49 protein-coding genes and 3 pseudogenes (1 of these 52 running past the window's edge) are annotated in these 57,671 nt (G+C 42.0%); 6 read left to right on the forward strand and 46 right to left on the reverse strand.

Going from position 1 to position 57,671, the window contains the following annotated elements; all coding sequences use genetic code 11:
* Nucleotides 1–325: 325 nt before the first annotated feature.
* On the reverse strand, nucleotides 326–598 hold the full coding sequence (locus AB5026_RS09115; RefSeq protein WP_044960934.1) for a hypothetical protein: 273 nt from the start codon (nucleotides 596–598) through the stop codon (nucleotides 326–328).
* Nucleotides 599–743: 145 nt separating this feature from the next.
* On the reverse strand, nucleotides 744–1,232 hold the full coding sequence (locus AB5026_RS09120) for a DUF1648 domain-containing protein (RefSeq protein ID WP_173741713.1): 489 nt from the start codon (nucleotides 1,230–1,232) through the stop codon (nucleotides 744–746).
* 213 nt (nucleotides 1,233–1,445) lie between these two features.
* On the opposite strand from AB5026_RS09120, the gene AB5026_RS09125 reads away from it, so the two are divergent.
* Complete coding sequence (locus tag AB5026_RS09125) at nucleotides 1,446–2,828, forward strand: NCS2 family permease (RefSeq protein ID WP_178818326.1); 1,383 nt, start codon at nucleotides 1,446–1,448, stop codon at nucleotides 2,826–2,828.
* A 63-nt stretch (nucleotides 2,829–2,891) separates the two neighbouring features.
* Here the strand turns inward: AB5026_RS09125 and AB5026_RS09130 are convergent, their stop codons facing one another.
* The 4 genes from AB5026_RS09130 to AB5026_RS09145 all read right to left on the reverse strand — a co-directional run bounded on the left by AB5026_RS09130 (nucleotide 2,892) and on the right by AB5026_RS09145 (nucleotide 5,474).
* Nucleotides 2,892–3,746 (reverse strand): YitT family protein, encoded by an 855-nt coding sequence (locus tag AB5026_RS09130; protein WP_015526335.1) that lies wholly within the window; start codon nucleotides 3,744–3,746, stop codon nucleotides 2,892–2,894.
* Entirely contained in the window at nucleotides 3,743–4,096 is a 354-nt protein-coding gene (locus AB5026_RS09135; RefSeq protein ID WP_015526336.1) for an arsenate reductase family protein, read from the reverse strand. Before AB5026_RS09135 ends, AB5026_RS09130 begins: the two co-directional genes overlap by 4 nt.
* Before the next feature lie 108 nt (nucleotides 4,097–4,204).
* On the reverse strand, nucleotides 4,205–4,993 hold the full coding sequence (locus AB5026_RS09140) for a zf-HC2 domain-containing protein (protein ID WP_118608978.1): 789 nt from the start codon (nucleotides 4,991–4,993) through the stop codon (nucleotides 4,205–4,207).
* Nucleotides 4,977–5,474, reverse strand: a complete 498-nt coding sequence (locus tag AB5026_RS09145) for an RNA polymerase sigma factor (RefSeq protein ID WP_044960930.1) — start codon at nucleotides 5,472–5,474, stop codon at nucleotides 4,977–4,979. Before AB5026_RS09145 ends, AB5026_RS09140 begins: the two co-directional genes overlap by 17 nt.
* 157 nt (nucleotides 5,475–5,631) lie before the next feature.
* On the opposite strand from AB5026_RS09145, the gene AB5026_RS09150 reads away from it, so the two are divergent.
* The gene (locus AB5026_RS09150; RefSeq protein WP_021650622.1) at nucleotides 5,632–7,122 is read left to right on the forward strand and encodes an RNA-binding domain-containing protein; all 1,491 of its coding nucleotides are present in this window, start codon (nucleotides 5,632–5,634) and stop codon (nucleotides 7,120–7,122) included.
* 170 nt (nucleotides 7,123–7,292) lie between these two features.
* On the opposite strand, the gene AB5026_RS09155 is transcribed toward AB5026_RS09150, so the two are convergent.
* The 13 genes and pseudogenes from AB5026_RS09155 to AB5026_RS09215 all read right to left on the reverse strand — a co-directional run bounded on the left by AB5026_RS09155 (nucleotide 7,293) and on the right by AB5026_RS09215 (nucleotide 23,169).
* On the reverse strand, nucleotides 7,293–8,963 hold the full coding sequence (locus AB5026_RS09155) for a diguanylate cyclase (protein ID WP_173759221.1): 1,671 nt from the start codon (nucleotides 8,961–8,963) through the stop codon (nucleotides 7,293–7,295).
* A gap of 181 nt (nucleotides 8,964–9,144) precedes the next feature.
* Nucleotides 9,145–10,572, reverse strand: a complete 1,428-nt coding sequence (locus AB5026_RS09160; RefSeq protein WP_059086639.1) for a glycoside hydrolase family 1 protein — start codon at nucleotides 10,570–10,572, stop codon at nucleotides 9,145–9,147.
* A 70-nt stretch (nucleotides 10,573–10,642) separates the two neighbouring features.
* Complete coding sequence (locus AB5026_RS09165; protein ID WP_021650624.1) at nucleotides 10,643–12,529, reverse strand: beta-glucoside-specific PTS transporter subunit IIABC; 1,887 nt, start codon at nucleotides 12,527–12,529, stop codon at nucleotides 10,643–10,645.
* Between the two features lie 123 nt (nucleotides 12,530–12,652).
* Nucleotides 12,653–13,504 carry a BglG family transcription antiterminator LicT gene (licT, locus tag AB5026_RS09170; RefSeq protein WP_118368632.1) on the reverse strand — a complete coding sequence of 284 codons (852 nt, stop codon included), beginning with the start codon at nucleotides 13,502–13,504 and terminating at the stop codon, nucleotides 12,653–12,655.
* Between the two features lie 289 nt (nucleotides 13,505–13,793).
* Entirely contained in the window at nucleotides 13,794–14,963 is a 1,170-nt protein-coding gene (locus AB5026_RS09175) for a hypothetical protein (protein ID WP_092072300.1), read from the reverse strand.
* A gap of 18 nt (nucleotides 14,964–14,981) precedes the next feature.
* Complete coding sequence (locus AB5026_RS09180; protein WP_015526345.1) at nucleotides 14,982–16,400, reverse strand: FAD-binding oxidoreductase; 1,419 nt, start codon at nucleotides 16,398–16,400, stop codon at nucleotides 14,982–14,984.
* A 3-nt stretch (nucleotides 16,401–16,403) separates the two neighbouring features.
* Entirely contained in the window at nucleotides 16,404–17,594 is a 1,191-nt protein-coding gene (locus tag AB5026_RS09185; protein ID WP_092072303.1) for an electron transfer flavoprotein subunit alpha, read from the reverse strand.
* Nucleotides 17,595–17,607: 13 nt separating this feature from the next.
* Entirely contained in the window at nucleotides 17,608–18,396 is a 789-nt protein-coding gene (locus AB5026_RS09190) for an electron transfer flavoprotein subunit beta/FixA family protein (RefSeq protein ID WP_021650628.1), read from the reverse strand.
* Between the two features lie 339 nt (nucleotides 18,397–18,735).
* Entirely contained in the window at nucleotides 18,736–19,431 is a 696-nt protein-coding gene (locus tag AB5026_RS09195) for a DUF6198 family protein (RefSeq protein WP_118608972.1), read from the reverse strand.
* A 156-nt stretch (nucleotides 19,432–19,587) separates the two neighbouring features.
* Nucleotides 19,588–20,419, reverse strand: a pseudogene (locus tag AB5026_RS09200) (hypothetical protein).
* A 328-nt stretch (nucleotides 20,420–20,747) separates the two neighbouring features.
* On the reverse strand, nucleotides 20,748–21,482 hold the full coding sequence (locus AB5026_RS09205) for an ABC transporter permease (protein WP_118608971.1): 735 nt from the start codon (nucleotides 21,480–21,482) through the stop codon (nucleotides 20,748–20,750).
* 3 nt (nucleotides 21,483–21,485) lie between these two features.
* The gene (locus tag AB5026_RS09210) at nucleotides 21,486–22,238 is read right to left on the reverse strand and encodes an ABC transporter permease (protein ID WP_118608970.1); all 753 of its coding nucleotides are present in this window, start codon (nucleotides 22,236–22,238) and stop codon (nucleotides 21,486–21,488) included.
* A gap of 1 nt (nucleotide 22,239) precedes the next feature.
* The gene (locus AB5026_RS09215) at nucleotides 22,240–23,169 is read right to left on the reverse strand and encodes an ABC transporter ATP-binding protein (RefSeq protein WP_118608969.1); all 930 of its coding nucleotides are present in this window, start codon (nucleotides 23,167–23,169) and stop codon (nucleotides 22,240–22,242) included.
* Nucleotides 23,170–23,503: 334 nt separating this feature from the next.
* Here AB5026_RS09215 and AB5026_RS09220 point away from each other — a divergent pair, with 334 nt between their 5' ends.
* Together AB5026_RS09220 and AB5026_RS09225 are read left to right on the forward strand one after the other, a co-directional pair.
* Nucleotides 23,504–24,217 (forward strand): response regulator transcription factor, encoded by a 714-nt coding sequence (locus AB5026_RS09220; protein WP_118608968.1) that lies wholly within the window; start codon nucleotides 23,504–23,506, stop codon nucleotides 24,215–24,217.
* A gap of 1 nt (nucleotide 24,218) precedes the next feature.
* Nucleotides 24,219–25,607, forward strand: a complete 1,389-nt coding sequence (locus AB5026_RS09225; RefSeq protein ID WP_368213168.1) for a sensor histidine kinase — start codon at nucleotides 24,219–24,221, stop codon at nucleotides 25,605–25,607.
* 44 nt (nucleotides 25,608–25,651) lie between these two features.
* On the opposite strand, the gene AB5026_RS09230 is transcribed toward AB5026_RS09225, so the two are convergent.
* From AB5026_RS09230 to AB5026_RS09315, 18 genes and pseudogenes are all read right to left on the reverse strand, one after another.
* Nucleotides 25,652–27,097, reverse strand: a complete 1,446-nt coding sequence (locus AB5026_RS09230; protein WP_118608966.1) for an ATP-binding protein — start codon at nucleotides 27,095–27,097, stop codon at nucleotides 25,652–25,654.
* A gap of 263 nt (nucleotides 27,098–27,360) precedes the next feature.
* On the reverse strand, nucleotides 27,361–28,827 hold the full coding sequence (locus AB5026_RS09235; protein ID WP_118608965.1) for a HEPN domain-containing protein: 1,467 nt from the start codon (nucleotides 28,825–28,827) through the stop codon (nucleotides 27,361–27,363).
* 201 nt (nucleotides 28,828–29,028) lie between these two features.
* Nucleotides 29,029–29,727 carry a hypothetical protein gene (locus tag AB5026_RS09240; protein ID WP_118608964.1) on the reverse strand — a complete coding sequence of 233 codons (699 nt, stop codon included), beginning with the start codon at nucleotides 29,725–29,727 and terminating at the stop codon, nucleotides 29,029–29,031.
* Nucleotides 29,728–30,061: 334 nt separating this feature from the next.
* Entirely contained in the window at nucleotides 30,062–31,255 is a 1,194-nt protein-coding gene (tuf, locus tag AB5026_RS09245) for an elongation factor Tu (RefSeq protein ID WP_015526359.1), read from the reverse strand.
* Nucleotides 31,256–31,381: 126 nt separating this feature from the next.
* Complete coding sequence (gene fusA / locus AB5026_RS09250; protein WP_276513722.1) at nucleotides 31,382–33,505, reverse strand: elongation factor G; 2,124 nt, start codon at nucleotides 33,503–33,505, stop codon at nucleotides 31,382–31,384.
* Nucleotides 33,506–33,523: 18 nt separating this feature from the next.
* Nucleotides 33,524–33,994: a 30S ribosomal protein S7 gene (rpsG, locus tag AB5026_RS09255; protein ID WP_207660371.1), complete on the reverse strand. Its 471-nt coding sequence runs from the start codon at nucleotides 33,992–33,994 to the stop codon at nucleotides 33,524–33,526.
* A gap of 229 nt (nucleotides 33,995–34,223) precedes the next feature.
* Entirely contained in the window at nucleotides 34,224–34,643 is a 420-nt protein-coding gene (gene rpsL, locus AB5026_RS09260) for a 30S ribosomal protein S12 (protein ID WP_015526360.1), read from the reverse strand.
* Between the two features lie 203 nt (nucleotides 34,644–34,846).
* The gene (locus AB5026_RS09265) at nucleotides 34,847–37,369 is read right to left on the reverse strand and encodes a YfhO family protein (protein ID WP_118608962.1); all 2,523 of its coding nucleotides are present in this window, start codon (nucleotides 37,367–37,369) and stop codon (nucleotides 34,847–34,849) included.
* A gap of 484 nt (nucleotides 37,370–37,853) precedes the next feature.
* Nucleotides 37,854–38,258 carry an ACT domain-containing protein gene (locus tag AB5026_RS09270; RefSeq protein ID WP_015526362.1) on the reverse strand — a complete coding sequence of 135 codons (405 nt, stop codon included), beginning with the start codon at nucleotides 38,256–38,258 and terminating at the stop codon, nucleotides 37,854–37,856.
* A 183-nt stretch (nucleotides 38,259–38,441) separates the two neighbouring features.
* Nucleotides 38,442–38,597 (reverse strand): annotated as a pseudogene (locus AB5026_RS09275) (sporulation transcriptional regulator SpoIIID); the annotation flags it as partial.
* Nucleotides 38,584–40,119, reverse strand: coding sequence for a recombinase family protein (locus tag AB5026_RS09280; RefSeq protein WP_118137600.1), 1,536 nt, complete (start codon nucleotides 40,117–40,119; stop codon nucleotides 38,584–38,586). The gene AB5026_RS09280 and the pseudogene AB5026_RS09275, both read right to left, overlap by 14 nt.
* A 119-nt stretch (nucleotides 40,120–40,238) precedes the next feature.
* On the reverse strand, nucleotides 40,239–41,963 hold the full coding sequence (locus AB5026_RS09285) for a hypothetical protein (protein ID WP_015541718.1): 1,725 nt from the start codon (nucleotides 41,961–41,963) through the stop codon (nucleotides 40,239–40,241).
* 31 nt (nucleotides 41,964–41,994) lie between these two features.
* A complete protein-coding gene (locus AB5026_RS09290; RefSeq protein ID WP_022388874.1) occupies nucleotides 41,995–43,668 on the reverse strand; it encodes an RNA-binding domain-containing protein in 1,674 nt (557 codons plus the stop codon).
* A 128-nt stretch (nucleotides 43,669–43,796) separates the two neighbouring features.
* Nucleotides 43,797–43,973 carry a hypothetical protein gene (locus AB5026_RS09295; protein WP_015541716.1) on the reverse strand — a complete coding sequence of 59 codons (177 nt, stop codon included), beginning with the start codon at nucleotides 43,971–43,973 and terminating at the stop codon, nucleotides 43,797–43,799.
* A gap of 307 nt (nucleotides 43,974–44,280) precedes the next feature.
* Nucleotides 44,281–45,630, reverse strand: a complete 1,350-nt coding sequence (locus AB5026_RS09300; RefSeq protein ID WP_008707132.1) for a virulence-associated E family protein — start codon at nucleotides 45,628–45,630, stop codon at nucleotides 44,281–44,283.
* A complete protein-coding gene (locus AB5026_RS09305; RefSeq protein WP_008707134.1) occupies nucleotides 45,539–46,243 on the reverse strand; it encodes a CHC2 zinc finger domain-containing protein in 705 nt (234 codons plus the stop codon). The genes AB5026_RS09300 and AB5026_RS09305 overlap by 92 nt, the downstream gene beginning before the upstream one ends.
* Before the next feature lie 21 nt (nucleotides 46,244–46,264).
* Nucleotides 46,265–47,506, reverse strand: coding sequence for a hypothetical protein (locus tag AB5026_RS09310; protein ID WP_118608960.1), 1,242 nt, complete (start codon nucleotides 47,504–47,506; stop codon nucleotides 46,265–46,267).
* 180 nt (nucleotides 47,507–47,686) lie between these two features.
* Nucleotides 47,687–47,911, reverse strand: coding sequence for a helix-turn-helix domain-containing protein (locus AB5026_RS09315; protein WP_008707138.1), 225 nt, complete (start codon nucleotides 47,909–47,911; stop codon nucleotides 47,687–47,689).
* 316 nt (nucleotides 47,912–48,227) lie between these two features.
* Here AB5026_RS09315 and AB5026_RS09320 point away from each other — a divergent pair, with 316 nt between their 5' ends.
* Nucleotides 48,228–49,271, forward strand: a complete 1,044-nt coding sequence (locus AB5026_RS09320) for a DUF6076 domain-containing protein (RefSeq protein ID WP_022388635.1) — start codon at nucleotides 48,228–48,230, stop codon at nucleotides 49,269–49,271.
* Between the two features lie 30 nt (nucleotides 49,272–49,301).
* On the opposite strand, the gene AB5026_RS09325 is transcribed toward AB5026_RS09320, so the two are convergent.
* The 9 genes and pseudogenes from AB5026_RS09325 to AB5026_RS09365 all read right to left on the reverse strand — a co-directional run bounded on the left by AB5026_RS09325 (nucleotide 49,302) and on the right by AB5026_RS09365 (nucleotide 56,519).
* Complete coding sequence (locus AB5026_RS09325; protein WP_022388636.1) at nucleotides 49,302–49,733, reverse strand: winged helix-turn-helix domain-containing protein; 432 nt, start codon at nucleotides 49,731–49,733, stop codon at nucleotides 49,302–49,304.
* A gap of 30 nt (nucleotides 49,734–49,763) precedes the next feature.
* Nucleotides 49,764–51,794 (reverse strand): M56 family metallopeptidase, encoded by a 2,031-nt coding sequence (locus AB5026_RS09330; protein ID WP_368213175.1) that lies wholly within the window; start codon nucleotides 51,792–51,794, stop codon nucleotides 49,764–49,766.
* Nucleotides 51,795–51,798: 4 nt separating this feature from the next.
* Nucleotides 51,799–52,167, reverse strand: a complete 369-nt coding sequence (locus AB5026_RS09335; RefSeq protein WP_368213170.1) for a BlaI/MecI/CopY family transcriptional regulator — start codon at nucleotides 52,165–52,167, stop codon at nucleotides 51,799–51,801.
* Between the two features lie 130 nt (nucleotides 52,168–52,297).
* Nucleotides 52,298–52,675 carry a TnpV protein gene (locus AB5026_RS09340; protein WP_368213171.1) on the reverse strand — a complete coding sequence of 126 codons (378 nt, stop codon included), beginning with the start codon at nucleotides 52,673–52,675 and terminating at the stop codon, nucleotides 52,298–52,300.
* A gap of 55 nt (nucleotides 52,676–52,730) precedes the next feature.
* Nucleotides 52,731–52,856 (reverse strand): annotated as a pseudogene (locus AB5026_RS09345) (sporulation transcriptional regulator SpoIIID); the annotation flags it as partial.
* An 89-nt stretch (nucleotides 52,857–52,945) separates the two neighbouring features.
* The gene (locus tag AB5026_RS09350) at nucleotides 52,946–53,620 is read right to left on the reverse strand and encodes a TMEM165/GDT1 family protein (RefSeq protein WP_118752649.1); all 675 of its coding nucleotides are present in this window, start codon (nucleotides 53,618–53,620) and stop codon (nucleotides 52,946–52,948) included.
* A 274-nt stretch (nucleotides 53,621–53,894) separates the two neighbouring features.
* Nucleotides 53,895–54,836, reverse strand: coding sequence for a YgcG family protein (locus AB5026_RS09355; RefSeq protein WP_049947034.1), 942 nt, complete (start codon nucleotides 54,834–54,836; stop codon nucleotides 53,895–53,897).
* A gap of 56 nt (nucleotides 54,837–54,892) precedes the next feature.
* Nucleotides 54,893–55,459: a LemA family protein gene (locus AB5026_RS09360; RefSeq protein ID WP_215638431.1), complete on the reverse strand. Its 567-nt coding sequence runs from the start codon at nucleotides 55,457–55,459 to the stop codon at nucleotides 54,893–54,895.
* A 115-nt stretch (nucleotides 55,460–55,574) separates the two neighbouring features.
* Nucleotides 55,575–56,519, reverse strand: a complete 945-nt coding sequence (locus AB5026_RS09365) for a ketopantoate reductase family protein (protein ID WP_368213172.1) — start codon at nucleotides 56,517–56,519, stop codon at nucleotides 55,575–55,577.
* 294 nt (nucleotides 56,520–56,813) lie between these two features.
* Between AB5026_RS09365 and AB5026_RS09370 the strand changes: the two genes are divergently transcribed.
* Nucleotides 56,814–57,671, forward strand: the 5' portion of a protein-coding gene (locus tag AB5026_RS09370; RefSeq protein ID WP_368213173.1) for a histidinol-phosphate transaminase. Its footprint extends 231 nt past the window's final position; only the first 858 of its 1,089 coding nucleotides appear in the window; it begins with the start codon at nucleotides 56,814–56,816; its stop codon lies beyond the right edge, outside the window.

Genomic DNA, 57,671 nt, shown 5'->3' on the forward strand with positions numbered 1-57,671 from the left:
ATGGTATTTACAGGAATAGACGACATTGTTGTTTGATTTATATGTTGTGTTCATATTTGTATTATACTATGGTTTATCAGTTAATACAATTACTATTTTTTCCATCTTCAATTACTTGCATAAATTACGATCAGAGTAATCACTACCGTAATAACAATACTGTTTAAAAGAAACGGATAAAATTAAAGTGTGCGTTCATATTGATGTAGTTATCAATGATGAATTTCTGCGGAAGGAGATGATGCTCCAGAGCCATGATCTCCTGATTTTCCTTAAAGGATGAAGCTTCTGATCCGCCAGCACTGGCAAAGCTCCGGGATTTCCGTTACAAACCCTCCCGATACACGCTGTTGATCGTAGCCTGGGCGTGCTCCAGCTCTTTCTTCCGGACGATGGCTTCCCTATCACTTAAGATCGCCAGCATCTCATCGATCACATCCTCCACTCTGGGACTTGTCACCCTGTATAAATACCCCAGCATCCGTGTAGCTGTGTAATCGGTATTCATATGTTTATAGGCGATTTCCCGGCACAGCTCATCGGGATATCCCTTATCCTGAAGCGCTCTGTAAAGCTCATCTGTTCTTGTATCTACCATATCCTCCTGAGATTCCTTTCCTGTTTTTATTATAATTTCGCCAAGCGGATATTCGCGATCCGCTTTCGCTGGTTCCATCCATATTCAGTACAATAAATCGAACATTTCCCTTCCACTCTTCTGCATGATCACAAACGCGACCGCTTCACGATTTATCCTCCTCATCCATGCCATTTTCTTTACCAGCCTTATATATCCCCCGGATCCCCAGGATCAATGTCACGAAAATCCCTGTGATCAGTATCCACACCGGCCACATAGGTGCCGTTCCCAGATTCCCGCTGATCCCGGCATCAAGACATACTCCAATGGATAACAGCTTGATCACAGACATCATTTTTGACGCGATTTCAAAGATATGCTCTCTGTTTTCCTCTGTCACCTCAACCGGATAATTCCACCACTGTGGAAATCTCTGACAGAACATCAGAAGTGCCAAGATCAGCAGCCCCAAAATCGGCTCCAGAAGAAGGCTGCCCTTCTTCCCATACCGGTCCGGGATCCCATGAGCATTAAAATGGATCGGCACCCTCTCCGGCAGATTTCCCCAGGTGGCCACAAGATACATCACGTACCCAAGGATCATCAGAAAGCAAAGCACATCTGTAATATTCCGCAGTTTTTTCTCAGACATTATCCATCCCCCTTTCATTGCAAAATAAACCCGTCTGTAAATCGAATACTCTCTTTTCTGTATTTTACACACAAATTACCTGCTTGTAAAAGTATTTTGCAAAAAATTACCTTACATAACAATATCTGTTAAGCACTAACGATTGCATACGAAATTTTTATATGATAAAATAGACATGTTGTCCAAAAACATATTTAAGAAAGGGAAAGAAATATGTTAGAAAAAATCTTCAAGCTGTCCGCAAATAAAACGGACGCTAAAACAGAGGTTCTGGCAGGTATCACCACCTTCATGACAATGGCCTATATCCTGGCAGTTAACCCGAACATCCTGTCCGCAACCGGCATGGATTCCGGAGCTGTATTCACAGCTACCGCACTGGCAGCCTTCCTGGGAACGTTGCTGATGGCAATCTTCGCCAACTACCCGTTCGCACTGGCACCCGGAATGGGTCTGAACGCATACTTTGCCTATACAGTTGTTATCGGTATGGGATACAGCTGGCAGTATGCACTGACTGCAGTTTTTGCAGAAGGTATCGTATTTATCGTTCTTTCACTTACCAATGTACGTGAAGCGATCTTCAATGCGATCCCTCTGAACCTGAAATCCGCAGTCAGTGTTGGTATCGGTCTTTTTATTGCATTTGTAGGATTACAGAATGCCAATATCGTGATCGGCGGCTCCACTCTGCTGCAGCTTTTCTCTGTAGATGGCTACAACGCAGCCAAGGGTGTAGAGGCTTCCTTCAACAATGTGGGGATCACCGTTATCCTGGCTCTGATCGGTATCATCGTAACAGGAATCCTGGTTGTTAAAAATGTAAAGGGAAACATCCTCTGGGGTATCCTGATCACATGGGGACTTGGAATCATCTGTCAGTTCGCCGGACTTTATATTCCGAACCCGGAAATCGGCTTCTACAGCCTGCTCCCGGATTTCAGCAACGGACTCTCTATCCCGAGTCTTGCTCCGATCTTTGCGAAGCTGCAGTTTGACGGAGTTTTCTCACTGAATTTCCTTGTTATCCTGTTTGCATTTTTATTTGTAGATCTTTTTGATACTCTTGGAACTCTCGTTGGTGTCTCTTCTAAAGCAGGCATGCTGGATGAAAATGGCAAGCTTCCTAACATCAAGGGCGCACTTCTTGCAGATGCAGTTGCAACAACTGCCGGTGCAGTTCTTGGTACATCCACAACCACTACCTTCGTAGAAAGTGCTTCCGGTGTATCCGAAGGCGGAAGAACCGGACTTACCGCAGTGACAACTGCCATCTTATTTGGCCTGTCCCTGTTCCTGTCTCCGATCTTCCTGGCAATCCCGTCCTTTGCCACAGCTCCGGCTCTGGTGATCGTTGGATTGTACATGCTCAGCAATGTTATCAGCATTGATTTCAGCGATATGTCCGAGGCGATCCCATGTTATGTATGTATCATCGCAATGCCGTTCTTCTACAGCATTTCCGAAGGTATCTCCATGGGAATTATCACATACGTAGCCATCAACCTGATCACAGGTAAGGCAAAAGAAAAGAAGATCAGCGCTCTGATGTATGTACTGGCAGTGCTGTTTATCCTGAAATATATTTTCCTGTAAAATATGGCAAAAAAATTCCCGGGCCTTTTGTCCCGGGAGTTTTTTTATTCCAGCAAAATATTCTTATTTCTTCGGCTGATACCGCATATTCGATACATTATAAACCGTGATAAACGCTTTCGGGTCCTCCTGGTTTATAAACTTCATCAGCTTCTGATATTCACCTTTATCTACGATGGTGATGATCTCACGGCGTTTTTCCATGTTATAGGCTCCGATGGCCTCATAGATCGTGGCTCCGCTGTGCAGGTCATGAATGATAAACTGCCTCAGCTCCTCTTCCTTTTTCGTGATGATGCAGACACGCCGCTTGATATTATTGTCAAAAATAAAATGATCCAGAACGATTCCGTTAAAATACGTTCCCAGAATACTTAAGACCACCGTCTTTTTATCATACACAAGCGCCGCGGAAAGTGCCACGCACATACCGGAAAGAGACATGGCTTTTCCAAGTTCCATGTGGAGATACTTATTCATGATCTTCGCCACGATATCCAGTCCGCCTGAGGATGCATTCCGGTTAAAAAGAATGCTAAGTCCCACACTCACTACCAGAATATAACACAGAACATCCAGTTCCTGGCTATCTGTCATGGAACCGAAATTTGGAAAAATGATCTCAAACAATCCCAGAAACAACGGCAGCATTACACTGGTATAAACCGTCTTAACTCCAAACTCTCTTCCACAGGTAAAAAATCCAATGATCAGCAATACCACATTCAGGATCATGGTAATCGCCGACAGCTGCAGCGGCACAAAGTTGGAAAGCACGATTCCAAGACCGGAAATACTGCTGACCGACGTATGGCTTGGCACCAGGAAAAAATATACCGCTGCTGCGATGATCGCCACTGCTACGGTGAGAATCACGGTTTCCTTAACGATATCCGCATAATTCAGTTTCTTTTTCATGATTTCAGATACTCTTCCCATTCTTTTTCTTTAGCGCCCACCAGCACCTTGTCTTTCCCAACAAGGATTGGTCGTTTCACAAGCATCCCGTCTGTTGCAAGAAGCGCAAGCTGCTCTTCCTCACTCATCTCCGGAAGTTTATCTTTCAGTTTCATCTCTTTATAAATATTTCCACTGGTATTGAAGAAACGCTTCAGCGGAAGACCGCTTTTTTCCCACCAGGCTTTCAGTTCCTCTGCAGTTGGATTGTCCGTCTTAATATCACGCAAAGTATATTCTGCGCCACTCTCATCCAGCCATTTCTGAGCCTTTTTGCAGGTACTGCATTTTGGATAGCATACAAATAACATCTTATGTCCCCCTGTTCTTCGGCAGTAAATACGTAAATTCACTGCTGTCTTTTTTTTTGCCTACAGCACAGAATTTTTATAGAACTTTTTCACTGTACTGTCCAGGTTTTATTTTAACATAGACGATGCGGTATTTCTATCCTCTTGTTCCGACCATATCAGCTTCGATTCCTGTTTCATCTCATCCACAATTTTCTCCGCTGCATCCAGATCTCCCTTTGCTTCCAGCTCTGTTAATTCCAGACTCTTCTTTCCGGCCTCCTCACTCATATAATAAACCTCTGTTACCGTTTCCGGGATGCTATCATCTTCCGGTGATACTTCCTCTGTCTTTTTGGAAAAATCCTGAAGCAGCATGTCATCGCCTTTCAGTTCCAGAGTTCCTGCATATGGCGCGTCAATGGCGTAGACGAACTCTGTTTTTCCATCTTCCGTGTACTGTACTTTCATTCGGTTGATGAGATTATTGGAAGAATACAATCTATTATTTTTTACGTACATTCCGCTATTTTCCAGGGTCATGTATTTTTCGTTGAAATACCAGTGATTGTAGCCTGCTGCCGCAGCGATGAGTGTCAGGATAACTGCCACTGCTGCTGTCAGCACTCTGCGTATTATTAATTTTCTCCGGATTTTTTTCAGTGCGGCTACGCTTCCGGTATTTGCATTACTTTCAGTATTTTCCGTCCCACCAGTTCCACATCCTGCTACAGAAGCTACAGATGATCTTATCCGGGCCTGCTCTTTTCCCTGCTCTTCTTTCATGATCTCCAACATTTTTCTGCATTCCTGACAGGTTCCCATATGTTCTTCCACCAGCGCCCGACTGTCTTCGCTTAATATCCCATCTATATAAGATGGCATCAGATCCTGTATTACGTCACATGTAATCTTCATATTCCAGCTCCTCTCTGATCTTTACTCTTGCACGGTAATAAGTCACCCGCGCCCAGTTTTCACTTTTTCCAAAAAGCATTCCGATCTCACTAAACTTAAGCTCTCCGAATGTCCGCAGGGAAAAAACTTCTTTATACGGTTCCGAAAGGCCATGCAAAACTTTGTGGATCTCCATAGCCTGACTCCGCTGTGCCAGCTTTTCCTCAAAAATTTCTCCACCATGGCTTTCTGCTGTTTCCGGCTGCTCCTCTCCGGGAAGTTGCTTTTTCTGCTTTTTCAGATGGTCGTACAACGTATTCTTTGCAATCTGGCAAAGCCACACCCGCACATCGCAGTCATCACGGAACTGATCTGCTTTTTTCAGCGCCTTAAAAAATGTCTCCTGGGTCACTTCCTCAGCCAGCGCTCCATCCCGTGAGACAGAACGGATATACCGATATACAATGTCAAAATATGTCCGGTAAAGTTCCTCAATATTCATCGGTTCTTTCTTTTCCTCCCTTCTCACTTATAAGACGCACTGATCTCAAAAACGTTACAGAAAATTTCTAGTCTTTTAATTGATTTTTCTTTTTTACTTTGATACGATTAATCCAATTATATAAAAATAATAATATATTTTTCATGAGGTGATTACAATGTCCAATATCTTTGATATTACTAAATTCGACTTGTACAAAGAAGATAATCGCCGCGAAGTAAAGAAATCCAATGGTGGATTACCATCTTCTTTATGGGATACCTACTCTGCATTTGCCAACTGCTATGGCGGAGTAATCATCCTGGGAGTTGCTGAAAATAAAGACGGAAGCTGGAGAACTACAGGATTAAAAGCAGAAAATCAAGGCAAATTATTAAAAGAATTCTGGGATACTATAAACAATCGAAAAAAGGTAAATATAAATCTTCTCACCGACACTGATGTAGAAACCTTTAAACTCAATGATGATATGATCATTGTAATTTATGTTCCAATGGCTCGCCGTGAACAAAAACCGGTTTATATTAATGATGATATTTTTAATGGAACTTTTCGCAGAAATCACGAAGGAGATTATCACTGTACCAAACTCCAGGTTAAAACAATGATTCGAGATCAAACTGATAATACTATGGATATGAGTGTTCTTGATGACGTTCCTATGACTGATCTGAACTATGAAACCATACAGGGATACAGAAACCGTCACAGATCATTGAAACCAGCACATCCTTTTGGCCGCCTGGATGATTTTGAGTATCTTCGCAGCATAGGAGCTGCCGCTATTTCAAATATCGATAAGCAATTACATCCAACAGCTGCCGGAATGCTTATGTTTGGAGATGAATATAATATTGTTCGTCATTTTCCTGAGTATTTTCTCGATTATCAGGAAATACTTGATCCTTCAATACGCTGGACAGACCGCTTACAATCCAGTTCTGGAGAATGGTCTGGTAATATCTGTGATTTTTATTTCAGAGTTTATAACAAACTTATCACGGATATAAAAATCCCTTTTAAGACTGTTGATGGAAATCGTATCGATGATACACCTATTCACGAAGCCCTCAGAGAAGCATTAGCCAATTGTTTAATAAACGCTGATTTTTATGGCGTACGTGGTATTGTTATCAGAAAAAATACTGAAAAAATAATATTTGAAAACCCTGGTTATTCCCGAACTGGTAAACAACAGATGCGTAAAGGTGGAATATCAGACCCTCGAAATAAAATATTGATGAAAATGTTTAATCTCATCAATATAGGTGAACGTGCCGGAAGTGGTGTTCCAAATATTTTTAATACTTGGGCAGATCAGGGGTGGCCTGAGCCAATCATTGAAGAAGAATTTGATCCAGACCGCACTATCTTAGTTCTTACTATTAAGAAAAAGCGACGTACAAAAACAAGCAGTAAAAAACAAGCGATAAAAACAAGCGATAAAACAAGCAATAAAACAAGCAATAAAACCTTTCAACATATGAATAAAATAAAAAAATATCTGTCCAAAAACGGGCCTTCAAAAACAAGCGATATCGCTTCTTATATAAAATTAAGCTCTCCACGAACCAGAGCTATATTAAACGAAATGCCTGACGTATCACATGATGGTCCTAATAATAATAGAAAATATTTTTTGAAATAAACGTTTCTTATAAATAAAGCCCCTTGTTTCACAATCGCAAAACAGGGAGCTTTATTTTTTTATTCAAAACCAATGCGTAATTTCCGACGGCCGGTAACCTTACATCTGACGATCAATCAGCTGCAGTATCTCGGACATTCCTCGTACACTCTGCTCTCTGCTGCATACCTTCACATCGTTCCATGCTTTTCATAATATTTCTTTTTTTCCGCATACATAAGATCATCTGCTCTTCTCAGCATTGTCTCAAGCTCCGAAGAGCTTTCCTCCCAGACAACACCAACAGAAACACTGATCCTTTTGGCAGCAATGCTATCACAGATATCCCGGACCTTACTCCGAAAAATCTTCTCATCCATATCAAAACAGATGAGTACAAATTCATCGCCACCTACCCGGTAAGCATTTTCCGGCAGAATCGCAAGCATGGAACGCGCTGTATTTATGATCAGCCTGTCTCCGGCCTCATGTCCGTAAAGATCATTCACCCGTTTCAGACCATTGATATCAATATATGCTACGCTTGTTTTTATCACTGTTTTTGCCTGCATGCCTTCCAAAACCTGAATATACCTGTTCCTGTTATACAAGGTCGTCAGCATATCACGGTAGCTCATGTACTGCAGACACGCCTTACGCTCCTTGGCTTTCAGGCTGTCCGTTAAAAAGTACTGTATGGATGACAGCAGCGTATGATCCTCATAATGCAGTCTCGGATTATCTACCCCGAGAAATCCTATGATCTTTCCGTCACTGTTTAAAGGAACGGCCAGCAGCCTGGTAATGTCCTGCATCTTCAGAGTCTCATAATACGGCTGCCCCTGCTCCTCCTCAATATCCGGAATATAATACAGGCCATTTTTCCGAAAGCTGTCCATCCAGATATCCAGCATTTCCATGGGAACCTCCTGAAGATTATCCTTCTCAGCAGTCACTCCGTTCATGGCATACTCATAGGTATTTGTACAGACATTCCTCTTTTCATCGATCTGAACAATATAACTGCGATCTCCGTCAAAATACCCGCTGATAATACGCAGCAGATTGGAGATCGCCGCATCTTCATCTTCTCCTGATATCAGCTCTGCAATGCATTTATTCAGTATCGTTGCGATCTCAAGTCTTTCCTTTATCTTACCCTCTCTGCTTATCAGCTGATACATTTCCTGATTCAGCTCCGTCATCGTCACGATAAACATAATGATCATGGAAATACCAACAGAAAAATCGATCAGCGACATTCCATACCTGAATACCTGCACAGCTGCCGCCACTGCCGGAAGTACAATGCATGACAGCATAGAGAACAGGAGCTTCCTGCTGACTCTCTTTTTGTACTGGAGCAGAAGCGTAAGATCAATGAGCAAGCCTGCTGCCGAAAAAAGAATTGACATAATATATAACGGTGCCCGATGATAACAATTATCCCCATCTATGTAATAATACCAGTGAGTAAACTGCGAGATCACCACAAAAGCAACCCCTGCAGCAGCAATAACATATCCGGCTTTTACTCTTTTTAATGTTCTCCGCTCCCTCTTCGAAAACAGATAAACACACACATAAATGTGAAAACACAGCAGGACTACGTCACTTAAAAGGAATACGAGAAAACTCGAAATACGGACCATCACATTGCCCGGAACTCCGGGATATCCGCTGAAAATATGCGCCATGGCATCCATCAGCAATAACAGGGAAGCAAAACTCTCCATCAGGATAAGATACCGACGCTTTTCCCTGTCATAATTACTGCTCAGAAATATACATAATGCAGCTATGGCACAAAATACACATCCCCATATAAGTATCGCTACCTGCAGTACTTTTTCATCCGGCATAAAAAACACTCCTCACATTCGTCACTTACAATAAGTATTACACTTTACCGTGCAAAAGTCAACCTTCCAAAAAAATCCCGGAGTACATTGTCATACTCCAGGATTTTGTCGTCAACCGGATAAAAGCAACCGCATTCGCTACATAATTCTACACCAGATAACTGCTTCGCAGTTGATTCAGTTAAAGCTCTTCCCCGCAGGATTCAATCACTTTTTTGTACCAGTAAAAAGAATCTTTGCGGATTCTAGAAAAGTCTCCGGTCCCGTCATCATTTTTATTTACATAGATAAGGCCATAACGCTTCTTGAATTCTCCAGTGGAGGCACTGACAAGATCTGTACAGCCCCAGCAGGTGTAGCCGATCAGATCTACTCCGTCATGGATTGCTTCCTTCATCTGCTCTATATGGCGGCGCATATATTCAATACGGTAATCATCGTGAATCTTTCCATCCTCTGTCAGCTGATCCACCGCCCCAAGACCATTTTCCACGATCATGATCGGAATCTGATAGCGGTCATAGATCTGGTTCAGAACATAGCGAAGACCAGTTGCATCGATCTGCCAGCCCCAGTCGGAAGCTTTCAGATATGGATTTTTCAGATTGTCACTTCCATTTCCGGCCGTTTTCTCTCCGTCCTTTGTCACGCTGACACAGCTACTGGAATAATAGCTGATGGTGAAAAAGTCCACCGTACCCTTCTTGAGGATCTCTTTATCCTCCTGAAGAACCTCCAGCTGGATTCCGTGCTCCTCAAAGTATCTCGCTGCAAATCCCGGATAATATCCTCTTACATGAACATCACCGGCAATGGAATTGTGGATCTGCCCAAACTGCTGTGCATATAAGATATCATCCGGATGGCAAGTATATGGATAACCATTGTGATAAGCAAGCATACAGCCAAGCATAAACTCCGGATCGATCTCATGAGCCATGGAAACTGCAAGTGCACTTGCTACCAGCTGGTGATGCATTGCCTGATAACGGCTCTGCTCACATACATCCTTCGGGTCCAGCATTCCTGCACAGAATACCGCACCAAAGTCCTGCGTCAGCATATTGATCTCATTAAAAGTCAGCCAGTATTTTACCTTACCTTTATATCTCTCAAATAAAACCTTTGCAAATCGAAGATAGAAATCGATCATCTTACGATTTTTCCATCCGCCATACTCCAGAGAAAGATGAAGGGGATTCTCATAATGAGAGATCGTTATCAGCGGCTCAATGTTATATTTTCTCAGTTCGTCGATCACATTGTCGTAGAACTTAAGGCCTTCCTCATTTGGAGTTTCCTCATCCCCATTTGGGAACACTCTGGACCAAGAAATAGAAAAACGATATACCTTAAATCCCATCTCTGCAAAAAGAGCAATATCCTCTTTCCAGTGATGATAAAAATCAGTCGCCTGGTGATTGGGATAAAATTCTTCCGGTAACGGTGCCGGCGGTGTAAGACGACGTTCCTTATCCACACTTCCTCCTGTCAGGATATCTGCAATGGACGGGCCTCTGCCATCCTCATCCCAACCGCCTTCATACTGGTTTGCAGCGGTTGCTCCGCCCCAGAGAAAGTTTTCCGGCATACGGTTATAATTTTTCATATTTTAATTTTCTCCTTTTTACAAACATCAGGCGGATCTGTTATCTCCGCCTGATGTTTCGTTGTTATTCTTATACAATAGTCAGGAATTTATCTCCTGCATTTACAGCTGCATCTTCTTTTTCCATGCATACTGCTTTGATATAATCAGAAATATTGGTCACAACAACCGGTGTGATCAGATCATATCCTTCTTTCTTAATGGCATCCATATCGAATTCCACAAGAAGCTTTCCTTTTTTTACCTTATCTCCATCAGAAACATGGGATTTAAAATATTTACCATTTAAATTTACAGTATCAAGTCCGATGTGGATCAGAATTTCTGCTCCACTTTCTGTCACAAACATGATTCCATGTTTGCTGTCCATGATATTTGCCACCGTACCATCTGCCGGTGCATAAACCTTTCCTTCTGATGGAACGATTGCTGCTCCGTCACCTAAAACCTTATCCGCAAAAGTTTTATCCGGAACATCGGAAAGTGCTTTTACAGTTCCTGCTACCGGTGCACAAAGCTCGATCTTATCTACAAGCGGAGCGTTCTGCTGTGCCGGCTGTTTTTCTGTATCTGTGTTCTGTACTTCATCCTCTGTCTCAGCCTTTACATCCTCAAATCCGAAGATAAGCGTAAGAACAAAAGCAGCTACAAAAGATACCACGATCATAATGATTCCATAAATCAGATTGATTAATCCCTTCTCGCCGATAAACGCCGGGATCGCCATGATACAATTCTGTGCAATGTAAAGAGAAACCTGAAGAAGTCCTCCTACGATACCACCGATTCCGGCTGCGATAGAAGCTGCTACAACCGGTCTTTTCAGTTTCAGTGTAACACCATACAGAGCAGGCTCTGTGATACCCATAAGAGCGGAAACACCTGCTGCACTTGCCAGCTGTTTCATGTTGCTGTCCTTGGATCTTACAGCTACTGCAAGAGAAGCTCCGGACTGTGCAAGGTTAGAGCATACCTGAGATACAAAGATCAGTGTATCGGTACCACCGGTTGCAATGGCATTCAGTCCGATCGGTGTCAGCGCATGGTGCATACCGGTCATAACGATGAACGGGAAGGTTGCTGCAAGGATACCTACAATAATGAAACCAAGTTTTACGGACAGGAAGTTGATGGCTACCGCAAGTCCGTTACCAATAATTGTTCCGATCGGTCCAACTACGATCAGGGCGATCGGTGCACTGATCAGAATTACCAGTGTCGGGTTCAGGATCAGTTTTACCATTTTCGGTGTGATCTTATCAACCAGAATCTCAATATAATGTGTGATCCATACCATCAGGATAACCGGAATAACGGAATAAGAATAAGTTGCTTTTGTGATCGGCAGACCAAACAGTGTGATGGCCGCATCACCAGCTACCATAGTTACAAAGGTAGGGCTTAAGTAAACACCGGCAATAAACAGTGCCAGTGACTGGTTCACGCGGAAAACCTTGGCAGCATTTGCTGCGATCAGGAACGGCATGAAGTAGAAAGTAACATCTCCGATAAAACTGATCACCTGGTAGGTACTGCTTGTTTCTGATACCAGATGAAAAGTTGTCAGCAGGGTAAGTACAACTTTGATCATACCGGCTGCAGTCAGGGCAGGGATCATCGGGGTCATACATCCGGTGATGGCATCGATAACTTTTGAAACAACACTCTTTGAGCTGTCAGAGTTCGCTGCCGGTGCATCATCGGTAGGAACGCCTTTGTCTTCCAATGCCTTGTAAACAGCGTTTACTTCGTTTCCTGCGATAACCTGGAACTGATCTTCATGCCAGTTAACGCCGGAGATCTCAGAAAGCTTTAAGATCTCTTTCTCGTTGATCTTCGATCTGTCTTTCACATAGAAACGAAGCCTTGTCATGCAGTGGAACAGACGGGTGATATTATCTTTTCCGCCCAGCGCTGCAATCAGTGTGTCTGCAGTTTTTGCATAGTCCTTTTTCATTTGGGGACCTCCTTTAATAATAAATATTGAAATTTATATTAAAGGTCTTGCCTGAAAAGATACGCACATAGCACGTATTTCAGTAACAATCCATTAACACCTAATTTATAAAACAATCTCTTTTCACAGATTTTTCAGACGTTTATGGTCTTCTGTGATCTTCTGGATATGAATCGTCAGATACAGCATTTCATCCTCAGTCATAGCGTATTTATATTCCTCTTCCATCATAAGATAGATCATTTTTACACAGCCGTAAGCTTCTCTGTACTGCTCCTTGATGATCTTGAAAAGCTCCTGATTCTCATCATAGTGAAGCTCTTTATGAAGGAATCTCTGAGCAAAATATTTCAGATGCGTGAGAAACCGCTGATAATACAGATTATCCTCCTGAAATTCCATATTGTCATAATACTTCTCCACGATGTCCAGGATCTGATGTACGATAATGGAAATCTGATAGCTGTCCGTCTTGCCGCCATCTTCCGCATTCACAAAATGCAATGCAAAAAATCCTGCTTCATCTGCAGAAAGATCTACCTCGAACATCTCATTTACCTTTTTCAGTAATTCCAAGCCGATCTCATATTCCTTATGATAAAGCTGCTTGATATCCAGAAGCAGCATATTCTGAAGGCGGATCCCGTTTTCAAGTCTGGAGATCGCACCCATGATATGGTCGCTAAGGGAAAAATAAATACTGTCATTTAATTTCATCCCCTTTTTTTCCTTCACTTCATTTACAAAAGCTTCCACAAAATCCAGATATTTTTCCGGAATAGCAGTCAGATAACCCTGTATCTCCTTGCTGATCTGGGCATTTTCCGCAGTAAAGATCTTCTCGATCCTGGACTCCTCCACTTGCTGTCCTTTCTTTTTCTGAAAGGCAATTCCGCAGCCCTTTACAATAACTTCATGTCCCTGTCCATCCCTGGACAGTATCAGATTATTATTCAAAATCTTATGGATAACCATATTCCTGTTCCCCCGCTGCCAGACAAATAAAAAAAGACCATTACAGTATATAGAAAACCTATTCCTATACTACTATAAGGTCTTGCCTGACGATAAATAAATATTTCAGTAACAATCCTTCTGATTCGTAACTATTAATAACTGTACGTAATAGTATCAGAAAAAATATATGTTGTCTATCTGGAATATTTAATAAAATATTTATAATATTTTTGTGAACTTTGACAAAATCCCCTGATGATCCTGCCATACGGATCAACGGGGGATTTTCTGTTCAGCTTTTTATTCTTCAGATCTCTTTTCCCTTTGTCGCAACGGCATGTACAACAAACGGTACAAACAATGTAATAAACGCCGCATATCCAAGGTATGCATATCCCTTTTTAACAACTGTCATCAGACCGAACTGTGCAATGGCAAATGCCAGGAATGTAAAGATCGCTGTAAAAACTGCATTTCTTCCAAGGTGTCCCTGCGCTTTTTTCGCCGGGCTGTCCATACGACGCTCCACTGCATTTACGCAGCGGGTCACAATACCGGAGATCATATTTACTGCTGTGGAGATAGCTCCAAGGATGATCAGCAGAGAAATGATCGGTGTCAGGATACCGGCGCCTACACCGTTCTGGACAAGTACCAGCATCGGTACCGATGCAGATGCCAGTTCACTTACATATGCAATGGCAAGAAGTCCAAGGATGGAAAGCTCCATTGCACAGAAGTTGCATACAAACATCCAGATCGCTGCTTTGTTGATCTGTTTTTCGTCCGTTACATCCTCCATGTGCTGGTACATAACAGAAACAGATGCCAGCTGGAAGAAGAAATAAAGGACTGCTGAATAGAGAGCCGGTCCAAAGGCTCCGCTCTCGGAGGAAAGTACAGTCATTTCTCCGGAGGACATAGTATGGATGGAAGCTGTGATATCTCCCCACTGTGCAATGATATTCGGAACAAGTACCAGTACAAGACCGATGATGATCAGCACACTTAATGTAGAAGCACATTTTCTTACGACATTGGTTCCGAAAAGCGCGATCACAAAGATAAATGCTGCAATGATCAGTGTACAGAGCCAGTATGGGATCCCGAACAGTGTCTGCAGTGTGGAACCGCCGGTTGCAAAGGCTGCTGCTGATGCAGTTCCGATCATGATCAGGTAACAAATCTCATAGAGATTGGACATAACCGGTTTCGTTTTTCCGTAAAGACTGTCGGAAAAGCTTCTGTAATCGTAGGTTTTGTGTTTATAAGCATAGCGCATTCCATACCAGAAAAACAATGCATACAATCCCTGTGTCACTGCCGGCAGGATCAGACACCAGATACCGTAGTTGATAAAGTACTGATAGATCTGCGCTCCTGATGCGAATCCGCCTCCGAACTGTGTGGTAAATGCGACGAACGCAAGTCCCATAGCCAGAGGCATTTTACTTTGTAATGATTTATTCTGACTCATCTCTCTTTCCCCCATTTTTTATTTATTATATTCGATGACTTTTCCCGGATTCAGGATCAGTTTATCATCGAAAGCCAGCTTGATGGCTTTATAAAGAGCGATCATTCTCGGTCCCGCAAATTCTTCCAAGAATTCCAGACGTCCGTTTCCGATGCCATGCTCACCGGAAAGCTGTCCGCCCAGTTCCTTGGACAGTGCATACAGCTCTACCAGACTTGCGTGAGTGGCTTCCTTCCACTCCTGGTCACTCATTTCCGGTCCACGGAGCATCTCTGTATGGATATTTCCGTCTCCGCAATGTCCGCAGGGCTCTACACGGATACCATGTGCACTTGCGATCTTTTTGGCTGCTTTTACATACTCTGCGATCCTTGCACGCGGAACAACTACGTCACACTCCTCCTGTGCGACAGAATCTGCTTTCATTCCTTCCAAAATCCCGCCCCGGACACTCCATACAGCTCCGGCACGCTCCGGTGTGCCTGCGATACAGCAGTCCAGGGCTCCGTTTGCCAGGGCTGCTTCCGCTGCTGCCTCTACTGCGCTGTCAAGTTCCTGTTTACTGGAAGCATCATACATAACGATCAGCACTGCTTCTCCCTGTTTTACTGGGAACATTTTATTCAGATTGCGTTTTACGATATCGATCAGTTCTCTTTCCAGAAACTCGATGGCTGTTGGCACAAACGGCAGCTCCAGAACCTTCGGGACCATGTCTGCACATTCCTCAAGACTCCTGAACGGCATTACAAGGGTACAGGTGCAGGTCGGTGCGGGAAGAAGCTTCAGCGTTACCTGAGTCAGGATACATAAGGTTCCCTCTGAGCCGATCACCAGATCTTTTACATCATATCCCGTTGTGTTCTTCACAACGTTGGATGAAAAATTCATGATGGAACCATCCGGCATAACTGCCTCGATACAGCGGACAAAATCCCTGGTCAGTCCATATCGTACCGCTTTCATGCCACCGGCATTTGTGATAACATTGCCGCCGATGGAAGCTGTTTTTTCGCCCGGGTCCGGCGGATAAAAAAGTCCGCCTGCCGCTGCTGCCGCCTGGATATCGATGAGAAGTGCTCCCGGCTCCGCTGTGATGGTCTGATTCTTTCTGTCGATCGGAAAGATCTTGTTCATGCGCATCACGGACAGCATGATCCCACCATATTTACAGGTTGCTCCACCTGCAAGTCCGGTTCCTGCGCCACGGCATACCACCGGGATATTTTCTTTATATGCGTAAGCCATGATGGCTGAGATCTCTTCTTTATTTAAAACCTCCACATAAAGCTCCGGAGGAAAAACTCCGTACTCCGGCATCTCATCACGATAATATTCTTTTGCGATCTCGTCGCCGACCCATACACGATCTGAAGCAGTCACAGAACGGATGTAGTCAAAATCTTCTGAAGTCATTTTTTTATAGGGATATGCCATGACTTAATCCTCCTTCCGATTCTTTATCAGTTCTGTCAGCTCCGGTACAACCTGATACAGATCATCCACGATGCAGTAATCTGCAACATTAAAGATCTGTGCCTCCGGATCATTGTTGATCGCTACGATACAGTCAGATCCTGTCATGCAGGAGGTAAACTGGATAGCACCGGATACGCCGCAGGTGATGATCAGCTTCGGACGGACAGTTCTTCCGGAAAGTCCGATCTGATGTGCAACATCTCCGAATCCGTTTTCTACCATAGGACGGGTGAAGGCAAGCTGTCCGCCAAGGGCATCTGCCAGTTCCCGGCACATTTCCACATCCTTTTCATTCCGGACACCACGGCCTGCTACTACCAGAACATCCTCTTCCTCAAGGCTCTTTACCTTATCAATGACCCTGGATGACAGAATCTTGATCCTGGAATCTGCCATTTTTTCATTTACCGGACATACAACCACCTGACCATGCGGATTTTTTACTTTTTCTGCCTTGTCCATAACCTTATAACGGACCGTGGCAAACTGTGGCCTTGATTTGGTGATGCCGATCTGAGCCATGATATTTCCGCCGAAAGCCGGTCTGATCTGGATCATATCGGTGTTGGAACGGATATCCAGAGTTGTGCAGTCTGCAGTCAGTCCCGTATGGAATCTGGTGGAAAGCCTCGGTGCAAGGGAACGCCCCAGCGCAGTAGCTCCGATCAGCACAGAGCTTGGTTTGTTTGCTGCGATACAGTCTGCAACTGCGTCTGTATAACAGTCTGCGCGGAAGCCTTCGAAGCCTTCATGCTCATATACGTACACATTGTCTACGCCATACGGCAGAAGCTTTTCCGCATTTTCCTTTGTTCCTTTTCCTCCGACGATCACACAGTTAACCTGATAACCGACTTTGACAGCCATCTTTCTTGCTTCTCCGATCAGCTCAAAGGTAACCGGATGGATCTCTCCTCTCTCCTGCTCCACATAGATAAGAAAGTTTTTCCATTTATCCTTGTCAAAGGATTTCGCCTTCTGCTCAAACCGGATAGCTTTCTCCGGGCAGTTACGAACGCAAAGCCCACACATACGACAGGCATCGCCTACAACAATTCCATTTCCCTCTATGGTAAGGGCCCCAAAAGGACATTTCTCCACGCATACTCCGCAGAGTACGCATTTGTTTATATCAAATTTTAAAAATTCCATGTTCCGCTTCCCCCTATATGATCTTCTTTCCGGTCAGGAGAGCAACAAGCTTGTCTGCCTTTTCCTTTGCAGTTCCTTCCAGATAAACCTGTTTTTCACTTTCCTCCGGCGCAAACATTTTTTCCACAGAGGTGGGGGAACCGATCAGTCCGTAACGGCTCAGATCCTGATCCGGCATATCTTCAAAGCTTAAGATCCGTACCGGACGGTCTGAAGTTGCCTTCTTTAATAAATAGGATGGCAGACGTGGCACGCAGGTATCCTTGTCAATGGTTAAAAGACATGGATACGGAATCTCGGAAACCTGGGAAACACTGACAAGATCCTGACGGACCTGAATGCTTTTTTCATTGACGTCCATGATCTCAGCTACCCATGCAGCATGTGGGATGGTCAGATGCTCTGCAATGGCCGGTCCAACCTGGGCTGTGTCACCATCTGTGGTCTGTCTTCCGCAGATGATCAGATCTGCACCGCCGATCACCTGGATTCCCTGTGCTAACGCATAAGAGGTTGCCAGAACATCCGCTCCCGCAAATTTTCGGTCTGAAAGAATCACGCCCTCATCAGCACCCATGGTATAAGCATCCCGGATCATCTCTTCCGCCTGAGGCGGTCCCATAGTAAGAACGGTTACAGTTCCGCCTGTTTTTTCCCGGATCGCAAGGGCTGTTTCCAGTGCAAACAGATCATATGGATTAGTCCTTGTCTCACCGGACATTCGTTTCATGGCACCGGTTTCCGGATCGATATCAACCTTGGAAGTTGCCGGTACCTGCTTCATACATACAACGATCTTCATTTTCTATCTTCTTTCCTGTATTTTCACTTTTATTTTTTGCTTTAAAACGTTAAACATCTGTATAAGTATAGCATTAACGTGGTGTAAAGTCGAGAGGGTTTTGGTGATTTTCACAAAAAAATATATAATTCGAGCAATTTTGTGGGCGGATATAGCTAAATCCAGCGGATTTTGGGCCATAAAACATTGAAATATCTGAAATGGGTGTTTATTTGCGCTCAATAATGAGATGCTTATATATAAAAAAAGTCTGAATTCCATCTTACGTTTCTTTTACGTAAGCTGAAGTTCAGACTTTTTTTCGGTTTTATTTTTCTATTAACATAAGCATCCCGCTTATCAGGCTGTTTTCTTTGTCAGAAAAGATACAAATCTCACATGACGATCCAGCTCATCCCCTATTAATCCGATCACTTTTCCCATAGTAAAAGCCGCAAGGATCGTACCGATCCCAAGTCCGTCCAGATGACCAAAGATAATGCCTGTCATAAGTCCGGTTACTGCAAGACAGGTAACATCAAAGCTGACCTTAATTTGGGAATATTTGAATTTCGTGATATCCGAAAGTTCTCTCGGAAACAGATCGGTTGGGATGATCGGCAGACCGCACCGGTTGGAAAGAGCAATTCCAAAACAGATCAGAAGATAGCTGATCACAAAATAAAGCACTCTGAATCCCATTGCCGTCGGCAGTATATTGATCTCCGATTCATAGAGATCCAGCATCTCGCTGAATGCAAATCCCACAACAAAACTGAACAAATATGGTACCACAAATTTTTTCCGCATGATCATCAGTGATAAGATCAGAAGTCCCTGAAAAATATACGTCCAGGTTCCAAGTGTAACATGTGGAAATACTTCCGAAAAAGCATAAGGCACACTTGATATCGCTGAAATGCCCGACCCGGAATAAAGCATAAGCACTACTCCCAGGCTGTTGATCAGGATCACGATTACCAGCGCCAGTTCTCCTCTGATCACCGGTAATTTTCTGTTACTTTGTAAATGACTGTCCTCCGCTGCTCCAGACATTTTAAAAAGCCTCCATTCTTTATGTGAAATATTTGATTATTTTTCTCATATAATTTAAGACTTTTTTTCAGGAAAGTCAATGAGCCGGCAACAAATGCGGATAAAATATCTACATTCGCCACCGGCTCATATATTATTTTGCATAAAAAATATTTTTTATTTCTTCAGATAAAATTCCATGTATACAGGATCGTGATCGGAATAGGAATATCCGGTATTTACATTTTCATATTTTGTACATTCCACATTATCTGAAATAATAAATCCGTCCAGCGTCACGGTATACGTCTCACCGGGTACATATTCCATATCTGCGTTGCGGGCACTGTTCCAGAGATCTTTTTTTTCATCTTCGGACAGCTGATCCAGACAAAAGGAAAAATGCTCCGGGAGTTCTGACCGCGGAAATGGGTAGGCCCAGGATTCAGGTTCTGCTTCCTCTGAATCGTCAGTATCTGCCTGCGTATCGCTGCTTTCGTTGGCTTCATCTGATTCTTTCGATTCTGCAGATTGCGTATCCGCAGCCTTCAGATCATGGTTGAAATCCCCACCGCAGATCACATAATTCCCAGCCTCATACTCTTTCTGCATATCTTCACTGAGCATCCGGATCTGGCCTTCCCGGATAGCATCGCTGTTTCCGTAAGCAGACATATGCAGTTCAAAGATCACCAGTTCTTTTCCGTTATCCACCGGCACCCTTGATCGTTTCCTTTACACTGTCCTTGCTTTTCGCCCAGGAGGATTTTTCGCCATCCATAAAGAAGCTGAAATCCGGGGTGTAGGCACCAAAACCGATATTATATGTAAGTGCGGAGTATTTTTCCCCGGTTGTAATGGCATCACCTAATGATGTGTTGTCTGAAATTGTCTCAACCTGCAGTTCCTGGTTGTCCTCGATGCGGTGGTAGCTGGCATAAAGATAGATAATGTACACCGCCAGGATCAGCACGATCGCAAGAATGATAATGCCGATCACTTTCAGGATTTTTCTTTGCTTTTGTGTTCATGGTTCACCTGCTTTCTTTATATCTGTTAATAACTCTTTTAACATATTTTTCCAATAAGCGGATAAAATCATCCGCATTCGCTGCTTGCTCATAACCGAATAACTTTTCCGCAGTTTATATAAAAAATATGTACGCCTAAGCCATTGCTTATATTTCTTCACAATTGTAGCAGTAACCCTTCCTAGTTCGGTTAATTTCCCAGATTTCTATAATTGTAACATGGTTGCATAGCCGGTGCATCAGAAAAAACAAAAAGCCCCGAAATTTTTATAATCTCGAGACTTTTTGCAATCCTGACGCACATCCTCACGCCCGTACATCCTTCTTCTTCAAGATCCACCCGGCCAGTACAAACAACACCATCAGCCACAAAACACAGCTCAGAACAAACAGTCCATAACCGCCGCTTAGCACATCCTCTTTTTTATTCGCATTCATCCCAGCCTGCATCAGACAATACGGCCAGGCCAGTGCAAAACCTTTCGATCCTGCAAACATGCCGGTAACACCTCCCACCAATCCCAGAAAGATCGGCACTGCGAAGCTTCGGATCATCATAGCAAGAACCAACTGTGCAGCAATAACAGCCAGCGCTCCCACAGCTCCTCTCAGAAGAAAAAATGGCAGTCTCATTGATGGCCAGCCTGACAGATGTGCGAAGATTTTTCCACAAAATACATACAGTACAAATACAAATATATGTGTAAGCAGAGCCAGTTTTGCCACCACCGCAAATTTCGCTATGAACAGGTCCAGCGGCTTTACCGGACTTGCCATGATCAGATTCCAATTATGCCCAAGATGTTCCAGCCGCCACAGATATGCTGCATAGGCCGCAACCATGGCTGGAAAGAAAAACATGGAATAAAACAACGTATGCTGTGTCCACAGACTGTACCATCCGTCCTTGAGGATTTCCAGATTCTGCAAATAATTGAAAGTTCCATATCCGGCAGAGATCACCGGCAGGAGAAAAAACATCGCCCAGATCGGGGACGCGTGAAGTTTCCGGTTTTCTGCTGCAATGCATCGTTTTAACATCTTCTACACCTCCTGTTTCTGCACTTTTCGCCATGCCACATAAAACAACACGGCTCCCAGCACAACGGTAAAGATCAGCAGGCCCCAGTTAAATGGCCGTGTACCATAAGTAACCATATGAGTAATTTTATCCCAGTTTGCCACTTCGTAAGCCCCCAGCGGAACAAAATATCCCCACGGCACAAAGTAACTAACAATCTGCGGCATAAATGCAGAAAACAGTCCCACCAATGCACCCACAATTCCAACGCAAAGCGCCAGCACCGGATTCCCAGATATTAATATAAGAAGAAATTCCAAGAAAAAAAGCATCAGGTTCACTGCCAGGATACACACTGTCATATAAAGAAACTGGTCTACAGGAAATACTTCCGTATATCCATGGATTTTTCCAAGAAAAACTACGCTTCCCATTTCCAGAGTTGTTATCAACAGAATCTCCAGGATTCCGAACAATGCTTTCCCCATAAATAAATTTCTGCGGCTTTGCAGCGTATAAAGCAGTTTCGTGGTATTTCCCTTAACCTCCATATCCCACAACCGGCTGGACAGCAATGACATCATGACGGGCAAAATGATCGTATTGATAACAGGAACGCTGTAAAATAATGCGCTGTATCCATTAGCCAGTTCCTCCGGACTGGACGGTGACAGGCCGCCTACCCAGATTATCATAAGCACCGGCACCAACAGACAAAGCAGAAGGTCGTGCCTGTGGCGGGCTTTCTTAAGTTCTACCTGAAATGCTTTGGTCATGTCACGCCACCTCCCCACGATCCTGCGTCAGACTGAGGAAAATTTCCTCCAGATTTTTTGTCTGGGAAGTTACTCCCACAACTCCCGCGCCACTTTGCGCCAGAACGCTGACAAGGGCTGCCAGAACCTGGTCAGAAAGAGGTGGCAGTTGTAAAACGTCTGGCTGGTGCTCTGCTGTAACTGCCTTGATTCCCTGCTTCTGCAAAATAGTGATGCTTCTTTGGACGTCAAGAACACGAAGCAGAATACCACCCCGGCTGTGCTTCTGAAGTTCCTTCAGAGAGCCTTCAAAGAGCATTTTTCCATGATGATTTAAGATTCCGATCTGTGTGACCATCTGCTCGATCTCCCCCAATAGATGACTGGAGATCATGACAGTCGCTCCCGTTCTCTCCGACATGGAAGCAATCAGACTTCGCATTTCCTGAATTCCTGCCGGATCAAGACCGTTGGTTGGTTCATCCAGGATCAGAAGTTTTGGCTTTCCAAGTAGTGCCATTGCAATACCAAGACGCTGTTTCATGCCAAGAGAATACTGACCGACTTTCCGGTTTGCATCAGAAGTCAGATCAACCACTTCCAATACCCGGTCAATGTCTTTGTGGGTGATTCCTTTCAGGTCTGCAATAATAGAGAGATTTTCCCGTGCTGTGAGATGCAGATATCCGGATGGAGACTCGATCAGGCTTCCTGTCTGTTTCAATAATGTTATACGATTTTCCTGATCCATGGTTTTTCCAAGCAACTGAACGCTTCCACTGGTAGGATGCGCCAGACCAAGAAGCATCTTCATAGTGGTAGATTTCCCTGCACCGTTCGGTCCCAGAAAGCCATACACACAGCCCTGTGGAACTGAGAGATTCAGATGGTCTACGACTATTCGGCCATTGTAACTTTTACAGAGATTGTGAGTTTCAATAACAGATTTCATAATGTTCACTCCTGTTTTTTGATTGTTTTTGTTTTTTGGAATGAATTTAGTTTATATCTGTTGCCTTAATCTCAGTTGTTGCTTAGCTTAAATTTGGCTTAAGTTTTTGTGGGATAGATAGTATTAATCATAAAGTATGTTATAGTAAAACCAGTACATATTAAAGCAACATGACTGGATATTCTCAATCTACATTCACTACGTAGTTCTTATCAGACAACCATTTTGAGCTTATCAGGAAGATTTTGTACTCCTCCTGGTATATCCGCTTGCCAATACGCAGTTTTTCTTTAACTTGCATTTTATTCCACCAGGAAAGACGAGGGCCACAACAATGAACACTATATATGAAACTCAAATTTTAATCGTAGATGACAACCAAGACCTTCTCCATCTGCTCTGTGAACAGCTATCCGGCGCAGGCTACCAGCATATCCAAACTGCCACAAATTGTGCAACCGCAAAAGCTGCTTTCCTGAATGAACAGCCTCAGCTGATGATCCTGGATATCAACCTGCCGGACGGCGATGGCTTTTCCTTATTTCGAACTTTGCGGGCTAAAGCTGATACTCCGGCATTATTTCTTTCCGCCCGTGATGCAGACGCAGACCGTTTATTCGGACTTGGTCTGGGTGCAGACGATTACCTTACCAAACCATTTCTGATACAGGAGCTCCTCCTTCGTGTCCAGCATATTCTTCAGCGTTCTTACCGCACAGAACTCTCTTCCGCCCAAATGATAACGCTGAAACTTGGCGACCGAAGTGTAAATCTCAATGATGCTCTTGTTTTTTTACCGGACGGAAGCCGCACTGCGTTGACCGCCACGGAGCTTTCTCTGCTGCGTAAACTGACAGAAAACCGCGGCCATATTGTAACTTACGACGCGCTTTGCTCCGCTGTCTGGGGCGCCGATTATTATGGCTATGAAAACAGCCTTGGCGTACATATCCGACACCTGCGCCAGAAGCTGGAAGAAAACCCCAGCCAGCCTCATTATCTCATCACAGTACGTGGCATTGGCTACAAACTGGCAAAGGAGGTCTGACATGAAAACTTTTATCCGCCTGATCCGGCGCTATGTACTGACTGCTATAGCTGTTGTTCTACTGTTTTTATTTCTTGGAACCGGGATGATCGTCTGGATCAGCTGGCGGGAAGGTAGCCGTCTGCCACAACAGGAATATACCGCCAGCAAAATCGCTGATTCCATGGCGGAAAACAAGAACGGGCTTAGCTTTGGTTCTGCTCATACTCCTCAAGAGTGGATGGATGGTTACTCCTGGGCTATGGTAATTGATGATTATGGTTATGTGAAATGGAATTATCTGCTGCCTGACAAATTAAACCACCACTATACTTCCGGTGATATTGCAAGTTTCGCCCGCTGGTACCTGGATGATTATCCCGTATTCTGCAGGAAGGAAAGTTATGGACTGTTTGTGATCGGTCTTCCAAAAGGAAGTCTCTGGAAATACAGTCTTTATAATTCTCCGGAAGTCCTACGCGATATAGCCCATAACGTTCCTATGATGTTTCTGAGCTTGCTGCTTTTGGGACTGATCTTCTGTCTCTGGCTTGGATGGCGCGGGACAAAACGCTTGAAAATTGTGGCAACGGGATTAGATTCCCTTGCAGAAGGACAGACAGTACAACTGCCAACGAACGGCTTCACCGGAGAACTGGCTGAAAAATTAAACCAGACCAGTGCGCAGCTGCAAAAAAGAAATGAAATGCTTACAAGACGTGATAATACAAGAACACAGTGGATCGCAGGTGTCAGTCACGATATCCGCACACCTCTGGCCCTGATCCTTGGATGTGGAGAACAGCTGGAGCATGATGTTGCGCTCCCTGATGCCGCCCGTCAGAAAGCTGCCGATATCCGCACCCAGTGCGAAAAATTACGCAGCCTGATTGATGATCTGAACCTGACCAGCAAGCTGGAATACGGCGCACAGCCTCTCAGAAAAGAAGCTTTTGCTGCCGGTCCATTATTCCGTAATCTGATCGCACAGTTTTATGACACCCCTCTGGCTGAAAACTGCGAAATTTCTCTGGTACAGTCCGATGCTGCTGAACACGCACAACTTTCCGCAGACCGCGCCCTTCTCAGTCGCCTGCTGGAAAATCTTCTGAATAACAGCATCCGGCATAATACTGATCTTATAGAAATTTCTGGTCTTGTGGAAATTTCTGTTCACACAGAGATAGAAATAGCAGAGAATCTTTTCCGCCTGACAGTAACAGATAACGGAAAAGGCTATCCTCCGGAAGTTCTCGCAACTCTTCATTCTGACGAAACACCCGATAATACACCGCACATTCTGGGGCTCCACGTCGTAGAACAGATTGCCACAGCCCACGGTGGAAAGACCCTCTTCTGCCAGAATGTCCCTGCTGGTGCGAAAGCGGTTGTGTGGCTGCCGGTGGAATAACATCCGTTGCCGCCACCAATACCAACATTATTTCTATATATTTTTCAATCAAACAGCTCCGTATAAAACAGCTGCTTAGGACTTTTAGGTTTATCTGGTATACTCATTTTTATTATTCCTTTATCAACTAAAGGCATTATATGCGTTTGAATTGCATAAGTAACAGAACTTAAACCTAAATAATTACATATTTCTTTTCTTGTTCGCGGCGTTTTACAAAAAAGAATTAATTCCCTATTTTCTACTGATTCAGGAATATTTTTTTCTTCTCCATATTTATACAGTTTTACAATAAAACAACCTCTTTCATCTAAAAATTCAGGTTGTGGTAAATTGTACTCCTGCATCGTTCTGCGAATTGTTGGAATTCCAGAATATCGATTTTCTGTAATTTTCATCACCTCTAATTCCGAGGCAATTACTGGATTTCTGGTATCTGGTTGCACTTTTCCCAACTGATCAATTCGTATTCTTCCATACAATCCACCTGGATTTTTGATTTCAATTCTATCCTCATACATTATTAATTGTATCGGCATGCCCTCTGTATGAATACTATAATCACGGTGTACTAAAGCATTTAATATTGCTTCTCTAATTGCTGTAATTGGGTAGTCCGTTCGATCCTCACGTTTTCCTGTCAAAGGATTAATAATGGTCTTCATTCGCATATTTCTACTTACAAACTTCATTGCTCCCTCAAGCATGTCCGATATATTTCCTTCTATTCTTTGATTATCTAAAAATCTCTCTCCTTGCTCACCGATTTCTCCCATCTCTTTTCCTGGAATAACTGTTGCAATAATACATAATTGAGGAAAATAAGCTTGGGGATATGGGCTAAAATTCATTACAGAACTTAATGTAATCCCATCATTCCGTTTTATACTCATCAACTCATAAATCTCATTGTCTGGTATAACTGCCAAGCGTGCTTTTCCTTTCTTCAATAATCCAATATATTCTGCTAATAGCACCTGATCCAATGAAGCAAATGAAGCCCTCTCAATTACCCTTATATCATCCTGATATTTTTTTCTATAAGCCTCATAACTATATACTTCATATTCTGTCATAGGCTCGTCACTGTCTCCTACACGTATAAACGAGCCCTTTACTCTTCCCCTTCCACGATAAAAAACCGGTCTATCTGAAATATCTGCACCAGGTATTTCAGCAGAAACAAAATATTTTCCATTTTTTTCTGCAACTGTAAGCTGTGGTCTAACAACTGGTTCCATCTGCAAACATTGCTCATTTATTTTCTTCTGGATATCTTGCGGATCATATACTCCCACTTCTTTAAAATTTTGCTTTTCATCCACACCAAAAATAATAATTCCTCCATCATCCTGATTGGAAAAACTAGACAATGAATCATACAAATGTTTGGGGCACCCTTGTTCTGCACTTTTTATCTCTAATGTAGGAGTTTCACACTTAAATTTCTGAATCAATTCTAATTTTTCAATTAATTCTTCGTTTGTCATTTTAGTTCCTCCATTTTTTTCATATTCTAACATTATATTTAAGTTTATTCAAGGAACTCAAATATTATTCAAGAAACTAAAATAGGAACTCAAATCATTTAGGTTCCTATTATATACTTATCTGCATTTATTTTCGAATTGCATAATATATCCATGCCAAATTTTTCTTATCTACTAGGATTTCATAATACTACTTCCCCTGCCTTGCAAAACCAGACTAATGTATTGTATGGTATGCACATAGTTCTTTTCCTGTTCTCATGCTATTTACTTTCTGAAAAAAGACGCATCGCATTATCAAACTCTCCGCATTGTAAAGTATCTTTTTCAATCTCAACTTTCATTATACTTTTCATCAACCAAGAACACATCCTATTAGTTTGTGATCTTTGTTTAATTTTCTCTGTATCGAGTCCCATATCCCTTAAGCTTATGATTCTATACAATTCCTTACACAGACTGGCAACATTCAATAAATCATCAAATTTCATTGTCACCGGTACTCTATTAGAAGAATGAGTATAAAAATTCCTATCATTCACAATATCATTTATAAGTTTTTCCTTTTCCCCTACAAATTTAGTTTTAGATATTTCTATAAAACAATTGCAACCTTTATATAAATAATCTTTCACCGCTTTTCTAAATGATATACCTGAATATCCAAGCCCCTTTTCAACCAATTCTTTTTCGTCTTCATTTTCAAGTTTACTCATTAATTCTTTCTTCTTTTCTTCAAATTCTTTAATTTCTTTTTCCTCATCTGTATATGCCTGAGTATACCCTTCAATCAATTGCATTGCAGCTAAAAATTTGTTTATTGTTACAATTTTCACATCTTCATCAAGTAGAATTCTTCCATACGCTTGCTGTGCATTATATATTTTTCTATAATTAGAGAACCAATACTTCATTGCTTGCTCTAAATTTTGAAAATCTGTTATCTTATATAAACTACTCCTTTTAAAAGATATAGAATCCATCGTATCATTTTTCAATACATTTAGCTTTTCTTTCGGAAAATTACAAATTCCTATAACTTCTACCATTTTATTACTTTCAGTACAATTTAAAGAATTAACAGTAACATTTTCTCCTGCCAATACCGAAAAAAAGTCCACTATTATATATAAATTTCTTTTTATCTCCTCCATATCTATAGCTGAATTAAACTTCCATATAATATAATGTGCAAATCCAATGGAAAAAGATTCTTTTCTATATTGATATCTCGGATAAACACAAAATGTTAATTCCCCGTTTTCTAACTGCACAACTTTATTTTCTATATTAATTGGTATATCAATTTTATGATAAAATAAAATATCCATATAATTTTTATTCATGTCATACGGGCATAAACCAATTAACTCATTTCCCTCCGTTATTTCAAAGCGAATCTCTTGAAATTTAGATGTATTTGTATAAGCCCTTTCACCCTTAAACAATATATCTGCCTGCAGTTCAAGTTTAAAATAATTATCCATTCCTCCTGACGCTGATTTGAAATTCAATCCAACTGCCGTTATCATTTCTCCTTCTTCTAATTCAATTACCAAATATTGGTTTATTTCTTCTCTCACCAAATTTACAATATCTCTTGAAACTCTGTAAAGCGTAATCATACCTTGATAAAATTTATTAATACTTATTTCTGCCCTACTATCCATTTCTACTTTATTTATATAAAGAAGCTTTCCTGAAAAGCCAGTTTTTGATTTTATACTCATATTACCCCTCTGTTATATAAACTCTCTAGCACCAAATATATTTAACAGCATTCTCTCCAAACAATATTAAATATTATAAATATTCTCTTCTTTACCTAGATTTTTAAATATACTTTTTTATTTTAGCATATTTTATAGAACAGAAAAACCCCGGAAATCTTACGGTTCCGAGGGTCTTCTTAATAATCATCTTTTTATTCTTCATTTTTTACGCCCAACTCTTCTACTGATCAATTTTTTATACTCTATCGAACTAACACGTATCCATTCCTGCTGCTCTCTACAATATTGAGAAATTATCATGCAATATGAATCAAATTCTTCTAACAGTTCCTTTCCTGTTCTATGATATTCAATAATGTAATCCTCTGTATTTTCTATTGCTGCTCTTTCCAAATATCCACAGCCTTTTAAATTCATTAATGTATCAAACAAGTCAACTTGAATTGTATATACAACTAAAATTTTTTGAATAGAATTTATTATTTCTTCTCTTATCTCATAATCCTTAGCCAAATCATTATTATAATTTTCCCTTAGTTTAAAACATGGTGTTATAACATATCGGTAAAGTTCCTGGCATAGTGCCTCATTCACTGCTGGAGCCTTTTTATACTCTGGTATGATAACCTGAAAAATAAAAAATATTTCTGCAGCAATTAAAGAAATAGCTATATTAAAAAGAAATTCTCCCACATCCCACAACCAATTTACAACATTGAAAGCACTAATTATTGAGCTGCATTTGAATATTAAATATATCACGCAATATAATATGGCTACTACTCCAACAATAAAAACCTTTCGATACATTTTTCCAAAATATATCAGAATATTTTCCTGTGGTCTTTTCACCATATAATCATCTCTTCCGCCACCTCTAAACTCTAGCTTTTTCATATTTTCTCTCCCTCAACAATCTTCATTATATCATCTGTCTTTTCGTAAAAGAAAGCTTTATTTTATGTAAATGATAGGAATCAAAATACCTTGACAAATGCAGGACATGAAACTTGAGATAATGTCATTAAAACGTATAATCTGACATAATCCTTAATCACATTTCTGCTTCATAGGTAAATCTACTCTCTCTATTATTGGATTTGCGAAAAATATTTATCCTTCCAACAGAAAAACCCGTAGAACCGAAGTTCTACGGGCATCTTACGCTTGGACACAATGTACCTAACGGTACGCAATATATATTAAATAAGGATGTTATACTAATTAACGATTACTCGATGATTGTAGCAACACGTCCTGATCCTACAGTACGTCCACCTTCACGGATAGCGAATGTAAGACCCTGGCTCATAGCGATCGGATGAATCAGCTCGATTGTCATCTCGATGTTATCTCCAGGCATGCACATCTCTGTTCCCTCTGGAAGGTTGCAAACACCTGTTACGTCTGTTGTTCTGAAATAGAACTGCGGACGATAGTTGTTGAAGAATGGTGTATGACGGCCACCCTCGTCTTTAGTCAGAACGTAAACCTGAGCTGTGAATTTTGTATGGCATGTAAGTGTTCCTGGTTTAGCAAGAACCTGTCCACGCTCGATCTCGTTTCTCTGAACACCACGAAGAAGTGCTCCGATGTTATCACCAGCCTGAGCCTCATCAAGAAGTTTACGGAACATCTCGATACCAGTTACAACAACTTTACGAGTCTCCTCTTTGATACCAACGATCTCAACTTCCTCAGATACGTGAAGAACACCAGCCTCAACTCTACCAGTTGCAACTGTACCACGTCCTGTGATGGAGAATACGTCCTCTACAGGCATTACGAACGGTTTATCTGTGTCACGCTGTGGGTCCGGAATGTACTCATCAACAGCATCCATAAGCTCCATGATCTTATCTCCCCATGGGCCAGCCGGATCCTCAAGAGCTTTAAGAGCAGAACCCTGGATAACCGGAATGTCATCTCCTGGGAAGTCATACTCGGAAAGAAGATCACGGATCTCCATCTCAACGAGCTCAAGAAGCTCCTCATCGTCTACCATATCACATTTGTTCATGAATACAACGATGTAAGGAACACCTACCTGACGGGAAAGAAGGATATGCTCTTTAGTCTGAGCCATAACACCGTCTGTAGCAGCAACAACAAGGATAGCACCATCCATCTGAGCTGCACCTGTGATCATGTTCTTAACGTAGTCAGCATGTCCTGGGCAGTCAACGTGTGCGTAATGTCTACGCTCTGTCTGATACTCAACATGAGCTGTAGAAATTGTGATACCACGCTCTCTTTCCTCTGGAGCTTTATCGATATCCTCAAAGTTCTCTACTACGTTTCCTGGAACTCTCTCTGCAAGAACTTTAGTGATAGCTGCTGTTAATGTTGTTTTACCATGGTCAACGTGTCCGATGGTACCAATGTTACAATGCGGTTTTGTTCTCTCAAACTTAGCCTTTGCCATTTTAAAATGTCCTCCTTAAAACTTGGCTCTATCAAAATTAGAGCATTTTTTCAGATTTAAACTTGCTAACCTTGATTATATTGCAAACCAAGGTTATTTGCAAGCATTTTATTTATTTATAGTGGATCAGTCCTTCTTAGAAAGGATCTTCTCCTGTACAGACTTCGGAACCTGCTCATATTTCTCAAAGAACATAGAGTAGTTACCACGTCCCTGTGTTCTGGAACGAAGGTCTGTAGCGTATCCGAACATCTCGGAAAGCGGAACATATCCACGGATCATCTTACCGCCGCCGATATCTTCCATACCCTCGATACGTCCACGACGGGAGTTGATATCACCGATAACGTCACCCATGTAATCCTCTGGTGTAGTAACTTCGACCTTCATGATTGGCTCAAGAAGAATCGGAGCTGCTTTCTGCATAGCATCCTTGAATGCAAGAGAACCTGCAATGTGGAATGCCATCTCAGAAGAATCGACTTCATGGTAAGAACCATCGTATACATTCGCATGTACACCAACTACCGGGAATCCTCCGAGGATACCAGCTTTCATAGCTTCCTCGATACCTTCGCCAACTGCCGGGATGTATTCCTTCGGAATAGCACCACCAACAACTGTGGACTCGAACTTGTACAGCTCTTCTCCGTTGGCATCCATAGGCTCGAATTTAACTTTACAGTGACCATACTGTCCACGACCACCAGACTGTTTAGCATACTTGCTGTCTACATCAACAGACTTGGTGATTGTCTCTTTGTAAGCAACCTGAGGTGCACCAACGTTAGCCTCAACCTTGAACTCACGAAGAAGACGGTCAACGATGATATCCAGGTGAAGCTCACCCATACCAGCGATGATGGTCTGTCCTGTTTCCTGATCTGTATGAGCACGGAATGTCGGGTCCTCCTCAGCAAGCTTAGCAAGTGCCTCACCAAGTTTGCCCTGTCCAGCTTTTGTCTTAGGCTCGATCGCGAGCTCGATAACTGGCTCCGGGAACTCCATGGACTCAAGGATTACCGGATGCTGCTCGTCACAGATTGTATCACCTGTTGTAGTGAATTTGAATCCGATCGCTGCAGCGATATCACCGGAGTAAACCTTATCCAGCTCCATACGTTTGTTAGCGTGCATCTGAAGGATACGTCCAACACGCTCTTTTTTATCTTTTGTGGCATTCAGTACATAAGAACCGGAGTTCATTGTTCCTGAATAAACACGGAAATAAGCAAGTTTTCCTACAAATGGGTCAGTCATGATCTTGAATGCAAGAGCGGAGAACGGCTCATCATCAGATGAATGTCTCTCAACTTCGTTGCCGTCAAGGTCAACACCCTTGATAGCCGGGATATCTGTAGGAGCCGGCATATACTCAAGGATTGCATCCAGAAGTTTCTGAACACCTTTGTTTCTGTAAGCGGAACCGCAGCAAACCGGTACTGCTGTACACTCACATGTAGCTTTTCTGAGGACAGCTTTCAGTCTGTCTACAGAAGGCTCATCTCCCTCAAGATACTCCATCATGAGGTCATCATCCAGCTCGCAGATCTTCTCGATCAGCTCTGTATGATAAAGTTCTGCATCTTCCTGCATATCCTCCGGGATATCAGTAATGGAGATGTCATCACCCTTCTCATCATTGTAGATGTATGCTTTCATCTCGAAAAGATCGATGATTCCTTTGAAGTCATCCTCTTTTCCGATCGGAAGCTGAAGGCAGATAGCGTTTTTACCAAGACGAGTCTTGATCTGCTCTACTGCACCGTAGAAGTTTGCACCAAGGATATCCATCTTGTTGATGAATGCCATACGAGGTACATTGTAGGTATCAGCCTGACGCCATACGTTCTCTGACTGCGGCTCAACACCACCCTTAGCACAGAAAACGCCGACAGCACCATCAAGTACACGAAGGGAACGCTCAACCTCAACAGTGAAGTCTACGTGTCCTGGTGTATCAATGATGTTGATACGATGCTCAAGAGCACCTGGCTTTGGTTTGCAGTTCTCCTCAAGAGTCCAGTGACATGTTGTAGCAGCAGATGTGATTGTGATACCACGCTCCTGCTCCTGCTCCATCCAGTCCATTGTCGCTGTACCTTCATGAGTATCACCGATCTTGTAGTTAACACCTGTGTAATAAAGAATACGCTCTGTAAGAGTTGTTTTACCAGCATCGATATGCGCCATGATACCGATATTTCTGGTTCTCTCTAATGGATATTCTCTTCCTTCTTTTCCAGCCAATGAATTTTCCTCCTCGAATTAGAAGCGATAGTGAGCAAATGCTTTATTTGCCTCAGCCATCTTGTGCATGTCTTCTTTTCTCTTAACGGATGCACCTGTGTTGTTCATTGCGTCCAGAAGCTCATTAGCCAGTCTTTCTTCCATTGTCTTCTCGCCTCTCTTACGTGAGAACATTGTAAGCCAACGAAGAGCAAGTGCCTGACGTCTGTCTGCTCTTACCTCGATCGGAACCTGATAAGTAGCACCACCGATACGTCTTGCTTTTACCTCGAGAACTGGCATGATGTTATTCATAGCCTCTTCAAATACTTCAATTGCTGGTTTACCAGCTTTTTCCTCTACTCTGGCAAATGCGCCGTATACAATTTTCTGAGCAACACCTTTCTTACCGTCTAACATGATGTTATTGATAAGTTTGGTAACCACTTTGTTATTGTACATCGGGTCAGCCAGAACGTCTCTTTTCTGAGTATGTCCTTTACGTGGCACGTTACTTCCCTCCTTAATCATATTGATTATATCATCGGTACTCACGCAGTAAAACTATTGCATGTTCGCACTGGTAAGGTCCTATATTTAACCCGCAACCGACAGGGTATATGGAATACCGTACAAATCCTTATAGTCTTCCGCTGTAATACATTAGATGAATAATATCTTTGTAATCCTCCTGATTATCTGCAATCAGGAAGCGGCGTAGATTTCTGATCTACTTAAATTATTTTTTAACTTTAGGTCTCTTAGCTCCGTATTTGGAACGAGCCTGTTTTCTGTTAGCGACACCTGCGGTATCAAGAGTACCTCTGATGATGTGGTATCTTGTACCAGGTAAGTCCTTAACTCTTCCTCCACGGATAAGAACAACGCTATGCTCCTGAAGGTTGTGACCCTCTCCTGGAATATAACTTGTTACCTCGATACCGTTGGAAAGACGAACTCTGGCGATCTTTCTAAGAGCTGAGTTAGGCTTTTTAGGAGTAGCTGTTTTAACAGCAGTACAAACACCACGTTTCTGTGGAGCAGCCTGATCAACTGCTTTCTTTCTTAAAGAGTTGTATGTTTTCTGCAGAGCCGGTGCTGTAGATTTCTTAACAGCTGTCTGACGGCCCTTTCTTACTAACTGGTTGAATGTTGGCATTCCATTTCACCTCCCGATTTATTTCTCCATGGGCTTTCCCATGGGGCCTTGCGGTTGCTATTTACAAATTACGGCATGCGAAAATATAACGTTTCATTCGCACGCTTGCTCATTATAGACCGTAAATACAGGGCTTGTCAAGGTGTTTTATGAAGAATTTTTGCTGATTTTACAGGGGTTTAACACAGTTTTCTTCATAGATGTCACAACCTGCCGGAAATACCCATTTTTCTTCTGCTGATATACCAGAGTATTCCCAGTATTCCTGCTATTAATATAGAAAGAACTGCTCCCGCCTGCAGCCCCGGAGTCCGATATTTCATAGTAACCGTATGTGTCCCGGCCGAAAGCTTTACACCGGTAAGCCCCTGGATGCTTTTCCCATCGACCTTTTTCCCATCTACATAAATCTGCATATCAGGATCATAAAATATGCTGAGAAGGAGCATTCCATCCTTTGCTGCAGCTATGGTACCCTTTCCATTCTTCAGATCCATCTGCCGGGAAGAAAGCATTTCATAGATCTCATCCAGGTCCGATTCCCGGTAAGTTCCCAGAACCGCTTCCTGCATTCCGGTTTCCGCAGTTACATGCACAACCGTATCCGTATCATAAGTGCCAAGATCCAGGAAATTATTATTCCAGTAATCGGATTTCTGATCCTGGCCGTTGATCGTTACAGTTTCCGGCTCTGTTCCCGGGATATAAAGATACCCATGCTCTCCTTCTTTCAGCGAAATATCAAAATCCACAGTCCCGGCCCATACTGCTTCTGAAGACACCGTCTGCATTTTGTACAGTCTTTTTCCCGCAATACCGCTGAGCAGCCGGTTCTGAACCTCAAGTGGATTTGTTCCTTCCATTGCATAGTCCAGTACGGAATCACTGACCATATATCCGGCTTTCAGTGCTCTCGGATTCTCATAGAGATCAAAGGACTGGCTTTCTCCGATTTTTTTATAAACAGTATGAAGCTTTCTTGTATTCCTGCAAAACAGATATCGTATTCCCAGAAGCATATCCGTCACTTCCGTGGATCCCGCATACTGAAAACGATTTTCCAGATTTTCAAAGCCCATGTTTTTTACAAAATCCCACATTACCTCTGTATTAGTAGAGGAATACATAGATATCCCGTTCAGCTGATACAGCATCTCTTCATTTCTCACAAGAGGATTTACAATAGCGGCACGGTAATCCACCTGATCCACACCGGCAGACTCCAGTAATCCACAAACCTCCTGCTCACTTTCCACATAAATATCACGGTTTGCGGTTCCATTATCTGTAATACTGACGATTCCGTGAATTCCTGTCTCTGCAAGGATCAGCACTGCCAGCACCAGACATCCCAGCTTTCGGATCTCCACACAGCAGAAGGCATGACCGGACAGTTTTCCACAGATACACCGTTCCGTCCACATAACCAGAAAGAATACTGCAAGAACCCCTGCTGTAAGCAGAAGTCCCCAGATATTTCCGCTTTTGATCCCCACAACGATACAGAAGCCCTCTGCAGCGATCAGTCCGGCAAAAATTCTTCCTGTGCTTTCATTTTCCACATTTCCCCATGCATCACAGGACATTTTCAACAGCAGAAATATCAGGATGAACACAAAACGATTGGGGATTCCCACAGGTTTATGCAATCCGTGAAAAAGCAGATTCAGCGCTGTGATATGGATCCCCGCAAAATACAAAACGATCAATATACCTGTTACGATTTTTTCTGCTGTGCGGATTTCTTTATTCAGAAAATAAATTCCGGCAAAAAGCAGCACTGCACAGCCACAGTAAAGGTTCACATCTCCCTGGTCGCCGGATTTTACAAAGGACAGGGAATCCTCGAATAATGCGCCCAGCTGTTTCCAGATATCTCCGTACACTCCCGAAAGTCCGGTGCCTGCCTCTTCCGCCGCTGCAGTTCTGGATACCGCAGCAATTCCGGGGATCAGTGTGATTCCTGCAAGTCCGGCTCCGGCAACAGACGCCCCGGCAAATTTCAATAATGAAAAACGGATTTTCTCCGGCCGTCGACCGGATTCTGCCGCAGCCAGCTCTGCCAGATAATAAAAAGCAGCAAATGTGCATAACATAAATCCCATATAATAGCTGGTTAAAATACAGTACCCCAGCACCAGACAATACCCTCGCCATTTTCCGGTATGCACCAGCTGTTCAATAAGATATGCAAGCACCGGAAGAAGCATGATACAGTCCAGCCACATCACATTGCTGTAATAGCCTATAAGAAAATTAGACAGTGCGTACATACAGCCAAGAGAAACTGCCATACTTTTTCTGCCCGGATATTTTTTCCCGGAATACCATGCCATGGATACGCTGCAAAGCCCTGCCTTGATCAGAATCACCGCAGTGACAGCCTCGTTTACATACATGAATTTCATAAACTGCAGTATTAGGAAGCTGAACGGACTGCAAAGATAATAGCAAAACAATCCGTAAAAATTATATCCCATGGCATGTGCGGACCAGGTCCAGTCCGTTCCCTTTCCAAGCTGCTCTGAAAGTTCCCTGTAAAAGGCTGTATACTGATGGACTCCATCTACCACCAGCGCCGAATTTTCTCCAAAAGGATAAACACCCTTCAGTGCAAAACCCAGCGTAAAGATCAGCACCGGAAACAGAAACGCCAGGAGATAGATCCACCCTCTGTTTCCCTGTTTTTTGTTTTTTTCCGCTTTCTGTATTCTTATTGGTCTCATTTCATTTCCTCGTCTGTCTGCAACAATTCCAGTCCGTTATGTTCTGGACAGCTGAATTATCTATCGGCTGTTATTTTCTGAAATACTGTTATTTCTTTTCCGTCGTTTTTTCCTACTGTATCATGTTTTTGTGAAATTACTGCGAATTTTTTCAGAGCAAAAGAAAAAAGCTGTCACATCATTGGAGACACAGAAAACTCCGCCGACGTAACAGCTTCTTTCTGAAGGAATCTGTGTACGCTGATCCACAGATCTCTTCATGGGTGTAATTATTAACTTTATGTGATGAGTTTTTAGTTCCTGGCCTGTATGATACGGATATTCACATATCCTGAGGTGGCTGTTTACAGGTTAAGAACTATTATAGATATATGATAGCATGGCCATATACATTTGTAAAATTGATATTTCGTGTTTATAATATAGAATATTTTAATATTTATCAAACGGATAAAAGCCTCTACCACACGGTAAAATCCTGTTTTTATAAAACAGTATAGCCTCTGGATTTCAGGCAGGATCTCACTTCCATGATATCCTCGGTATGGAATACCATGATCGGCTTGCCGGAATCACGGTTAAAGGAAAGGTACAGATAATCCACGCTCACATTACTGTCCTTCAGTGTAAGAAGCAGATCATTCAGATTTCCAGTCTTATCCTCAACCTCCACTCCGATCACCTCGATCACGTGGCAGAGATATCCTGCAGCGATCAGAGCCTCCATTGCCTTATCCGGCTCCGAAACTACCATTCGTACGATTCCGTACTCTGCGCTGTCATTAGTCACAGAGCCCAGAATGTTGATATCCTCGTTCTTCAGGATACCGGTAATGTTCTGCATAACACCCTTTTTATTTTCTGCATAGATGGATAACTGTTTCAGCATGATAAAATCCTCTCTTTCCTATGTGCTTTATTTTGCTGTTCTATCGTATGATAAATCTTCGCACATCTTATCAGGTATGTCAACCAGAGCAAGCCGGATAATAACACAGACATTCATATTTTAGTTTACCCGGCTCCATAAACACTGATATTTTATGATCAGCATTTAACCCGGCCCGCCTGTTCACCGCATGTGAGCATGGAGATATTTTTCCCGGGTAGCGATACCTCCCCGGATATGTCGCTCCTGCTTGTTTACATCCAGTACCTTGCGAACTTCTATGGCCAGAGCCGGATTGATCATTTTCAGGCGTTCTACGCAATCCTTATGTTTGGTTGTCACTAATTAGAACGGTTTCATCTAAGCCTAAATCACCGAAGATTCGTAAGTAAATATCTACGTTACCATCCTTGTCTACTTCAATTTTCTGGATAATCCGTTTAAGCTGTGCATTGGTCATCTGGTGAACATCGGAAATATCTTCAATCTCTTTAAACGTGCGATTCAAGATTATTTCCAGTTGTTCACCTTTTGTCAGGTGATAAGCAACCATTTTCAACTCATTCTCCAGACGCTCGATTTCCTGTTTTGTGCCGCCGATTTTTTCATTCAGTTCCTCACGTGTAATGAGGTCATCGGTGTACATATCCATGTATTTCTGACGCATTTTTTGAAGCTTGTGAAGCTGTGCGTTCAATTCCTTTTCGTAATTCAGGTTCTCATCCTTGGCTTTGTAAACCCTCTGGAATTCGCCTGTTACGTGACGAATTACATTTTTCTTTGCTTTCAGCAGCTCGGAAAAGTATTCGGACAGAACTTCAATCAACTCTTCCTCGTCCACTGTCTGAGCATTCGGGCAGCTATCCGCCCCACGTCCATTATGACCGGAACATACCCAGCGAATATAAGTATTCTTATAAGTACGAACAGTTCGTCGAAATGACCAGCCACATTCCTTACATTTAATCAGAGTAGAAAACAAATACTTATTGCTCTGCCGTTCCTTTGTTAATTTAAAAGTCTTGCTTCTGCACTCCAAAATCTCCTGTGCCTTTTCATACATTTCCGGCTCAATAATCCGCAGTTCCGGACGTTCTGTTACCATCCACTCCGTCTCGTCTTTTTCCGTTCTCTGTCCAGTCAGGAAGTCAGCTACTTCCTGCTTGCCGTTGATAATTTTTCCGGTATAAAGTTCATTCGTTAAAATCCGGCACGTCGCATTCTGGCTCCACTGACAATTACGCTTTGTTCGGATACCTTTCGCATTCAGCATGTTTGCAATCTTGGCGGCACCATATCCTTCTTCGATATACCATTTATAAATCTGCCTGATAACAGCTGCTTCTTCCTCGTTGATTGCCAAATTAAAGTAATCTCCAATGGTTTTATCATATCCGTACACAATATTCGGAACTCGTCCTTTTTCAGCATTCATTTTCTTGCCGAATTTCACACGCTTTGAAGTATTGGCACTTTCTTCCTGCGCCAATGCACCGAAGATTGTCAGAACAAATTCACTGTTTCCCATGCTGGTCATGTTGGCCGTCAAAAACTGTGTCTCGATTCCTAATGCTTTCAGTTTGCGGACATTCTGCAGAAGGTCTACAGTATTTCTGGCAAAGCGAGAGATGTCCTTTACTACTACCATATCAAATAGTCCATGTTCAGCATCAGCCATCATGCGTAAAAATTCTTTTCGATTTTTTATTTTCGTGCCTGAAATACCCTCATCTGCATATAATCTAACTAAGTTGTCACCAGTACGCTGGGTGTACTCAGAGAAAAATTGCTTTTGAGCTTCCAGACTGTTGAGCTGATCAGCTTTATCAGTGGAGACACGACAATAAGCAGCTATATTCATATCTAATACCTTTCTGTTATATTTAAGTCGTTCTGTTACAACTTTATTGTACCATCTAAAATATAATTGTAAATAGCAAAATAAGGAATACCCTTTCTTCAGAATATTCCTTATATGCATTACTCTTCGATAAAAAAATTTTCTAACAATAGCATAATGGATTGTTCATCAACATTACCTGGTTCTTTTAAATTTTTTTTCTTTTTATTCAATAACAAATATGTATCTGTAAAAACATCTTGTATCGTCCCAAGGCATTTATCTTTTGCTAATTTAACCATCAACTCAAGAATTACACGATCCACATAGATATGCAAATGTTCTCCTAACATTTGTATTCGTTTATGGCTTTCCCCTGCATGAACAATAGCATTTCTAAGCCTATATAAGCGATAAAGATGCCATTCAATTCTTTGACAATACTTTTCGGAAAGATGCCATAATTTTTCGCGATTTTCTCTTTGCTCATATAAGTTATATATTTTATAACGTATATTGGGATAATACTTAAGCTCATTCGCAAAATAATCTTCTCGATATTTCTCATATTTTTCAAGAAATATAAAGCCTGCGATTTTACAAATCTCTTTATCGAATTCTGTTATATCTTTAAGCAACAAACTTACTTTTCGATTACCTAAATTATTTTTCAAATCGTCAAGTATATTAGAAAATATGCATTCGAAATAGTCATTTTGTAGAATGGAAACTATATTATCAGTAACGCTTTCAATTTTGGATTTTGAACTATCTGTAACACTTGCAACCTCCAACGCTGACCACAAATTAAGAAATGCATCATTTAAGTCTTGTTGATTTAATGCCGCATTATGCAAATCAACAATCTTATTAAGCTGAGAATAAGTTTCCTTTCCTTTTTCTTGGCATCCCAAAACAATTGTATCTATTTCAGTTTTAAAATTTTCTCGTGGCTCAGGCTTGATACTTTTATACCCAAACGCTTTTACGGGAAGAATTATTCCCTCTTGGGTATCTTGTCGAATTACCAATCCGTTTTTACCTATTACACTGATATTATCATTCAAAAAAACTTCTAAATATCTCAAAAAAATTTCTAATGCAGAATACGCTCGTTTCATTGCTGAATAATTATCATATGCCTTTGTTTCCATAACCCCTATAAAGGACTTTTGCTTTCTTTTAATCTGTTTAAAGCAACCATCATCTTCAAACGAAATATGCAATCTTTCATTTAACAACTTTTGATATGGCTTTAATTTTTCATAAAAAACAAAGTACACTTTGTATTTACCAATTTCAAAATCAAACCTATTCAAAAAAATCTGTGCTTTTTTTTCTGGATCATTTATACTTTCCTCAAATATATTTCTCAGGAATCTATATATATATTCCGATGAATATCCATGCCATAGCAAAAAAGCAAGCCAAGCACGAAGTCCTTTTTCAATTTCTGTTTTACGGTTTGATTCCGACAAATTTTCTTTCAAGTATTTACAACATATTTCATAGTACTTTTTCTTTGGTATCTTATTGAATATATAATGTACCGCTGTTCTTTGATCTTTATCTAAAAATTTTGCCATCTCTTCAATAACTTCATATTTATACAACTCTCGAACAATAACGTCTGTCATTAAACTCGACTTAATCTCTTTTGCAATTATATCTAATTGATATTGCTTAATACTCCCTTTCACCACATCTTTTTCAGTATCAACATATTCTTCTAATAATGTTTGTGTATTATGAACAGGCGCTTTAACAATATCATCTGAATAATGAAACAACATTTCTTGTAGTCTTTGAACAAAAAATAAATATCCATCCTTAGTAGATGTCCAATCTTGTGTAATATATTTCATTTTTCATCCCCCTCGCATTTTTGTAAATCAATCATTTTTTTATCAAGTACCACTTTGCATACCTATTAGTTCCTGTTGTAACAACAATTCCATCCTTTTTCATTGCCTGTAACAAATTAGAAACCTTCTTCGATTTCTGTTCATCGCTAAGTACTTCTGGCAATGCTTTTTCCAGTACTTCCATTAAATCTCTTTTGCTGGCTTCTCCCATTGACTGAAGTGCTTTTATAATTAACTGCTTGCAAATATCATCATCTAACCCTTTATTTCGAACATAAGCAGCTTTCTGTCCGACAATATCTGCCACCTTGAAAGATACAAAAACATTAGGATAACGTCCTTCCACAAGACCTTTTTTCTTCAAATCCTTAAAGCTTTCTTTAGAAACTACTTCCTGTTTCTGAACTTTATCCAACAAAAATACAGTTCTCATATCTAAATCTTCATTGGAATATAAAAGCTGAGTATAATTCTTATCCAATATCTTTCCGTACACAGTCACTGTAACTCTATTAATTGTGTTCAAATCATATGTCGGCAATGGGAAGCATTTATCACGCTGTATCTGATACATCATTGGTATTCCCATTGAATTTGTATCAATCATATACAGATTTACCATTGCGTTACACAAAAACACATTTCGATAATACGGTGGTTTATATCCCGGTTCCAGTGCTTGTTCAATAGTTTCTGGTATAAAAGCCCCCTCATTGATAAATACCAGTCTGTCCTCAAATTCCTCTACGTTGATTTTTCCACGCAAGCGATAGTCCTGATGAGCAATACAGTTATTAATAATCTCTTTGATCAGCTCTGGTTCATATTGATCTACTTCATCCGGAAACAAAGTCTGCTGTCCGGCAATATAGCGATACTTTACATTTCTGATCCTGGAATATACCTTATCCACTGCCATTAACATCGGTATATCAAAATGTTCATAAGCTTTTACCGAATTATCTGCATTATAAAGTGTCCAGGTAATTCTAGGAATAAAGCCATCAAAGAAATATTTAGCCTCACTTTTTCCTAATAACAATAACGCCGTTCTGGTTATTTTTCCTTTTATTGTAATACCAGCTTTATTTAAAACCTCAATATCAGACAGTTTCTTTAAAACTTCCTGTGCTTTTTTTCGATCACTCTGACGTTTTGAGAAAAGTTCTCTTGCTCTTTTAATCGCTTCTTCATCCAAATCTTCTATGGTAGCATCTTCTACAATTTCTTTTGACCAATCCATTCCTATCTGATTTCTAAGTAGATCTACTTTATTCATCGGAAGCGGCGATACAGATTCATGCTCTCTGGCATACGCTGCCCCTTGCCATGTTGTCGGAATCCCCCTAATAGCTGGAGGAATTTGAAATGCTATCACTCGACATTTTTCCATTGTCAGTTCGTATATCTCCAGAAATGTCAATCGTTCATTGGTTCCATTTACGATTTCCTTTTTCAAACTTTGCAGACTTCCCTGTTTCCGAAATTCCGTTCCTACATATCGTTTATCATCCGAAATTCCGAAAATCAGCCACGCCTCCTGTAATCCCCGAAGATTTGCTTCATTGCTAAGTGCAGAAAAATATTTACCAATGTCATTAAACGAATAATTTGTGCGTGCTTCTTTAAATTCTACAACTTCATTTTCAAAGGATTCTATCATGCGAACAATCTTTTCTTTTAATTGGCTATCCGTATATATCATATTCTTCCGCCTTTCAAAATTTTCTATGACTAAATTCTATGACTAATCTATGACTTTCTAGAACTAATTTTAACTGATTTTCAGACAGAACACAAGCAATAGCAAAAAAATAAAAGGCATCCCACGCGCTACGCAGGACACCCTCCATCATGTTTTGGTTCATTGGGAAGCTCATTCGCTGCTTCTTGTATTGCCTGTTCCACCTTACTTGCATTTGCTTCAATCAATATCTTTAACAGATAGTCGGCGGTTACTTCCGCAGTGTTTGGATTATGGAATCGATAATTAAGTTTTCTCTTTTTCATAGCGGAATTTCCACCTCCTCCCGTATGTCTTTGTCCATAACTATGAAAATGTTTTTTGAAATAGTCCTGCCAAATGCCATTCCTGTTCAACTTAAATAGATGCCGGTCAAAGGGGCATCCCTGTTGTAAACCACCGCTGTAAACAAACTCCAAAAAATCTAATTCTTTTTGTTTTTTCAGTTTTCTTTCCTCAATACCAAATTACTCTTATATATCTGTTTACTGTTTACAAATTCTACAAGTCAAAGCAATATCCATAGAAAAAAGTGTAAACAACACGCCAACTACCGTAAACCTGACTGGCATTTTACTGGAAAGGTAACTCCACCTGCCGGGCTTCCTTCTCAGTAATCGGATGCCAGTCATTTTCATTTTTTAAGTCTTTTGCGTCTCGTTTACAGTTTTCGTTTACACATACCCACGAACGCTGTGTACCGTAATCCTTGAATCTTGTCATCGTCCCCTGTTTCCAACCCACAATGCTTGTATTCATGATTTCACAGATGCGGTCTGTCTCCGCCTTCTTCGGCTTTACATAAGGATTGTCCAGTGCCTCTTTAAAAAGCATCAATGAACAGACTTTTCTGTCTTCATGTTCATCCAGCCATGCCTGTATCATTCCGGCTTCCGTATCATCCGCCATGAACTCCTGCCGCAGTTTATCAAGCTGTGTTTCTGTTTCCTTTGAAAACGCCAGTTTAAAATTTCCATTACGGTACAACATCATTGCTTCCGCCCACACCTGATCAATATACTGTCTGGATTCCTTCTCATTTTCGAGGATATGAACCTCCATCTCTGCCCGGTTCGTCTGAACCGGAACGAATCTTCGATTTCCGGTACGGTCAAACGGCAGGAATCGCTTAATATTGGATGTTCCTCCAAATACACATTGCCTCGGACGATCAAGAGCATATACTGCATAAGAATCCCGATAAGTCTCTTTCTGCCTGCTCAGAAAGCTCTTTGTTTCCTCAATACTCTTAGAGCGTGCCGTTGCGACCATTTCAGACATTTCAATCATCCAATGACCACGAAGCTGACAATAAACTTTTTCCGAATCCAGTTTGCCGATGTCATCAGTGAACCAGTCATCCTTTACTGCCATGAAACGAAAAAATGTAGATTTTCCCACGCCCTGACCCCCGACCAGACAGAGCATATATTCAAACTTAATTCCGGGGCGGAACGCACGGGCAATAGCTCCCAGCAAAAACATTTTCATACTTTCATAGGTCAACTCATCCACAGGTGCACCAAGAAAATGATGCAGCACATAGCGGATACGTTCCTGCCCATCCCATTGCAGACTGTTCAAATAATCCCGGACAGGGTGATATTTGTTCCGATCTGCCTGATGGACAATACTTTTCTGCACAATCTTATCCATCGTCAAACCGTAAGTCTCTTCCAAATAAAGCATAATATAGTTCAAATCCATATCTGTGAATGCCGGGCTTATCCGTTCCCACCACACGGGTTTTACAATGTCTGTCTGCTCAGTCAAAATATTGTGCCGGAATACATCTTTTAACAGAGGATCATGTTCTAAAATTAGCTTACAGTTATGCCGATTGTTTTTCACAGCACCCTTCTGTGTCATTTCCAGTTGTTCTCTGATTTCCTCTACTGTCAACTCCGTTTCCATTATATCCATTACTTCGCACAATTCCTGTCGTGTCTGTGGTGATAAAGTCTGAAATTCTCTGTTCAATCGCTGTCACCTCCTTCCCATGAGCCACCACTACGGCAACTCGTTCTTCTAATGTGCCTGATAATAATGTATCCAACAGGTACTCTGTTTCTGATATTTTTTCCAATGCCTCCATAAACAGCGGATGCCAGACATCTTCCACCTGTTTCGGAGCACACTCTTCTTTCCACTGTTTCAACAAATGCAGGTAATCTGCCAGTGCACGGAAATATCTATTTTCTGCCTGCAGATACCTCTGTTCCTGTGTTAGCTGTCGTTTGATTTGTTTTCTCTGTGGCGGGCTGTGCCCCATGTTCTCATAATGTATAGAAAAATCTCTTGCCAATTTCTCTGCCGCCTCTTTTGGTTTTAAATTGTACAAGTGTGCCGTAAAATCAATCACATCCCCATCTGCCTGACATCCGAAACAATGAAAACGCCTGTCCACTTTCATGCTTGGATTCTTGTCACGGTGAAATGGACAGACCGCCATTCCATTCTTGTTTACCCGTATTCCATAGCTTTCTGCAGCCTGCCGGGTAGTCACAGACTGTTTAACTGCTTCAAATATATTCATCCTTTTCCTCTTTTCTTTACATCACAACTCCATATCGTTCCTTCCCAATTTAGTTCTTCCTTCGTGTTCCCATCGCTCTCGGTTCTCCTGTTCCGCAGTAATTTTTGCTTTTGCCAGCCTATCCAGAATGGAACTTCTGGCTTTTTTCTTAATCTGTTCGGTATTCACCTTTTTGACTTCCGGTTTTATCAGCGTGGTCTGGATTGTTTTAACTGCTGTCTGCATAGCTTTTGTAATTTTGGTAATTACTCCGTCCAATCGACTTACAGCATAAGTTCTTTCTTTTTGGGAAGCCTTGCGCTCAGGGGAAAGCACCCACGCCTTTGACTGTTCTACCAGACGAATGTCTTCTTTATGGGTTTCCACTCTGACCTCATCCGTCACAACCTCCACAGCTTTGTCGTAAGCAATATCTGAAACTTCATCGATCAAAGCTTCTACTTCTTCAATTTTCAGAGTAAGTGTATCCAGTATTTCTGTCTGGTTTTTCATCTGTTCCTTTTGCTTAAACAGGATATAATCCTGCTTTTCAAGATAATCTCGCCCTCCATAAGACGGTTCTTCTTCCAGATGCAACCCGTATTTTCGAGTTATATCAAAAAGCATTGTCCGGCAAATAGCATCAAAAGTCTGCTTTCGATTATTATTGCGGCCTTTAGGTTTATCCGGTTTTGGAAGTGCAATCCCTAATTCTTCCAGTGCTTTTTCCTGCTGGGGACAGATTTCCCCGTACTTATTCTCACAATCAAAAACATGACGTTCATGAATGTGCGGCGTTCCTTCGTCCAAATGCAGTGCCCAGTCCAGAATATGGACATGAGAACCGAACCGATTTGTGAACTGCTTTGTAAAGTCCTGTACGACCGCAAGTAATATTTCATAGGAAACAGATTCTTCTACTGTTCCTATTTGAAAAATAGTTTCCTCTGGACAGGTTTTATTGTTCTTTAGTAAATCTTCCACAGATCGGTTACGCTCTGTATGACGGGTTCTTGCATTTCTTTCATTCTGCGCTTCTATATACTTTCCATAATGTTCCTGATAAAAAGTACATTCAATTTCCTCAAAACTGATATCCTGAGAATCATCATCTTCTCTGCTCTGCATTGTGGTATAGCCACGGTAACAGTCCCAGTAAATATTTTCTCTGACTCTTCCAACATCAATATGTTCACTGTTTTCCAAGTTGAAACGGCGATCATTATGCCTTGGATTGTAAGTGCCATTTTTTCCGGAGCGTCCATTGTGTCTTGTTGCTTTCAATAATTTTCTTGCCCTCCTTTTTCACGTTTTTCCAAATTAAATAAGGCAGCGAAGCTGCAAACCTGCGTGAATTTGCGTCAGGTAATACCCAGTACGAGTAGACGCACGCATCAACTCACTGGGCAATGGCTGCCGCCCTTAACCTGCACAAAAGACTTCGCTCTCCGCTCTGCTCCAGATTTAGTTACTATTCTCCGGCACCCTTCCATTCCCCTTTGCCATCCATTCGAAAAAAGCAATTTTACTAACCTTAATTAATCTGCCGCTTCGAAATGCCGGAAAACCGGGTGTATGAACCAGTTCATAAGCCGTTACTCTGGAAATCCCCATAATCCGCTGAATATCAGCCACATCCAGTACAAGAGGCAGTTCATCATAATTGTTTAATCTCTTATTTTCACTCATGTTGTTCCTCCATTTTTGATTTCTTTTTTTTAGCTTCTCGTTGCCGTTTTATCTTTCCTGTTTCCTAAGTCATACTGCTGTCAAGGCATACAACACGTCATCCATTCGGATGCGCTCGCTTCTTTTATCGAAGGTCATGGCGGTTTATCTCAGGTTAGACGATTATAAAGTTGTCAAAACATACTGCATAGTACAAAATTACCACGCATCCGCATCATATCAATCTTATCTTTACTTTTCAATATTTCCGCGATACCATAAATGCAACTAATATTATAGTTTTTAAAATTACCATATAAAGCAGGAGTAAATAGAAATGGCTTATCAATTTATAAGGCAAGAGCCTTGCTATGACCGCATCCTCTTCGTTCTGGCACTGGACAGGGGCAAAATGAAGGAGCGAATTTTAATCGGAACAGAACAGCAAATCCGTTTTCGACTGGACGGAAATAAAGATAACGATGTCATATATGATATAACACGTCCTCTAGGACGTTTTCTGATAGATTTTGAATATGATAAAGAAAAGAACTGGAATATATATGGACTTGCTCCCCTACGTGATGCATTGCACACTAACCGTTGGAAACAGCCTGCACTGGAACAGACTGCTGGTGATTTTCTGGCAAAAAAATATCTCACCGGTGATCCGGTGAGAATGTATGCTACATTCCGTATTTGGAATGAATATCTTGTTACAAGGGAATATCGTGACCGTAATACTGCCTGTGATCGTTTTATAGAAAAAATCCAAATTTTGACTCAGGCATTCCAAACAGAAAATGTCATGAATTTTAATTCTGATACCGGAAAACCAGAACGTTTTCATACTGGCAGTCTTTATTTCCGCAACACTCCTGCTGAAATCACTCGACTTGAACTTTGGTTTCCGGATAATAGGCGCAGAACAGAATGCGTAGCTGCCTACAGCTCTTTTTATCCGCTTATCACTTATTACTTGAATCGGCTGAATGACTGGGGCCTTTGTTTCCGTCAGTGCAAAGTCTGTGGAAAATATTTTCTGGCAAAAAACCAGCGTTATGAACTATGCAGTGATAAGTGCCGTAAAGCACAGGCACTTCAAAATAAAAGGGAATTTGATGAACGAGCCAGAGAAAATAACTATGATTTGCTTTATAAAAATGAATGCCAGAATTGGCGTAATAAAATCAATAAATCCAAAAAAACTGCTGATTTTCCGATTGAACGTCTGGAAGAAATGAAAACTGCGTTTGACCTTTTTAAGAAAGAAGCTCTGCGGCGTAAGAAAGCTGTAAAGGCAGGAACAACCAAGCCAACGGAATTCACGGACTGGCTGTATCAGCAGAGCAATATTATCTTGAAACTCAGCGAAATCTGAATCCATCCCTGTAAAGGAAAGGCAGCGAATTTACTCGCTGCCTGCCCTCTCATTAAACTTGTATCCTACACCCCAGACGGTTTGAATATATACCGGGTTGCCCGGATCATCTTCTATCTTCTCACGAATATGGCTGATATGACTCATGACAATATTGTAATCGCCAGAATAGGCTTCTTTCCAGACTACATCATAAATCTGCTCCTTACTAAATACCCTTCCTGGATTTTGTGCTAATAACTGCAGGATTTCAAACTCAGTGTAAGTTAATTCTATTTTTCTATTATCACGAACAACTTCCCTCCGTTTCAAATCAATCGCTATACCCTTATGCCTTATTTTCGATTGAAGTTGTATTTCCTGAAAAAGGAATTTTTCTCTGCCGGAATCTAACACGGAAATAACAGAATTTACCAACTCTTCCTCATCTCCCTCGAATGATACCAGCAATATTTTTCCCACTTAATCATCCTCGTTTCATTTAGCACTAACTTAATGCTTCGCCTCTGAATTATATTCCGCAAATGTTTCCGTTTCCGGATTAAATTCAGTAAATAATTCCTGCATTCTATTTTTGCTTACTTTTTGAAAGCTGCTAATCTTTCCACTTTTGTCTCTCGTTACTTCAATGTACATAGTGCCGTTGCTGTTAGAAAAGATTCCCCTTCCCTCATCATATAAATCTGCTATAATCTTACCATTATAAACCCAGTTTCCTTGAGCATCACAGGATACTCCATAATCAGCATACTCCTGTGGAACAGCAATATTAAGACCTTTTCCCTCTTCACTGCAATATTCGCCCATGTCATCAGCCGCTATGTTCTCACTTCCTCCTTCTTCAAAAACAGATCCTTTCATTTCATCTGCAGTTACAGCTTCTCCGCCGGAACTTTCAACCAATGCCGCCGGTTCTGACCAAAAATCATCTGATAACGGTTCTGCCTTTACGTCTGTGATGGTGCCATAGTTTTCCCTTTGCACTTCAACTCGAAGCGTACCTCCACGTTTGGAACTTATTGTATAAGTACCCGGCTTAAACTCATCCCGGAAATATCCAATGGTCTTTCCATCATACATCAGAAATCCTGTTTCTTTCTGGTAAGTTATTCCCGCTTTTGCATATTCAGAAAGCTGTTCTTCGCTGAATACATTTTCATTACTGCCTTTATTTTCGGTAACCGTTTCCGCTTCCTGCTTCACATATTCTATATTTTCCGGTGAATATGCCATTGTGACTCCCACCACATCGTCAGCTGATTTTGACAACTTCATCCCATCTTTTATTTTTTGAAGGTTATCCTCATAAAGTGCTATCGTCTCATCTACCTTTTCCTGTGTCCATACGAACCAGCCGTCACCGCCTGTATAAGCTTTTTCACCAATCATGGACTTCAGAACTTCTTTTTCCTCGTCCATCCATTTCGCATACTCTTCTGCTGTCCACCATTCCACATCCGAACTTGAAAGTGGTTCATCTTCCCGGATATTCACTTCGTTTAAAGCAACTGTTGTTTCACCGTTTTCCTGCGCTGTCTCTGTATTTTTCTCCAAGGATGATGCGGAAGTTGCAAATCCACCTGTCACGCCAATTACCAATACTGCACTTATCATTACTGCAAACTTAGATGTCTTCTTTATCTTCATAATTGCTCTTATCCTTTCTTCAATCGCATTTTTACTGAAACTGTTACATAATGGTGTCAGTCCGCTCTTTTTTTCTTCCATAGATATTAAAGCAGTTGCATATACCGACTTTATATCCATTCCAAATCTGCGGACTACGGTTTCGTCACAGGATAATTCCAAATCTCTGTTAAAAAGAATATACATTACCCACACAAGCGGATTAAACCAATGAATGCATACTGCAGCAATCATTATCAGCTTTGTAAGCATATCAAGCCGTCTGATATGCACATATTCATGTTCCAACACATAACGAAGCTGATAAATATTTTTCCATTCTGTATTTTTCGGCATTAAAATAACTGGGCGAATCACACCATAAGAAAGTGGTGCAGCTATGGTTTCTGTCTGCCGGATGGATAGACTCCTTTTTAGTGGATGTTTTTCCTTCCATGCTTCCAAAATATCATTTTCAACAGGCAGCGAAAATCGAAATTCCCGATAGCATTTTATATAGGAAACCGCAAAAAATCCAAAACAAAGTAACAGACCTGCCAGCCATATTACACTCAAAATCGAAATGGATTCTGTTCTCTGTACCATAGCCTCCGATAATCCATTTGCTATCTCAGGCATATTCCCATTAATGGGTAAAAATGTTGTCGTTTGCGCCGTTCTCACTGGGTTTATATCAGAATAAATGCTCTGAAATAGAGAATAAATACTTGTGACTGATTTTATGGAAAATGGAACTAATAACCGGATCAATGCAATCCACCATAAAATCAAAAATGTTTTCTTCGGCAATCTGTTGATAAGCACAGCCCTTAATACCACAATAAGTAAAATAATAACCGTTCCCAAAAAACTCATTTGCAGCAGGCTCATATGCATCACCTCATTCCAATTCACTGACGATCTGCTTCAGGTTCTTAATCTGCTCCATAGAAAGTTTTTTTCTGCCAAGAAGTGCCGCAAACAACTTGTCAACAGATCCATCATATATCTTATCAATAAGTTCATCTGTTTCCAGATCCTGTACCTGTTCTTTTGCTATAAGCGCATGGCACATAAATCCCGGTTCCGTTCGTTCAATCGCGCCTTTATTGATACACCGCTTAATCAATGCATACGTTGTGTTTTTATTCCAGCCGACTTCTCTGTTTAAAGTATCTGCAACATATTTCGCTGGCACGTCACCATCCTTCCACAGAACATCCATTACCTTTAATTCCGAATCAAAAAGTTTAATATTTTCCTCTTTCACTTGTTTCGCCTCCTTATAAGACTGTAGTAGTCTGTTCTTGTTTTTAGACTACCACAGTCTTATAGTATTGTCAATAATTTCTGTCGCTAGGAAAAGAAAAACAGCCAGCCTTTCGGCTGACTGCTCCATACTAAATATAAACCATTTCGTTCAGTACAATTTCTTCTGCTCTGTTTCTAATATTATTACACCGTTGTACCCAAAGCATAGCATCTTTCCGCTTCAATTCCTCCGTCACTCCCTCAGCCGCTTTCATCTGATCAACAATGCACGTAAACCGTTCCTCCGCTTGTTCGTCCAAATCCTCCAGATAGCTCCAAAGTTTTCCGGTCAGCAGTAAACTGGAATATCTACCGTAGCACTGCTCTTTCAGATACTCTCTATGCATCTGTCCGTACTTACCGATAGGTCGGTTTTCCTCCGGCAGCTTCAAGTCCGGGATATAATAATCCCCGACAAGTACATAATCAATGCCATTCTCCGTAATTCTTTGTTTCAATTCTTTCATGGTTCGTTCCTCCTTGGTTTTTTTTATTCTATTACCCAAACAAACCGTTCTATATTGTTACCACCATATGTACCGTACTCTTACTGATCCCGAATTTCTTAGCTGCCTGCCGCACCGTAGCCTTTGTTTCAACAATATATCCTGCGATCTCAACTGCACGTTCTTCAATATAATCCTTCACTGCCAAGCCCCCGAAGACGCTTTTTTACAGTGTATGCGGAGGCTTTTTCAGGTATGAGCCCTATTCTGTGCAAAGCTCCTTATAATAATTTAATTCTTTTTCGCCTGCTTATAAAGCACAAGACAGACGATCACAAACACAACCGTAACCGCTACGGTAAGCGGAAGGATCATAGAAGAGCCCGCCCCGAGCAGAAGGCCAAATCCCTGTCTCAGCGTCAGGATTCCAAAGATGGAAAAAATAACAAATGCAACTGTATTGAGGATTCCCTCCGGTGCCTTGCTTTTCAGAAGATATCCGATCAGAAGTCCGATCACATCCGCTGCAAAAAGTCCCAGTGAACAGGCAAGCCATACCACAACCGCTGAACTCAGTCCCTCATTGGCACCAAATGTAATTGCGGTAAGCTGTGTCTTATCCCCCAGCTCCGCAACAAAAAATGTACAGAATACAGACAGCGGTGCAAATTTGATCTTGCGATCCTTAACATTCTCCTCCTCATCATCGTCACCCTTCAGCGTTGTCACCGCAAAAAACAGGAACGCTGCACCTGCGATCAGACGGATCAGCCAGGTAGGGACCACGGTACTGATAATACCTCCTGCAAGCACTGCCAGTCCGTTGAGCACCAGGACAGCAACACCGGTTCCAAGCAAAATATCCTTCAGCTTGAACCTGGAAGTCATTGCCACCAGCATCAGCTGTGTTTTGTCACCCATTTCCGCAATAAACTGGGTAAAAAGCACTTTCATAAATAACAGCATTTTTCTTCTCCTTTGCATATTCATCCGCTCCGGAGCCATAAAAAAAGACCCACGTATACTCTATTTCTGTAACAGAAATAAAATATACATGAGTCTCATTCTTTAAGATTTGCCAGGTGCATGCACCAGTATGTTGACAAACCACGTCTACACGCGAATTACTCCCTCACGGAATTGATTTTCGTCATTGTAGCAAAGTTGAGAAATTTTGTCAAGAGCATTAGAAAGCTCCGCCTGTGCTGTACAAGAGAACCGGCGATTCCTGCCGACACCACTAGAAATCCCTGCCTGCACCGCCACCGCCGAAGCTTCCTCCGTCTCCGGAGCTTCCGCTGTCGTAGCTGTCATAATCATCATCTCTGTCATCGTCATTACCGGAACTTCCGCCGCTGCTTTTTCCCCCTCTTCCCAGGATCCAGCTCAGCGGAAACAGGGAATTAAAGAGCCGGTGCAGTACACTCATACGGCTGAAATTCTTTTTCCAGTAGTCTGCGGTATCCTTTCCCGACAATTTCATTATCAGGCCCTTCAGAACCAGAACCATAGTTACGATAAGAAATACAGGCAGCATCACGCACAGCAGATATGCGCCCACCATGAGCAAAACAATCATCACAAGCCCCAGCGCGATCTCCCAGACAGTTCCCTCATCCTCATCGTCGTCCACATCCTGCTGCACCTTCTCATACCTGGGAGCTGTTATTTTCTCCAGGCCGTATTCCTCACGGATCTCATTTAGCAGTGCATAATAAAGCTCCACGGTACCTTTTTCAAACTGATTGTCTTTATAGGAAGGAACTGCATATTCATCCAGAAGTCGTCCGGTCTTTGAATCAGGCAGCTTTCCCTCAAGACCGTAGCCGACAGATACCCAGACTTTACGGTCCGAAACCGAAAGGACGATCAGGACACCATTATTTTTCTTCTTTGAACCAATTCCCCATTTGCGGCCGGTTTCCACTGCATAATCACTGATGTCTTCCCCATCGGTGGTATCCACGGTAAGGACAACCAGCTGCGCTGTGGTATCCTCATACAGCTGCTCACCAGCCTTGCAAAGCTCTTCCTTCCAGGTATCGCTGAAAACCCCTGCATAATCATTAACATAGAATTCTTTTGTGGCAGACGGGATCTTCCCGAAAGCTGCCAGCGTACTTCCGGACAGCGTCAATACAAAAGCCAGCAGCACAGCCATCCGTCCGATCCATTTTTTCATAGGATATTCTCCCTCTATCCGTTCTTTCATTTCATCAGAACAATGGTCTGATCTTATCACTCTGCCAGCATATCCCCTACATCCGGCGTATCTGCTGCTGAATCATCGGCCTCAAAATATGACGCCTTCTCAAAGCCAAACATGGAACCAAATACATTCCCGGGGAATTTCACAAGCCTTGTGTTATAAGCTTTCACAGCCTCATTATAATCTTTTCTCGCTACAGAGATCCGGTTTTCACTTCCGGACAGTTCATCCATCAGGCCCACATAAGTAGTATCACTTTTCAGTTCCGGATAATTTTCCACCACAACCTTCAGACCGGAAAGTGCACTGTCCATCTGCTGATCTGCCTCAGATTTCTCTTCCACGGTATCTGCATTCATCAGCTGGTCCCGCGCCTCCAGAACCCTGTCAACAACCCCCGTCTCATGCTTCGTGTAACTTTTTACCGTGCTGACAAGATTCGGGATCAGATCTGCACGTCTCTGCAGCATGGTATCCACATCAGCCTCTGCAGTTTCCACAGCTTCTTTACTTCCAGCAAGCCCGTTGTAACTGAGCATAAGTCCTCCGGCAAGGACCACGATCACTGCAATAACAGCCAAAAATACTTTCTTCATCTCTTTTCCTCCCTTCCGATATCACAGATAACCTTTCAGCCTGCGATACAGGATTTTTTATATCCCCATTGTACCAGAGCATACAGGATTCCACCAGAAAAACTCACCTTTTCGATCAGAATTTTTCTGCCATTTCCATAAGTCCCTGATATATTTTTTCGGAAAGCGGAATGGAAACACCAAGTTTCTTCGCTTCTTTCACAATATAGCCGCTGAAGGTTTCCAGCTCCGTCTGTTTTCTCCGGATGCGAAAATCTCTCTGCAGGGAGCTGGTTGCATTATCTGCATGTACATGGCAGAATTTATGGATCACCTCATTGATGTGCTCATCCGTCAGCGCAACCCCCTTGGCCTGACCTACACTGGCAGCTTCCCATACAAGCTTTTCATACTGCTGCGCTTTCACCGGATCTCTGCGGAGCTCCCCGATGGTATTATCATAAAAAGCAGTCATCACATTAAAGGCACAGTTGAGGATATACTTTCTCCAGATCTCCACCTCAATATCCCCCTGATCCTTATAGTCAATATCCGCACCTTTCAGGATCCCTGCCACTTCTGCAACTTTCTTCTGCTGCCGTTCATCCGCATCTTTGATTCCAATACAAAGCCACGTAAACGTATCCTGCTGGGAAATGGAAAAATCCTCATTGGCAAAAGCCACCGTATAGATCAGCGAATCCACAACCGTTCCCTTACCAACCAGACGGCGGATGTTTTCTCCCGGGTCCACACCATTCATCACAGGAATGATCACGGTGTCATCCGTGACCATGTCCCGGATACTTTCGCACACCTCAGCCAGAGAATAATTTTTTACACAGATAAAAATATAATCCTGCTGTCCCATATCCTGAATTGGAACTACCCGCTCTGGCTTTGCCACGATCTCACCCTTATAATCACTGTGAAGCACCAGGCCTTTTTTCCGGATGCTCTCTGCCCTGGCGCCACGTGCAACCATCGTCACATGCGGATACGCCTTCGCCAGCAGCCCGGCTATGTAACCACCAACACCACCAATTCCGATCACTGCGATCTTTTTCTTTTCTGTATTCATATTTTCTGTTTCCTTTCCTGCTGTTTCTCACTGAGAACTTACCCTCCCCGGAAAAAATGTAGATATTCACGATCCGCATTGACAAACAGCATGGATATTCACAATCCGCATTCGCTACCTGCTCATTGTATCAAATATTCCCATACATTTCCAGAAAGCAATTTTCAATAATATCCTGTTCAAAAAATATAGAAAAATACAGAAACTTTTTATCCCGTCTTTTTTTGTCCCGGATTCTGGTGTATACTGGATATAAATTTTTTACGAAAAAAACAAAAATGTGAGGTGACAAAAATGGATACCAAACCCGTTTTTCACGGAAGTGATATAGAAAAGATCTGCAGCTACTACAATCTGAAAAAAGAAAACATCGTCAAATTCGGTGCAAATGTCAATCCTCTGGGACTTTCCCCAAAAGCCGGCAGAGCCATTGCAGAACACGTGGATATCCTTTCCTCCTACCCGGACAGAGAATACACATCCCTTCGGAATACGATTTCCAGCTACTGCAATATTCCCGCTGATTTCATCCTTCCGGGAAACGGCTCCAGCGAATTGATCTCCCTTCTGATCCAGGAGCGTGCCCCGAAGCACACTCTGATCCTTGGGCCTACCTATTCTGAATACTCCAGAGAGCTCTCCTTCTCCGGAAGTACCCAGGAATACTACCACCTTCAGGAAAGCAATGATTTCGAGCCGGACATTCCGGATCTCTGCCGAAAGCTGGAGCAGGGCTATGATTTTCTCATCCTCTGCAATCCCAACAATCCGACCTCCTCTGCCATCACCCAGGAAGAGCTTCGCAGACTTATCGGTTTCTGTGCAGAAAAAAATATCTTCGTGATGATCGACGAAACCTATGTGGAATTTGCCCCGGATATCAACGCCATCACCGCAGTTCCGCTGACACGGGAATTCACCAATCTCATGGTACTCCGCGGCGTATCCAAATTCTTCGCTGCTCCCGGAATGCGCCTGGGCTACGGCATCACCGGAAATATGGAATTTCTTGCAAAAATGCGCGAAAAACAGACACCATGGTCACTTAACAGCCTTGGTGCCTTTGCAGGAGAGATCATGCTACAGGATGAAGATTATATTAAAGAAACCAGAAATCTGATCCTTTCCGAACGCGACCGGATGATCCGGGAA

Origin of the sequence: Blautia sp. RTP21359st1_E11_RTP21359_211015, from assembly GCF_040910705.1 — a bacterium.
GTDB classification, from domain to species: domain Bacteria; phylum Bacillota; class Clostridia; order Lachnospirales; family Lachnospiraceae; genus Blautia_A; species Blautia_A fusiformis.

What these genes read in the sequence shown, in the direction of transcription:
- AB5026_RS09305 (WP_008707134.1), bottom strand. Translation starts at nt 46,243, where the DNA reads ATGAATATATTTGAAGCAGTTAAACAGTCTGTGACTACCCGGCAGGCT.
- AB5026_RS09315 (WP_008707138.1), bottom strand. Translation starts at nt 47,911, where the DNA reads ATGAGTGAAAATAAGAGATTAAACAATTATGATGAACTGCCTCTTGTA.
- AB5026_RS09160 (WP_059086639.1), bottom strand. Translation starts at nt 10,572, where the DNA reads ATGAAAAATTATAACCGTATGCCGGAAAACTTTCTCTGGGGCGGAGCA.
- AB5026_RS09145 (WP_044960930.1), bottom strand. Translation starts at nt 5,474, where the DNA reads ATGAATATTGAGGAACTTTACCGGACATATTTTGACATTGTATATCGG.
- AB5026_RS09355 (WP_049947034.1), bottom strand. Translation starts at nt 54,836, where the DNA reads ATGAAAAAATGGATCGGACGGATGGCTGTGCTGCTGGCTTTTGTATTG.
- AB5026_RS09225 (WP_368213168.1), top strand. Translation starts at nt 24,219, where the DNA reads ATGAAAACTTTTATCCGCCTGATCCGGCGCTATGTACTGACTGCTATA.
- AB5026_RS09280 (WP_118137600.1), bottom strand. Translation starts at nt 40,119, where the DNA reads ATGAATATAGCTGCTTATTGTCGTGTCTCCACTGATAAAGCTGATCAG.
- AB5026_RS09230 (WP_118608966.1), bottom strand. Translation starts at nt 27,097, where the DNA reads ATGACAAACGAAGAATTAATTGAAAAATTAGAATTGATTCAGAAATTT.
- AB5026_RS09165 (WP_021650624.1), bottom strand. Translation starts at nt 12,529, where the DNA reads ATGAAAAAGGACTATGCAAAAACTGCAGACACACTGATTGCAGCGCTG.
- AB5026_RS09290 (WP_022388874.1), bottom strand. Translation starts at nt 43,668, where the DNA reads ATGATATATACGGATAGCCAATTAAAAGAAAAGATTGTTCGCATGATA.
- AB5026_RS09220 (WP_118608968.1), top strand. Translation starts at nt 23,504, where the DNA reads ATGAACACTATATATGAAACTCAAATTTTAATCGTAGATGACAACCAA.
- AB5026_RS09120 (WP_173741713.1), bottom strand. Translation starts at nt 1,232, where the DNA reads ATGTCTGAGAAAAAACTGCGGAATATTACAGATGTGCTTTGCTTTCTG.
- tuf (WP_015526359.1), bottom strand. Translation starts at nt 31,255, where the DNA reads ATGGCAAAGGCTAAGTTTGAGAGAACAAAACCGCATTGTAACATTGGT.
- AB5026_RS09155 (WP_173759221.1), bottom strand. Translation starts at nt 8,963, where the DNA reads ATGCCGGATGAAAAAGTACTGCAGGTAGCGATACTTATATGGGGATGT.
- AB5026_RS09195 (WP_118608972.1), bottom strand. Translation starts at nt 19,431, where the DNA reads ATGTCTGGAGCAGCGGAGGACAGTCATTTACAAAGTAACAGAAAATTA.
- AB5026_RS09125 (WP_178818326.1), top strand. Translation starts at nt 1,446, where the DNA reads ATGTTAGAAAAAATCTTCAAGCTGTCCGCAAATAAAACGGACGCTAAA.
- AB5026_RS09115 (WP_044960934.1), bottom strand. Translation starts at nt 598, where the DNA reads ATGGTAGATACAAGAACAGATGAGCTTTACAGAGCGCTTCAGGATAAG.
- licT (WP_118368632.1), bottom strand. Translation starts at nt 13,504, where the DNA reads ATGGTTATCCATAAGATTTTGAATAATAATCTGATACTGTCCAGGGAT.
- AB5026_RS09365 (WP_368213172.1), bottom strand. Translation starts at nt 56,519, where the DNA reads ATGAATACAGAAAAGAAAAAGATCGCAGTGATCGGAATTGGTGGTGTT.
- AB5026_RS09190 (WP_021650628.1), bottom strand. Translation starts at nt 18,396, where the DNA reads ATGAAGATCGTTGTATGTATGAAGCAGGTACCGGCAACTTCCAAGGTT.
- AB5026_RS09185 (WP_092072303.1), bottom strand. Translation starts at nt 17,594, where the DNA reads ATGGAATTTTTAAAATTTGATATAAACAAATGCGTACTCTGCGGAGTA.
- AB5026_RS09265 (WP_118608962.1), bottom strand. Translation starts at nt 37,369, where the DNA reads ATGAGACCAATAAGAATACAGAAAGCGGAAAAAAACAAAAAACAGGGA.
- AB5026_RS09130 (WP_015526335.1), bottom strand. Translation starts at nt 3,746, where the DNA reads ATGAAAAAGAAACTGAATTATGCGGATATCGTTAAGGAAACCGTGATT.
- AB5026_RS09235 (WP_118608965.1), bottom strand. Translation starts at nt 28,827, where the DNA reads ATGAGTATAAAATCAAAAACTGGCTTTTCAGGAAAGCTTCTTTATATA.
- AB5026_RS09205 (WP_118608971.1), bottom strand. Translation starts at nt 21,482, where the DNA reads ATGTTAAAACGATGCATTGCAGCAGAAAACCGGAAACTTCACGCGTCC.
- AB5026_RS09270 (WP_015526362.1), bottom strand. Translation starts at nt 38,258, where the DNA reads ATGCTGAAACAGTTATCCATCTATGCAGAAAATAAAAAGGGTGTTATG.
- AB5026_RS09150 (WP_021650622.1), top strand. Translation starts at nt 5,632, where the DNA reads ATGTCCAATATCTTTGATATTACTAAATTCGACTTGTACAAAGAAGAT.
- AB5026_RS09135 (WP_015526336.1), bottom strand. Translation starts at nt 4,096, where the DNA reads ATGTTATTTGTATGCTATCCAAAATGCAGTACCTGCAAAAAGGCTCAG.
- AB5026_RS09285 (WP_015541718.1), bottom strand. Translation starts at nt 41,963, where the DNA reads ATGAAATATATTACACAAGATTGGACATCTACTAAGGATGGATATTTA.
- AB5026_RS09175 (WP_092072300.1), bottom strand. Translation starts at nt 14,963, where the DNA reads ATGAGTCAGAATAAATCATTACAAAGTAAAATGCCTCTGGCTATGGGA.
- AB5026_RS09360 (WP_215638431.1), bottom strand. Translation starts at nt 55,459, where the DNA reads ATGAAGAAAGTATTTTTGGCTGTTATTGCAGTGATCGTGGTCCTTGCC.
- AB5026_RS09210 (WP_118608970.1), bottom strand. Translation starts at nt 22,238, where the DNA reads ATGACCAAAGCATTTCAGGTAGAACTTAAGAAAGCCCGCCACAGGCAC.
- AB5026_RS09240 (WP_118608964.1), bottom strand. Translation starts at nt 29,727, where the DNA reads ATGAAAAAGCTAGAGTTTAGAGGTGGCGGAAGAGATGATTATATGGTG.
- AB5026_RS09140 (WP_118608978.1), bottom strand. Translation starts at nt 4,993, where the DNA reads ATGAAGATTACATGTGACGTAATACAGGATCTGATGCCATCTTATATA.
- AB5026_RS09330 (WP_368213175.1), bottom strand. Translation starts at nt 51,794, where the DNA reads ATGCATATGAGCCTGCTGCAAATGAGTTTTTTGGGAACGGTTATTATT.
- AB5026_RS09300 (WP_008707132.1), bottom strand. Translation starts at nt 45,630, where the DNA reads ATGGATATAATGGAAACGGAGTTGACAGTAGAGGAAATCAGAGAACAA.
- AB5026_RS09340 (WP_368213171.1), bottom strand. Translation starts at nt 52,675, where the DNA reads ATGAAAGAATTGAAACAAAGAATTACGGAGAATGGCATTGATTATGTA.
- AB5026_RS09215 (WP_118608969.1), bottom strand. Translation starts at nt 23,169, where the DNA reads ATGAAATCTGTTATTGAAACTCACAATCTCTGTAAAAGTTACAATGGC.
- AB5026_RS09350 (WP_118752649.1), bottom strand. Translation starts at nt 53,620, where the DNA reads ATGCTGTTATTTATGAAAGTGCTTTTTACCCAGTTTATTGCGGAAATG.
- AB5026_RS09320 (WP_022388635.1), top strand. Translation starts at nt 48,228, where the DNA reads ATGGCTTATCAATTTATAAGGCAAGAGCCTTGCTATGACCGCATCCTC.
- rpsL (WP_015526360.1), bottom strand. Translation starts at nt 34,643, where the DNA reads ATGCCAACATTCAACCAGTTAGTAAGAAAGGGCCGTCAGACAGCTGTT.
- AB5026_RS09180 (WP_015526345.1), bottom strand. Translation starts at nt 16,400, where the DNA reads ATGGCATATCCCTATAAAAAAATGACTTCAGAAGATTTTGACTACATC.
- AB5026_RS09295 (WP_015541716.1), bottom strand. Translation starts at nt 43,973, where the DNA reads ATGAAAAAGAGAAAACTTAATTATCGATTCCATAATCCAAACACTGCG.